Source organism: Pseudoalteromonas sp. Ps84H-4, from assembly GCF_024124645.1.
In the GTDB taxonomy this organism is placed as follows: Bacteria; Pseudomonadota; Gammaproteobacteria; order Enterobacterales; family Alteromonadaceae; genus Pseudoalteromonas; species Pseudoalteromonas lipolytica_C.
In genome coordinates, this window is the sequence record NZ_JAMXSK010000024.1 from 1 (window position 1) to 57,671 (window position 57,671).

Here is a 57,671-nt window from a genome sequence, read left to right on the forward strand (position 1 = left end):
TAATTATTTTTTGCTAAATCAATCGCAATAACGTTAAGATTCACCATGTATGGACTCCTTTTGTAAAAGTTTTGTCGCTTATTACGTTACCCCCCTGTGGGAGGGGAGTCCATACATCTCTGTGGTTAGAAAAAAAGGTCTTTAACTCACAAAGGCGTTACGCTTTAGAGAAAGTAAAAATAACCTTGTGGTTTCCTCATTCTTTCCTCATTCACTTCTCATTGTGCAAAAACAATATTTGAACCACAGAGTACACCGAGGCGCTGCGCTACACAGAGAAACCAATATTTAAAAAAGTTTGGTCTCTCCTTCTCTATCTCTGTGCTCTCTGTGACCTCTGTGGTTAGAAAAAAAGGTCTTTAACTCACAAAGGCGTTACGCTTTAGAGAAAGTAAAAATAATCTTTTGGTTTACCTCATTCTCATCTCATTCACTTCTCTTTGTGCAAAGAGTACAAAAAACATATTGAACCACAGAGTACACTGAGGCGCTTCGCGCTACATAGAGAAAACAAATAATCACAAAGAGATTATGAGACGCTGCGCTTTAGAGGAACACAAATTAAGTAAATTATTGGTTTACCTCATTCTTTTCTCATTCACTTCTCATTGTGCAAATTGTACAAAAAAATCTCACGCGCGAAATAAATTTAACGCCTACAGTATCGTATTCGACTTTAAAAGAGTTTGCTCATCCAACTTAAAACTTAATTCCTACAGCTTATGAATAATCCAACAATGCATGTAGGATTTTGCTCGTTGCCGTTATAGTCAATAACCTCTATGCTGAACATATGCTTCAAAAATAAGGATATTATTATGCAAATAAAACACCACGGAGCAGTTAACGGTGTTACAGGGTCTTGCCACCAGCTTGTTATAAACGACAACAACTCAATACTCATCGATTGCGGGCTGTTTCAGGGCGAAGACAGCCACGAAGATCTCAATATCGACTTTGACATATCAACCGTGAAAGCGCTTATTGTTACCCACTGCCATATTGATCACGTAGGCCGCATACCCTACCTTTTTGTAGCAGGGTTTAAAGGACCAATATACACATCCAAAGCAACCGCAAAACTACTACCACTCGTTATTGAAGACGCCTTAAAACTGGGTGTAACGCGTGATGAAGCCATAATAAACACCTGTATAAGAAGACTAAAACAGCAAATAGTGAGTCTAGATTTTAATAAATGGTACCCCATACCTGTAGGAGTGGGCTTTAGCCCCGAAAAAGCAGCCTTGAGCTCCCAAAGCCAAGAAACTTTATTTAAAATCCGCCTACAACGCGCAGGCCATATTCTTGGCTCTGCCTATGTAGAAATTGAACTTGGCAAAAAGCCAAATAATCACAGAGTGGTATTTTCGGGAGATTTAGGAGCCCCATATACGCCGTTATTGCCCTCACCTAAACCGCCATACCGTGCCGATACCTTAGTAATAGAATCTACCTATGGTGATAAAAACCATGATGGCCGAAAAACGCGTGTAAAAGGTTTAAAAAATATTATAGAACGAGCCGTTACGGATAACGGTGTGGTACTTATTCCAGCGTTTAGTATTGGCCGAACGCAAGAGCTACTTTATGAGCTAGAACAAATAATTCACTCAGCTCGTAAAAATTCAATGTGGCATAAACTACAAGTAATTGTAGACTCGCCCATGGCCGCCAACTTTACTGCAGAGTACCAACATTTTAAAACCCTGTGGGATAACGAAGCAAAGAAGCGAGTTAACCAAGGGCGTCACCCGTTAGATTTTGACCAACTGCATACAATTGATACACACCAAGAGCACAAGGCATTAATTAACTTTTTAAGCTCAAAGCAACAGCCCGCAATTATTATAGCTGCCAGCGGTATGTGCACAGGGGGGCGAATTATTAATTACCTTGAGCAGTTTTTACCTGACAAAACAACCGATATTATTTTTGTTGGCTACCAGGGCAAAGGCACGCTAGGCAGAGATATTCAAACCTACGGCCCAAAAGGCGGTTATGTATATATTAATAATCAAAAGGTTTATATAAACGCGGCAGTTCATACCATCAGTGGCTACAGCGCCCACGCAGATCAAAAGGGACTAATTAGGTTTGTAACAGGTATGAAAAAGAAACCGAAGTTAATCAAAATTGTACACGGCGATGACGAAGCCAAAGCAACCTTGGCTAAAAAATACCAAGCCCTACTGGGCGATAAAACTAAGGTTGAAATAGCTTCTGACTAGTAGCTATGACAGCCATTAAAGAAAATTTTATTCACAAAGAGGATAAGAGACGCTGCACTTTAGAGAAGAACATTTAGGTTTGTTATTGGCTACCTCTTTGTCTTCTCATTCACTTCTCTTTGTGCAAAAAAAATCCTAAGTAATATTCACATAGAGGTTAAGAGACGCTTCGCTTTAGAGAAACCAACTTAAAAGACATATTGCTTTTCTAGTTCTCTCTTCATTCTTTTCTCTTTGCGTAAATGTTCTTTATTAACCTGGCTGAATTCAGCAGCTGACCAACAAACAACGCAATTCAGCATCAAACTGACAGCTGAAAGCTGAAAGCTGACGGCTCATGACTCTCTTTTCTATGTGCGGAAAAGTTCTTATTCCAAAGGAGTTACTAAACAAAAACGCCTACACAATGTGTAGGCGTTTGAATATTTCAGAAACGCAAAAACTAATTAAACCGCTTTTAGGTGACTCACTCTAGGCGCAACGATATCGTTTAAAAACTCAGAAAACTCATCACCTAATTTTTCGTCACGGATACCATACTCAATGATCGCTTTTAAATAACCTAGCTTGTCGCCACAGTCGTGAGCGCGGCCGCTCATGTGGAACGCCTCAACAACCTCAGTTTTCATAAGCTCGTCAATCGCATCTGTTAACTGAATTTCGCCACCCGCACCAGCTGGAGTTTTAGCTAGTAATGGCCAAATAGCTTTTGATAACACATAACGGCCAACAACCGCTAAGTTAGATGGTGCTTCTTCAGCTTTTGGTTTTTCAACCATCGTTTTAATTGGTGCGCTTTCGCCGGCTTTAATTTTAACGCCACCGATATCAGCAATACCGTATTTATGAACACTTTCTTGCGGTACCGGTTCAAGCATGATCTGGCTTGCTTTAACATCGTTAAAACGCTCGATCATAGCGGCAATGTTTTCGGTTTTTTGGTCTGCGGTGTAACCATCTAAAATAACATCTGGCAGAACCACTACAAAGTTGTCATCGCCTACAATTGGTTTTGCGCATAATACCGCATGGCCCAAGCCTTTCGCTTCACCTTGGCGAACATGCATAATGGTTACATCTGGTGGGCAAATTGAGCGTACTTCTTCAAGCAACGTGCGTTTAACACGCTTTTCAAGTGTAGCCTCAAGCTCAAAGCTGGTATCAAAGTGGTTTTCAATAGCATTTTTAGAGCTGTGCGTAACTAGCACAATTTCTTTTATACCAGCTAAAACACATTCATTAACAATATACTGAATAAGCGGTTTATCAACTAAAGGTAACATTTCCTTTGGAATTGCTTTAGTCATTGGGAGCATACGGGTACCAAGGCCCGCAACTGGAATCACTGCTTTCATAATTAGTCCCTTATTTAATAATTAAATCTACAATAACACCAAACTAACAGTACCAAAGTAGATACAAGCTGAATGATTTTTAATTTTAATATTCGTAAATACTGATGATTACAAAGAGTAAAAGAGATACGACTAACCAAAGAAAAGTTTCACAAAGAGGTAAGAGGCGCTTCGCTTAAGAGGAAACAACAAACATTATTATCACTTCCTCTTTCTCTTCTCGTTCACTTCTCTTTGTGAATAAATCTTCGCGCGAAATAAATATCACACCTATATCAAAGGCATATAATTGCACAAAGAGACCAAGAGGCGCTGCGCTGAAGAGAAAACAAAAGGCTTTATTATCACTTCCTCATTCTTTTCTCATTAACTTCTATTTGTGCAAAAAGATCTTTGGCAATAATCACAAAGAGGATAAGAGGCGCTTCGCTTTGAAGAAAACAAAAAGCATTATTATCACTTCCTCATTCTTTTCTCATTCACTTCTCTTTGTGAGAATATTTTCGCGCTAAATAAATTTCACACCTACGATATCGCCTTTTGCTTAATCACTACCAAACAAATCGCGAGTATAAACCTTGTCAGCTACATCTTGCAGCTCTTCGGCCATGCGGTTCGATACAATTACATCAGAGATACGTTTAAGCTCATCAAGGTTTTTAATTACACGCGAATTAAAAAATGCTTCGCCCTCAAAGGTTGGCTCGTAAACGACTACCTCAATCCCCTTAGCTTTAATGCGTTTCATAATGCCTTGAATGGCAGATGCTCTAAAGTTATCAGAGCCCGACTTCATCACTAAACGGTAAATACCAACTACCTTAGGGTTTTGTTTAATAATTGAATTTGCAATAAAGTCTTTACGGGTCGTATTGGCATCTACAATCGCGCGGATCATATTGTTAGGCACATCTTGGTAGTTCGCTAATAGTTGCTTAGTATCTTTAGGCAAACAGTAACCGCCATAGCCAAACGATGGGTTGTTATAGTGCTTACCTATGCGTGGGTCTAACCCTACACCCTCAATAATTTGCTTTGCATCTAGACCATGGCTCTCTGCATAGCTGTCTAGCTCATTAAAGTAAGCTACCCGCATTGCCAAATAAGTATTCGAAAATAACTTAATCGCCTCGGCCTCTGTCGAATTTGTAAATAAAATGTCGATGTTATTTTTTACAGCGCCCTCAGCAAGTAAATTTGCAAATGTTTTTGCTCGCTCACTTTGTTCACCCACAATAATGCGTGATGGATGTAAGTTATCGTAAAGTGCTTTACCTTCGCGCAAAAACTCAGGCGAGAAAATAATATTATTAGTACCAAACTGCTCATTAACCGATTTAGTGTAACCAACAGGCACGGTTGATTTAATCACCATGGTTGCGGTTGGGTTAATTGCTAATACATCACTAATTACCGACTCAACCGAGCGAGTGTTAAAATAATTAGTGTCTGGGTCGTAATCTGTCGGAGTGGCAATTACAACAAATTCAGCATTTAAAAGGGCTGACTCTTTGTTGGTGGTAGCAGTAAAATTAAGCGGTTTATTAACTAAAAAGTCGCTTATTTCAGGGTCAACAATCGGTGATTGCTTACCTTGTAATAAACTAACTTTTTTTTCGTCTATATCTAGGGCGACTACTTCGTTATGCTGCGCAAGCAACATTGCGTTCGACAAGCCAACATAACCAGTACCCACTACTGCTATTTTCATAAGGTTATCCATTAAAGCTGATTAAAAGTAGAGCCATTCAAGCTCTCAATATGAATAGCTCATACTTTACCACTTTTATGTTTATAACCACTAATATCCTTTAAAATTATGGTTAATAATTTCAAAGGATAACAATCTGGAGTTAACCCTTTAAATTAACGACTTTACTCATTGAAAGTTCATTAATTGTGTTCTGTTCTTTACTTTGTTTAGCATTCCATACTAAATCGCAAATACCATCAGTAGGGTTAAAGCCAGTAGGCGCATCTAATAACAGCTGGCGAATTGTTTCGTGATCAAAATTATGGCAAGCAATGTCAAACGCTTCTAAAAATACGTTAATTTCGGCAAGCGGCAGCATTACTTCGTTGGCAGTCATAATACGTTCGTGGCAAGTTTCACCTACGTTATCGCCAATTATTAGCTCTTCATAAAGCTTTTCGCCCGGGCGTAAGCCTGTGCACTCTATTGCAATATCTCCATGTGGGTTGGCACTGTTTTTAACCTCAAAACCCGATAAGCGAATCATTTTTGTAGCAAGATCTTTAATCTTTACAGGTTCGCCCATGTCGAGTACAAAAACATCGCCACCTTTACCCATAGCGCCAGCTTGTATAACTAACTGAGCAGCCTCTGGAATGGTCATAAAAAAGCGCGTTATGTCTTGATGAGTTAAGGTTATTGGCCCGCCCTCTTTAATTTGCCTACGGAACAATGGCACTACAGAGCCGCTAGAGCCAAGTACATTTCCAAACCGCACCATACAAAAACGGGTATTATGTTGCTTACCTTTATTTTGCGCTAAACCTTGTAAGCATAACTCGGCCATACGCTTAGTAGCCCCCATAACGTTAGTTGGGCGTACAGCTTTATCGGTAGATATAAGTACAAAGGTTTCGACTTTAGCATTCATAGCTGCTTTAGCTGCGTAGTAGGTACCAAATACGTTATTACGTACACCCTCAACCACATTGTGCTCAACTAAAGGCACATGTTTATAGGCGGCAGCATGGTAAACGGTTTGCACTCCAAAAGTGATCATTACTGTCTCAATGCGGTTTATACGCTGCACAGAGCCCATAATTGGCACAAGCTCAATTTTAAGCTCATTCGCTTGAATATATTCGCACAACTCTTTTTCGATTGAGTATAAGCCAAACTCGTTTACCTCAAACAAAATAAGCTTTTTTGGTTGCTGCTTAATAATTTGCCTACATAACTCAGAGCCAATAGAACCACCAGCCCCTGTTACCATAACTACTTTATTTGTTATATTCGCAGCCATCAGCTCAGGTTTTGGTTCTACCGAATCGCGGCCTAATAGGTCTTCTATTTCGACTTCTCTAAATTCAGAAAGCTTAGCTTTGCCACCTACAATATCGGCCATACCTGGGATCGACAAAATCTGTATTGCCAAGGGCTCCAATAAAGCCAAAACTTCTTTACGGCGTGAGCGACTCTCGCTTGGCATAGCCAGCAATATTTTACCAATACTCCGCTTATCAATTAAAGTATGTATGTCGTTAAATGCATATACAGGCACACCCTGAATAATAGAGCCTTGCTTTGTTACATCGTCGTCTATAAATGCGCGCACATGGTACTCAGGGCCGGCCTCTAACGCCGTTGCTAATTGCCTACCTGATGACCCAGCCCCATAAATAATCACTTGCTCTTTATGTGAGGTAGACATTTTGCCGATCATGGCGCGCACTACAATACGAGAGCCACCCACTGTTAATAAACAAAGCCAAGCAAAAATAAAAGGCATAGAACGGGGCATCATCACCCCTAAAAAAAACGAGAATATAACCAGTGCTACAGTGGCAACTAAGGTGCCAATAACAATCGCCCAAAGTGCTTGAGCGTTCATATAACGCAGCACCGCGCGGTATAAACCAAGGTTAACAAAAGTAATTAATGAGGTAGGCAACAATAAGCCAAGTACAAACCAGTACTCGAGCACATATAAAGGAGCCATGCTGTCGAGCCTTACAACTAAGGCTAGCCAAAATGCTGAAAAAATAAAAAAAGAGTCAAAAACGAGTGTTATCGCGCGCTTTTTAGAACGAGGCGCGTTAAAGATAGAGTCTATTATTTTGTCCACTTGAAATCCCTTTTGTATTAAGCTTGGATTATCAGTTGTCCTAACTGAGCAAAAGCTTAATGATTGTTATACATCCCTATAATATAGCTAGTGAGAAAAAAAATCACTAAAAACTAATACATTTTCACTAATTATTGAATTTAAAAGAATTATAGGAGCTAGGAGCTAGGAGCTAGGAGCGGCCAACACCATAAATGGACTCTCGCTCTTTAACAAAACCCTTTCTTCGCTTTATTAACGAAGCAATCATAGCTGCAATTTCTTTAGCTTCGGATACTAGCTTTAATCCATGCTCTTTTTCTATAAATCCAATTTCAATGCCAATATAAAGCTGTGTAACTAACTCACCAGCAGAACCTTTAGCATAATACAAAAATTTAGATTCATCATTCACAGTTTCACGCTCTATTCCCTCGGCTATATTAGAGGGGTACAGAAACAGCTGAACGCGTTACCTGATCTTTAAAGCCATAATCCTTACAATCTTTAGTCACTTTATAGATATCACAAGCTAAACGAGAACCCCTTTTCCAAACATCCAGTTTTTCAAATTGCATAATTACCACCCTTAGTTCCCTAGACTTCTTCTAGAACCTATTCACTTCCCTAGAACCTAGTAACCTTTCACTTAACCCTATCCCCACTACCACTACCTGTAACAGTCATTAATATATACTTAAAGTAGTTACTAAGGTTAAGAGTATCTATCATCTCGCGATCTGTTTTTGCCAGTAATTCAGGGGTCGACATGTCAATCTCATTCACTTGTGCAAGGCCTGTAATACCTGGGCGTACAGAGTAAACATTTTTAGCATCGCGTGCTGCTGTTAGCTCTTGTTGGTTAAATAATCCAGGGCGAGGGCCAACCAAACTCATTTCGCCTTTCAATACATTCCACAGCTGGGGTAATTCGTCTAACTTAGTTTTACGTAAAAAGCCACCAAAAGGAGTTATAGATGCAGTACTTGCTAAGTGGCTAGCTACCGATGCAGTATCAACCTTCATAGTTCTAAACTTAACTAAAGTAAAAGGCTTTTTATTACGGCCAACACGCTGTTGAGTAAAAATAGGTGAGCCAGTATCGAACAAGCCAATAATGTATAAAACAACCAAAAATGGTAAAGCAAATAATAAACCAAATAAGGCAAATAGAAAATCGAGTAAGCGAATCATTTATAATTCCATTAAAAATTAGTATAAATTTACTTAAAACAACGACGAATACCTTCGTCTAATGTAATTGGGGGCTTCCAGTTCAATGTTTTCTTAGTGTGATCAATATCAACGGTTAGTGAACTCGAAAACCGCTCTACAGCCTCCTTTTTGCCAACCATTGTGGCTAAAAGCTTCAAAAATGATACCGGCACAGGTAATAACCAAGGTTTTTTCCCTGCAGCTAAAGTAAGCTTTTTTAAAAGGTTTGATGTAGATATATCCTCATCATCACTTACCAAAAAAGTCTGGTTTGCGGCATTAGGATGGTCAATGCAAGTTATTATAAGGTCGACTAAGTTATCAATTGAGACAAAGCTACGCCGATTATTAATTGCACCTAGCGGTAAAGGGAAATTCTTTTCTGCTAATTTTAAAAGAGTACCAAAGTTGCCAGGCGCCCCCATTCCGTATACTAAAGGAGGTCTAATTATTACAACCTCCATGCCTGTTTCTAATGCTATTTTTTTTAAGCAAATTTCTGCACTATTTTTTGATATAGCATAATACTCACAAGGGTTGGGTTTATCAGAAAACTTAAAAGGCTTGGTATTAGAAATACCGTTGACGCCTATTGTACTAATAAATATAAAACGTTTCACTCCAACGTTGGCGGCCTGCTCAGCCAACCTTAAAGTTAACTTTTCATTAACAGCTGTGTAATCAGCAAGTTCTAGCTTAGAATTTACTTTATGAGCCAAGGCTGCAGCATGTATTACAACATCATTTCCAAATAATATTTCACTGTAATCGACAGACTCTGTCATTTCTGAAGCAAAAGCATTAATATTAGCAACTACATTACTGCCATTTCTAACTAATAAAGTTAATTCGGAGGTTGTAGCTATTGTGCTAGATAGCTTTTTACCAAGAAAGCCTGTCCCTCCAGTTAAAAGTACTTTCATTTGTATTTAAACCACACTACGTTAATAAAATATCTTAAACAAAGATACATAGAGCGAAGAAACCCAAAGCCCTCTTCATTTCGATATATATTCCAGTAAAAGTGAAAAAGCTTCTTTTTATCAGAAGAAACTGATTCACTCATAACTGTGTAGTTGGCTAACCTTTCTTGAATTCCTAAAACATCTCCCCCGCTTCTCATCAGCTTAAGCCATAATGCATAATCTTCATGACCACAGTTTGGGAAATTAAAACTCTTTATTCTTGTTGATCTAACTAGTGCAGTTAAGCAGCCAATTGAATTGTTAATTAATAGAGATTTATAATTAGCTAATTTTGGTGGGGTATAGCTGGATAAGTAAACTCCACTCTCTGATACAAGGTTATAAGCTGAACAAAATATGTCAACATTGGGGTTACTTTCAACATACCTGACTTGAGTCGAAAGCTTATGACTACACCAAATATCATCAGAATCCAAAAAAGCAACAAGCTCCCCTTTTGACAGCTCTAATGCTAGATTTCTTGGTTGAGCAGGGCTCCCGCTATTCTTATCAAGTTTTCTAAAAACGATTCGGTTATCATCTAAGTACTGACTTATAACATTTTCAGTATTATCAGTAGAGCTATCATCAACAATTATTAACTCCCAATTAGAATAGTCCTGACTCAACACAGATTTAATTGATTTTTCTATTGTCTTTTCGGCATTAAAGCACGGCATTATAATTGATATCAGCATTCCGTAAACCTAGCGTAAACCTCTAACATTTTCTCGGCTTCATTTTCCCAATTATACTTTTCAAGTATAGCTTTTTTGCATTTATTCCTAATACTAGATACTAGACTCTCATCTTGTAAAGAGATGATGCTTGAAACCATTGAAGAAACATCATCATGGGGAACAAAAAACACACCATCACTGTCATCAATTAATTCTTTCCAAACAGGAAAATCTGAAGCTATTACAGGAAGCCCCATAGCCATATATTCAAAAAGTTTATTTGGCGATGATTCTAAATAATTAGGATATGGTTTTAGTATAACTAAACCACACAAAACTCCTTGAAAAAAGTCATTTATATCAGCTCGGTTGACCCAACCTACAAAATCTACATACTTCCAACCAGAATGTTGAGTAACCTCATTCTTAAGCTCATTAGGTGCAAACCTTCCGCCTAACTTTAATCTAAGTTTAAATCCTTTGTTGTTGAGCTCTTCGATTAGGCTGAGCATCTCATAAATACCACGTGCATGTGTGATGTTCCCCAAATAGGCAATATGTTTAACTTCATTATCCAATGCCCTAAAATCAACTATAGACTTTGAAGGATAATTTCTAATTATCGTAGTTTTATCATTTTTAAAGCGGCTTGAAATTTGAGGGGTCGCTGTAAAATAATGATTTATAAATAAAGATGAGCATTTTTCAATAGCCTCTACACAAAAAGAAACTGGCTTCATCAAAAATTTCGGTATCCAGTGTTTAGAAAATATTTGTCTCGGTAAGTCTTCATGAACATCATAAAATAATTTATGCCCCAGAAGTCTTAATAGGGGAGCAACTAGTAATATTTCAGGATCATGAAAGTGAATTATAGATTTTTCCTTATTTCTAAAAAAAAGGAAAACTTTCGCAGCACCTAGAACGGGTCTGAGTACTCTAGATCTAGATATAATGCCTAAATCAATTATCCCTTTGTCTAAATCAGAGCCTTTACCATCCGCAACAACAAATGAACTTGAGGGGTATTTCTCTAGAATTGTTTTAAATTCATTATGATAAACCCTAACATCTTCTCTAACATGTACGGTACTTAAGAAATAAATTTTCAATTAATCAACCTCAAAAAACAGACCCAAAATTAAAACTAAGAAAAACCCACCAGTCACCAACATGGTTAAAGGTGAAGCATTTATAAGATAAAGAGCAAACGGAACGAAAAAAGTATTAGAAACCGACTTTGACCAGTTGAAGCTTATTGCTGAGTATAAAAAAATCAAGCCCCTAACTATTAAAGAAAATATAATTACACCAATTATCCCAAAATTAGCATAACCATCTGCAAAGAAAGATGCATTCGCTCTAGTTTCTAACCTAAAATACTCTTGACCAATTAAAAATGCAGGTTCAAGGTCATAACCATAATCTATAAATGATGATAAAAAGCTGTAACCTAAGTAAGCCTTTTCATTATCAGAAAAAAACTCATAATATAGATTGGATAAGACCCCTGGCGCAATAAAAGCTCTCTCTACTGTATAGGGGTAAATTACAAAAGAAAAATAAACTTCAATAGCCATACTTATAAAAACCAAAGCAACTATACCACAAGCCATCAAAGTTTTAATCCTCAAAACAGAAACATATTGAAAAACAAAACATATAAAATACAATAAAAAAGGATAAATAACTGCTGACTTAGCGCCCGTAGATATATAAATAGAGAAATATAGTAAAAGACTTGAAATTAATAAAAATTTTCTTTTATAAAAAACACCCAAAAGAAAACCAAGTGGAGCAAAAACAAACTTAGACCATGACAATATAAGACCAAAAGTATAATCCGTTAAACCACGAGCTTTAAGTCTCAAAGCGTAAACCTCAGAAAAGCTAGGTATATCTAAAATACTACGATACTTAAAAACTATAGATATAAATAGAATCAAATTTAAACATACTAAAACTTCAGGAAGAGAAAATCGAAACTTAATAGCTTTAAAACTAACCGGTGGAACTTTCAAGTCCACTCCCAATATTAGTGCTGAAGTGAATACAAGATACACTAACTCAAATGAGTCGATCGAAATTGCTGCTACTGCCAAAGTAGGTATGTAAAGCATATAAACAAATAAAAAGTAGCTAAGCTCTTTAGGCGTCATTACAGAAGGCTTTATCATTAAAGCCAATAGCAACACACCAGCACCTACTAAGACCACTTTATACAGCACAAACTCACTATCAATTACGGAAAAATAATACCCAATTGACTCAGAATATAAATATGAGAAGATCAGCATAAAATATATAAGCAATGATGATATGCAAATCAAGACCTTATTCACTTTTTATCACCTAAAACTAAAAATTCATACAACCTTCTTTGCTGAGACGTAAAAAGCTCAGAATTATGCCAAAGTACACGAAACTGGCCTCCAACTCTTTGGCATTTCGTTTTCAGATCATCGATGAAAATACGTGCCTCGTTCTCATTTTTTATCCCCAAATAACGCTCAGCTAAAAGGCTCGCCTCCATTAAAATGAGTGGTTTAATAATAATATCAAGAGATTTACCAGTATTTGGGTGAACAGCTTGATACTCAAAACAAGTTCCTGCTTTGAAGCCAGGATACTCTGCATAACCCATAGTACTATCAGAGTAAATTCCTAAATTAGACAAAATATCAAATGTTTCAGGTGTTCTCCAACGAAGAAAGTGCATTCTTGATTCAATTACTTCACTATCTATATCGAGTTCATTTAATACTTCTTTTAGGCTGCTGAGCTCTTTTGAGAAAGCTGCTTCATCTAAATAAGTATTATAGCTAGGATGCAAACCTATTTTATGACCTTTACTATGTAACTCTTTAATCAAGCTCTTAATAGCTGGATGTTTTATTGAGTAGTCACTATCTTTATCAGATGTTTTACCACATATAAAATAAAATGTATTTACAGCACCATTTACATAGGCCAGTTGGCAAATCCAATCAAATGTATTAAATGAATCGTATTCATATAATTTACTGGAAGATAAGATTTTTGATAATATAAGCTCTTTAAGCGCATGAAACTTCTTTCTTTTGAATATATCAGCGACCAATGACTTTGAAGCTTGAAATATAGGTGCAAATGCATATCTCATTGGGCGGTCTACATCATGTGATATACATAACTCATATTCTCGATGCGGAGGATTATAATTATTTACATTATTTTTTAAGAGAAAAGACAAAAAGCAAAACCATTCATCAATAAATGGTCTATTTAAGTATTTATATTTAAATGCATGTGAACTAGCCGCAGGAAAGCGGTCATGCTGATCCCTACTATTATTATCAACTTCTTCAACTCTGCCTAAGGCCCAAAAAACTAAACCAGCAAAATCAAATGGGAAGCTCACCTCCAAACCTAAAAACTTTATATCTGATAAAGGGGTCTTTGCACTTGAGGGGACAGGTAAGTTCTGCTCCTCAAAGATTGAAACTCCAGTATGCTTTGTAACATCATAAAACAAGCAACCAAGTTCATGTCCAGATGTATAATAAGCTTTATCAATTTCAGGAAATACAAGCCGCAAATTATGACTTTTATTCTGTGCTGTAAAAGAATTATTTTCATATATAAAAGTTAAATCAATACCTAACTTGTTAGTGAAAACAGTACCCAACCACAAAGTTAGATTTGTAAAAAAATCATTTTTTTGCACTTGTCTCACCTCTATATTTCACAACTCTTGCTGGGTTGCCTACAGCAATAGCATTTGAAGGAATAGATTTAGTTACAACAGCTCCTGCACCAATAACAGCACCATCACCAACCTTTACACCTTTTAATATGATGACCCCTGCACCAATCCATACATCATTACCAATTATAATCTTTTCGCTTATGTGATTCTGAGCTGACATTGGCATTCCCATCTCAGTTCCATGATCTCGCCCCCAAATAACTGTTTTAGGACCAATCATTACGTTCTTACCAAAAGTAATTTCACCCAGAAAATGGCAATGAGCATTTGCATAAAAATTGTCGCCAAACACAATTTTTGGTTCACCAACCACTCGGCAATAAGGCTCTAATTTTGCTGAGCCTAAAAAACTACAACCTGAAAAGGTACAGTTATTGTAAATAATCACCCCTTTTTTCTTTAACCTAAACTTAGAAAAAGTTAATTTAAGGTAGTTTTTAAACGACTTAGGCATGCTTTAATCCCATATTTAATACCCACCCAAAAAGAAGCAAAAAATGGAATAAGGTCTCTTTTGTCAAAAACAGCCCACCCTAATTCGCTACCCGAAAATATATTATTTTTAAAATGTTTAAAATAACCAGGCCTAGCAATTAAGTTTGCAACTTCATGTTGCATTAATACAAAGTGTATTAATTTATCTCTTTCTTGCTCATAAAGCTTAACACTCTTGCCGGTAGCAAAATCAAACTGTGTTTTATGAAGCTTTACACCTGAAAGATTACCCACTCTATGCCACATCATAGATCGTAAATTAACTTCCATCAGTTTAAATTGACCATCTCTATAATCATATTTAAACTCAGGTTCTACTATTCCATACAAATCTAAGGCTTTAACTAGTTTGCGGCCTTGCTCAAAAATAATATCAGGCGCTTCATTTGAAGCACTACTGAAAATCCCATATTCGTCAGGGAATTGAGTTAACTTTTTGCCGACCCATTCATTATATATTTTTCCATCACTCCCTCTAAAACAAGTATAAGCATATATATTAGTATCATCTCCTGGAATAAATTCAGAAATAACAAACTCAATTTCATGATTAATATAATCAACTAAAAGCTTTTTTTTCTTTTTATAATCCATCAAATCCTTAATAAACAAGGTTCTGAATACATTTGTAGATAAGTCTTTTCGTTGACTTGGTTTTATTATCAAAGGAAAAGTTAGGTTTTCTCCCATAACAATATCTTCTACTTGTGAAGCTCTTATAGATCGTGGGAAAGGGATTAAAAACTTTTGACATACATCATATTGGTAATTTTTATCTAAACAACTAACTAGGTTTATAGGGTTGAAAGGGATAAAACAAAAACTTTCAATATCATTATAAATAGAGTTCAACAATTCAAGTTGTATATCATCTGTTGGGTATAAAACCAAATTACCATACTTGCTATTTAACTCTAGTAACTTAGATTTCAAGCTTTCAGGTGTCCTATCAATTTTATGGTACTCCGCTACCTTATTGCTATAGCGAGAGATACTACTACCGTAATCCAGAAGAACTATATTTTTGATATCTTCATCATATAATTCTCTAATTATAGAGAAACCATTTATGTAACCACCGAGCACTACTGGAATGAAGTTAATCATTTACAAGCCTTATTTGAAAAAAATAGAAAGCCAATAACTTACAACCAAAGTCACTGACATTTAATTTTTAAAATAATGTTTCCTAAAAACATAAGGGTCTACAAAAATACAACCAATTATTAATCACTTACTTTGTGTAGACTTCCACATTTTTAATGTATTCAGGCCAATTTTATTCGTCTTTATCAATGGACAGTTACCATCAATATGTTTAGGTAGCTTTACACCCGGGAAAGCATCATTAATAGTTTTAAAATGAAATGAATAAGGAGATTTAAAAAAACGTGAATACCATTTATCAAAAATCTTATCAAATAATTTGCCAAATACACTTCTTTTAGGGTTAGATTTTATTTCTCCATGTATTTCATTTGCAAAACTGAAATATAGTTTTCTGTTTAGTTTAAGTTCTACTGGAACTTTTAACCAAAACTCCATAATTCTTTTATCCCAAAGTGGTAATAACCACTTATAGCTATAGTATTCATAAACTCTTACAGAGTTACAAATATATTTAGCTTGTCTTTCACGCCAATCCCAATACTCAATTGACTCAGCTGAATCGAATTTATTTCCTTTATCTAGGAAACTTATTTGTGCTTTAATTTTAGATTTAACAATATCGCAAGAAGTAACAGGCAATAATGAACAATGCTTATTAAATAAAAAACTTGTTACATCTATTTTTTCATAGGTAGAAGGTATGTGGCTGCCAGCAACAAAATCACCTGAATGGCCGGGAATAAATACCGCATCACTTTCTATCAAATTTAGATCTTTAAGTTTTTTTACAGCTAACAAATCTTGAGTATGACCAGCAGATGAGTCTTGCACACTGAATTGAAAGTAATCTTCGACATTATTTTGATAAAACTGAAATAATTCATTTGATGTATACTCAAGGAAGTGCCAGTCATATCCATAAAATTTTGCTACGTTTTTTGATATTTTTACTTCCCAGTTATCTTTATCACCATAAGTAAAGCATATTAAATTCTTATATCCATACTTATGGAACATATATATTACTAACCTAGAGTCATAACCCCCACTCAATGGTAATACTACCTGTTTATTTTTAAGTCTCTCAATCAAAGATTTAAAAACAGAATCATATATTTTTTCGAGCTTTAACCGCAGCTCATGAATTTCATTAGAAAAAGCCTCCCTATAACGATACAAAAAATAATCAAACCTCTCTATTTCAAAACTTACTTTATCTATACAAACTATCTCACCTGCTTGAACTTGATTAACACCCTCAAGCATTGTTTCTTTTCCAATTACATAACCTGTAGATAAAAACTCTTCAGTAATAAGCTCATTGTAATTTTTACCATTATTTTTAAAAAAATAAGTATTATCACTTACTAATATTTTTTTTCCTAAAGAGTAAAATAATGGTATAGTCCTAAGTCGATCGACAACTAAATAAACCTTTCTTTCCGTTTCTAGTATAAAAGAGAAATGTCCATCCAAACCATCAAGCGACTTTTGCATGTCAGATATAGAGTCGACCTCACTTAACAATTTACTAACATCTTCGAATTTTAACTCTTTCTCGGAATTACAACCCCATATAACTCCTTTGAAAGAGAGTGTTTTAGAGAGTTGCCAGCAATATCCTTTGTTATTTGATAACTTAATTTCCATAAAAATACCTAATAAATAGAAGCAACGAAGAAAGCATCACAAAAGGAGTAATGGCCATGAAGTACATTTTAATAAAATTAATATGAACAAGATTTAGAGTGATACCATACCAAACTGCCCATAGTAGAGCGCTAATAAATGCAAAAAAAAGTATAGCGTATGTTGCATTATCAAAAAAATAAAAACCTATAAAAATAGCAGTCAGTCTTGATATAAAAGCTATAAAATTAAAATACATAGCTAGTTTTTGCTTCTCTAATGTCGCATATAAGTTTGTAATAGGAGATGTAATAAAGACTAAATAGAGCCAAAAACTAAAGTATTGCATATACTGACCAGCAATTATCCAACTATCCCCCAATAAAATAGCAGTTAATAAATCTCCATAAGCAAGAATAACTGAAAAAGGTACAATCGCTAAAAATATTAACTTCTTTTGCACTGCCAATGTAATCTGCGCTATTTCATTAGATGACTTAAGTTTTGATGTTTTTTGGAAGTAGACTTGCCCGAAAGCTGTACCAACAACATTTACGGGCATTATCAGTACACGTGAGGCAACGCTATAAAAACCAGCAATACCTGCAGAGAATAAAGAACTGATCATAATAACAGGGACTTGCTGAGAGCCCGTATTTGCTAAAGCAGAAAAGGTTGAAAAATATGGAAACTCTTTATACCGTATAGCCAGTTTAATCATTCTTTGTAATTCAAGCTCTTTATAAATCTTTTTTTTAATAAATGGAAAAGCAAGTCTGAGCGATATTACTACAGCACCCAGTATATAACCCGTAATTAATCCTATACCTTTAAAAGCGCTATAACCAATAGTTGCTTGTGTTCCTGCTACTCCGACTCCTTTTAAAATGTTTGCCTGTGAAACAGTTCCGTATTCAGCTTGCCTTATATTCAAATAGTTAAATGCATTGAATATACCAATGAAAATTACAACAAATGGAACTAGATATAACCACATCTCTATATCTGGTTCAGATAGGAAGATAGCAATTTCTTCGGCCAGAAAAACCATAAATAAAAAAGTAACAGTAGCCAAAGTTAAAGTTATAAAAAGACTTAAAGCCGCAATATTATATGCATCTTTTTCTGTTTCTGGGCTTAAAACTGCTAATTCATAACGACCATTTGCAATTACGCCTAAAACTGAGCACAAGGCCATAAAAATTGCTAGAACACCAAACTCCTCAGGGGTATATATCCTCGTAAGAATTGGTGTTATAGCTATTGGAATAACTTGGGCTATAGTTGTTCCGGTCATTAGAGTAAGTACGTTTCTCGTGAAGCCCGATTTAAAATTTAAAAGAGACATTATATAGAGGTTTTTATGTAGCCATGCATTGGTAAACTAAATACTGATTTAGCTAACTTTTCTGCAATCGGAAAATCCCCCACTTTATAACCTAGTTCTTTAAAAGCAGTTTGCTCATGCATACACGTACCATAGTAGATCATTGTCGGTATTCCCTGCTCTTTATAGCTTGCCATTTCAGCATCACGATTATCCGCAATCAATGTATACTGCGCCCATGAACTAACATAGCCAGCAGGTACTTGAGGCGTTTTATATTTTGATGATAATTGAGCTTCGTAATCTAGTGCTGTTTTATTTCGATTAATAAGCTCAGTGGGGAACTCTGCAAGCTTCTCCAATAAAATTGCTGCTTGAATAGTATCAAGGCGTGAGTTCATACCAATGCGCACATTATCATACTTGTCTTTACCTTTTCCATGTACACGGTATGACTTAAGTAACTCGGCATATTCATCATTATTAGTAAAAACAGCACCACCATCGCCATAACAACCCAGAGGCTTAGCAGGGAAAAAACTAGTGGTCGCTATATCGCCAAAGCTACCAGCTCGTTTGCCATCAATTTCACCACCGAACCCTTGCGCCGCATCTTCAACTAACTTCAAGTTGTACTTTTCAGCTATTTTTTGAATCTCGGGGTAGTTGGCTGGTAAACCAAATAAGTCAACGGCAATAACCGCTTTTGGAATCAACTTACCATCAGCAATAGTCGCCTGTATACGTTTCTCTAAATCGACAGGACAAATATTAAATGTTGCCTTATCTGAATCAACAAATACAGGTGTTGCCCCTTCGAACGCGATTACCTCCGCCGTAGCAAAAAAAGTGAAGGTTGGGCAAAAAACAGCATCCCCTTCTTTGATACCTAATACCATCATAGCGAGTGTTAGCGCATCAGTACCGTTTGCACAGGTAATTGCATGTTTTACGCCCACATAGCTTGCAAGCTCACTTTCAAGCTCTTGCACTTCAGGCCCCATTATATAATGGCCATGGTCTAACACTGTTTGTATACGCTTATCTATTTTAGTTTTTAAGTGCTGGTATTGCGCAGCTAAATCTATGAATTGCATTTATGAGTACTTCTAAAAATTATTGAATCGAAACAAAGCCGTTTTCTAATTTGTATTGCTCACCTGTGTGCTTACATTTCGCAATAGCATTCCCTTCAAGTGGTAAATCTAACTGCTCACCATACTTGCTTATCCAGCCTATTTGTTTAGCAGGTACACCCACCATTAACGCGTAAGGCTTTACATTTTTATTAATAACAGCGCCAGCACCAACGAGAGAGTATTCACCTATTGTCACCCCACACACTATTGTGCAATTAGCGCCGAGTGTTGCACCTTGCTTAACAAGCGTATCGCGATACTCTGTTTTACGTTCTATAAATGAGCGCGGGTTATAAACATTAGTGAACACCATGCTAGGGCCACAAAACACATCATCTTCTAAATGTACATTATCGTATACCGACACGTTATTTTGTATTTTAACGTTATTACCAATAGTGACCTTATTACCGATAAATACATTTTGCCCGAGTGAGCAGCCCTCACCAATTTCAGCACCACCGCATATATGAACAAAGTGCCAAACACGTGTGTTTTCACCAATTTTTGCGCCATCATCTACAATGGCACTATCGTGTACATGATAATTCATGGCTAAAGCACCTTTGAAAGTAAGGGATGCGCTTTGTCACTCGCAACTGCAATTGGCATTTCACGGATTTTTTCGACAGTTTCAATTGCCACACGATTCTCATCAACACCAAAGCCGTTACCTGCTAAAATATTTTGGTAACTTTGTGTATGCAGATCAGTGAAACCACCCGAAAACTCAAGCTCTTCTGTGTTACTGCCGTCATTTATGGTAATACTACGGTAAGTTAGTTTTTCACCCTTTACAGCGTTTTCAGGTAAGTTATTTGCGTCAATTGACAAAAACCATTTAACGCGCGCACGCTCGTATTCGAGGTAACCGCTAGAGGTCTTTTCATCTCTAAAATGAACTTCGTTATGCTTAAGATCGCCAAAAATAAAATGCAGCATATCGTAAAAGTGCACACCAATATTGGTCGCTACGCCACCTGACTTATGGTCAAAGCCTTTCCAAGACTTCATGTACCACTTACCACGTGATGTCATATATGTTAAATCTACATCAAACACAGTGCCTACAGGTGCAGCAGCAACTTTTTCTTTTAAGGCGATAATTGATGGGTGTAAGCGTAATTGCAAAATAGAATTCACTTTAGCACCGTATTTTTGTTCGTATTCTTTTAAAATATCCATATCTTCAGAATGAAGAACCAATGGTTTTTCACATATGACATCAATACCATTTTTTAATGCGTACTTCATATGTGGTGCGTGTAAGTAATTAGGACTACATATAGAAATGTAATCTATTTTATTTCCTTGCATTGCTTGGTCTTCAACGTACGCGGTAAAGTCTTCAAACTCAGTAAAAAACTCCGCTTCTGGAAAGTGGCTATCCATAATACCCACAGAATCGTTAATATCCATTGCAACCAATAAGTTATGTCCAGTTTCTTTAATTGCTTTTAAGTGACGTGGTGCGATATAACCTGAGGCACCAATAAGGGCAAAGTTTTTCATAATAGTTAAATCCTTTATAGTCTGATATCAGCTTCATGTGGTTTTAGAACGTGCTTAACATCATATAAAACATGATTTTCTTTACCTAATGCACGTAAGTTTGCTTCGCCCATTTCTTTTAACTCAGAGTGATCAACAGCTAATACAACACCATCATATTTGCCTTTTTCTAGCTTAGAAATTAGCTCCACACCATACTCATGCTTCACCTCAACCGGGTTTGCCCAGCCATCATATACATCTACCGACATATTAAAGTCTTGAAGCTCTCTAACAATATCAATAATTTTTGTGTTACGAACATCTGGGCAATCACCTTTAAAGGTAAAGCCTAAAATAAGAACCTTAGCTTCATCAATATGAATTTTCCTGCTGGCTAGCTTTTTAACTAATTGGGTCGCAACATACTCACCCATACCATCATTTATTCGGCGGCCAGCTAAAATAACCTCGGGGCGGTAACCTACCTCTTGTGCTTTGTAAGTAAGGTAATAAGGATCAACACTAATACAGTGCCCACCGACTAGCCCTGGCTTAAATTTCAAGAAGTTCCACTTAGTTCCTGCTGCATTTAACACTTCTTCCGTATCAATACCTAAACGGTTAAAGATTTTTGCAAACTCATTAATTATTGCAATATTCAAATCACGCTGTGTATTCTCAACTACCTTTGCAGCTTCAGCAACCTTAAGAGAGCTTGCTAAATGTGTTCCAGCTGTGATGATGGAACCATAAAGACTATTAACAAACTCGCCAATTTCCGGGGTAGACCCTGAGGTAATTTTCATTATTTTAGTCAACGTATTTACTTTATCACCTGGGTTGATACGCTCAGGTGAATAACCAGCAAAAAAATCTTCATTAAATTTCAAACCAGATACTTTTTCGATAATTGGTAAACACACTTCCTCTGTCGCGCCCGGGTAAACAGTCGATTCATAAATAACAACATCGCCTTTTTTAACAAACTCACCTAATAATTCAGAAGCTTTACGAAGTGGTGTTAAATCAGGCGCATTACTGTCATCGATAGGGGTTGGTACTGTAACAATGTATACATTACATTCGGCTAAATCACTTTTATTAGATGAATAACTAAGATTAACAACACTTGCAAGCTCATTATCGCTAACTTCAAGAGTAACATCATGTCCATTTTTTAATTGTGTAACACGCCCTTGATTTATATCGAAGCCTAATGTTGGATATCTTTTGCCAAACTCAACTGCAAGTGGTAGGCCTACATAACCTAAACCAATTATGCCAATCTTTAAATCCTTTAATGAATGTTGCATTTAAATACTCTCTTATATTTAATAAAACTAGGGCTGTGAGCTAACTACAAAACTTTTGTTAAAGTGGACGATAACTAATTTATGCTTACCGAACCAATCTATTTCTAAATCAATTACATTTATTTCAAAGCAATAAAATCTACACCAAACAAGTCACTAATTCCCAGACTTATATTCATAGTTATAATACCCATAATACCCATATGCATTGCTCGCTTTTTTTAATATGCCATTAAATACAACGCCTTTAACATCTATGCCATTCTGTTCAAAACGGTTACGGGTAAGTTCAATTTCGCGTACATGGTTTTGACCAAAACGTGTAACAAGTAGTGTACTGCCAGCGTGAGCGCTTACTATTGCAGGGTCTGTTACTGCTAAAATAGGCGGTGTATCTATAATTATTAAGTCGTAATGCTCTTTAATGGTGTCTACTAGCTTTGAAAAGCGCTCATGCATTAAAAGCTCAGATGGATTTGGCGGCACTTGGCCACGGGTAATTAAATGCAGGTTTGGTACTTTAGTTTGTTTAATTACATTTTTAAGCTCTAAACGGCCCGATAAAAAATCACTTAAGCCGTTTTCCCACTTTTCGTTAAAGGCTTTTTGTAAATAGCCCTTACGCATATCAGCATCAATTATCAGTACCTTTTTATCACTTTGCGCTAATACGGTTGCTAGGTTAACCGATATAAATGACTTACCTACACCTGGGCTTGGGCCCGATATTGCAATAACGTTGTTTTTTGCCTCCATCATCGCAAAATGTAGGCTGGTACGTAGGCTACGGAGTGCCTCAATTGCTAAGTCAGCAGGGTTTTCAACCGCCAATATAGTATTAGCCTGGGTGGCTTTTCGGTTTTTTAGCTTACCAAACGATACTAACTGATCTTGGTGATATGAATACGGTACACTTGCATAAACAGGTAGGCCCATTGCCTCAATTTCGCTAGGGTCTTCAATGCCTTTATGTAGCGCTTTTTGCACTAATACAATAGCCACCGCAAGCATGCCACCTAGCATAGTAGCTATAACCACTATTAGCGCTTTTTTAGGCTTAACCGGTTTTGATGTATTCACCTCTGCATGGTCAATAATACGTACGTTACCTACTGTACCGGCACGCACAATATCAAGCTCTTGAGTTTTAGCCAGTAGCATAGTGTAAATTTGGTTACTTACCTCAACATCGCGGGTTAAACGTAATAACTCTTGCTGGGTAGATGGTAAATTAGTTACTTCGCTTGTTAGGTCATCTTTTTGTTTTTGTACCGCTTTAATTTGCTCAAGTATGCCTTGGTAAGCAGGGTGGCCTTTTTTAAATTTACGGCTAAGCTCTAAGCGTTGTAATTCTAGCTCTTGTAATTTAGTTTCTAGCTGCACAATTTGATCAAGCACGCCTTGTGTTTCTAGGGTAATGTTTACTGATTGCTGTTTAATTTGGTAATCGTTAAAGCGCTTTTCAGCATACTCTAGCTGTTTTTTAACCTCAGGTAATTGTACTTCTAAAAACTCAAGTGACTTTTGCGCCTCTGCGCTGTTGCGCTCTACATTACGGCGCACATAAATACCTGCAACCTGCTCAAGCACTTTTTCAGCATAACTAAAATCAGTATCTTGTAAGGTTAAGTTAATAATCCCCGAGTCTTTACCCTTTTCGCTAGCACCAATCGCTGCCTGCAAATCTAATATTGTATTTAGGCGGTCTCGCTTAGTAATAATAAACTCGGTACCAGGGCGGGCATTTAAACTACGTACCGTTAGCTCAATAACACCATTAGAAAGCTCTTGCCCTACTTGCCCAGTTAATACCGTTTCGCCTTCTTCGTTTAACAATGCCAATTGGTTATTTTGTTGTGCTACAACGACAAACTCAGTACCAATATTAAAGCTAGGTACATCAAACCTAAATACATCAATGCTCTCACCGCCCCATGCATACGAGCTTGCACCAAAACTCGGCTCTGCCAGCTCACCTGGTGAGCTTGGTTTAAAGCTTCGGTATGCGCGGTTACCTATTAATGGGAATAGTTTAGGCTTAACTACCGTATCTAGGTTTAATTTGTCGACTGCTTCACCAATAACAGAGCGCGATTTTAACAGCTCTATTTCAGTTACTGCGGCCGAGGTACTTTCGAACATGCCGCTCATGTCATCGAAGCCCGGCACCGTGGCGCTATTGTCTTCTACCTGTATCATGGCAGTAGCTTGATAAACAGGCGCTGCATATAAAGCATAAATTACACCCAACACCATAAACACGCCGGTAATGGCCATAATAAAAAATTTACGGTCGAGTAAAGCACCCAGTAGCGCCATTAAATCAATTTCTTGCGACTCTTGCTGGCTAGTTTGTGTTGTTCGGTTACTATTATTTAGCGTTGAAGGCTGAGCATTCATTAATGCAGTTTCCTTATAAATACTTTTGCCAAGCGCTACAAGCGCTGTCGATTAGCTCATAAACATGGGTAAATGCTTCTAAGCTCTGACGATATGGGTCGGGGATCTCGGTGTCGTTCAGCCATTTGCCTAACAGAAACGTTTTACCTCTTGCTTGAGGGTAACGTGCGCATAAGTCAGTTAAATGACGCTGTTCCATCACTAAAATAACGCTGTTGTGCTGTACTAATGCTGAATTTATTTGTTGGCCGCGGTGCTCTGACATGTTAATACCATGCTGCTCAGCAATTTGCTGAGCAGTGGCATCGGCTGGTTTTCCTTCTAATGCGGTTAAACCAGCCGAAGTAACAGTAATCCCTTTGTTTTGTAACTTACTTTTAAGTACATACTCTGCAGTTGGGCTACGGCAAATATTGCCAGCACACACTACTAATACTGAGTCAAACATACTTATCCTTAGTTTGTATTGGCTACATCGTTAATTGAATCAACAGTAGCAATAGACGGTAACAATAAGCTTATTACGCGGTTCCAGCGTGCAAGCGGTGCAGAAGTTACATACACAATATCGTGCGGCTTTAACTCAAACTGCTCTGCTAATACGAGGGCTGCTACATTTTTAGCGTGTAATTGATATACGTCTGCAATTACGCCATCTTTGGCTAAGTCGCGCTTACGTAATACAAAAATACCATTTGCATCGGCAGTGGCTTCTCTAATACCACCGGTATCACTTAACGCTTGTGCTAGGTTTAAGCCATAGCGGTCAATATCTACGGTGCCAGCTTTGATTACATCGCCCAAAACGTACACTTGGTGTTTGTCGTTACGGCTAACATGCACAATATCGCCATGTTTTAATAAACGGTTTTGCGAAATATCACCGTGGCTATAAAAGTCATCTAGGCGGATTATTTCTGTTTTATTGCCCGACGTGTAGGTTACTTCACGCCAATCAGCACGAGCAGTAATACCACCAGCGTTGTTTAATACGTCTATAATTGTAAGTGGGATTTCTGTAATTGGGTAAACACCTGGGTTTTCTACTTCGCCCGTTACATAGGTTTTTTGGCTTCTAAAGCCTACTATTTTTATATCAACTTGCGGGTTTTCAATAACACGACTTAAGCGCTTTACAAGGTCTTCGCGCACTTCGGCAACAGTGCGTCCAGCTGCTGGAATTTGAGGGGCATATGCATAGGTTATTGTGCCATCTTCTGCTACACGAAAACCATCAAACTCGGCTGTACGTTGTACAGCTGCAGGAATAGTTAACTCAGGATGGTCCCATACACCAATGGTTAATACATCACCCACCCCTAAACGGTATTGATAATCAGAGGTGTCAATGCCTTTTCGGTTTGTTGTATTAACCTTTTTAACTTCGCGTTTTTGGATATTTATTAAAGAAGAATCAATAACTTGAATATTGACTTTTTCGAGGTCTTTTTCTAAATTTTCTACTTGAGCGCCTGAATCAATACCTTCGTAATGACTACCCGGTATGATTGTACACGCACTTACAGAGAGGAGAGATAAAGTTGCTACAAGGAGTTTAAATTTGAACGCCATTCTTCTTCCTAAAAGATTATTATATAAGTTTACACTTACTTATTTTAAAGCTGATCAATTAAAGCATGACGGCTTGTTATACGCAAGTTAACAAGGCCTTGAATCAAGGCTAAACACATCTATTTATATACAAAAGCATGACAGTACTATTCACTTGAAAAATGCAGCTAAGGCAGCTTTTTAAGCACTTTAGTAGTAAAGCTTTTACAATTTCTATGGAGTTCTTTTAAGAAGTAATTAAAGTCGAAGACATAACTGACTTGATTATTCGTAATTTAGCAACTTTGCATTACTATCCATTTACATTGGAACATCCTTAAGTAGGGCGCATTATACAGGCAAGTCTGCATATTTCAAGCTTGGGGTTGTTTCTAAAAGCGGTTTAAATAAAAGAGTACTAGAAAATGCTTGTAAGCATAAATAGTTATGCTCACAAGCAAGCCTTGTCTTACATTGGAAATAGCTAAGCTCTTAACCTATTGTAGGCAGGTGTAGGTTATTTAATTAGTAAATAGCCCTTCAATAATTCGCTCGCATGCTTTTCCATCGCCATAAGGGTTATGTGCAAAGCTCATTTCTTTATATGTTTCTTTATTTTCAATCAGCTCACTCACCGCGTTTATAATTTTATCGGTGTCTGTGCCTACTAACTTAACGGTACCTGCAGCTACTGCTTCTGGGCGTTCTGTGGTATCACGCATTACTAACACAGGCTTACCTAAACTTGGCGCTTCTTCTTGTACGCCACCTGAGTCTGTTAAAATTAAATACGCTTGATTCATTAAAAATACAAAAGGTAAGTAGTCTTGCGGATCTATAAGCTTTACATTGCTTTTATCTGCCAGCAAGCGTTTAACCGGTTCTTGTACATTCGGGTTTAAGTGCACAGGATATACAAAGTTATAGTCAGGGTATTTTGAGGCCAACGACGAAATTGATTGGCAAATTCGCTCAAACCCACCACCAAAGCTTTCGCGACGATGACCTGTGATGAGTACATAAGGTTTATCTAAAATTTCAGCGAACTTGTCGGTTAGCTGCTGCTGTACATCGTCTTTTGGCAATACGTTATTTTTAACTTGCAGTAATGCATCTATTACCGTGTTACCCGTTACAAAAATAGCGTTTTTTGATACGTGTTCACGTAATAAGTTATCTGCAGACGCTTGCGTAGGGGCAAAATGTTTTGCTGTTAATACGCCCGTTAATGTGCGGTTTGCTTCTTCTGGCCATGGGCTATACAAATTACCTGTACGTAAACCTGCTTCTACGTGCCCTACTTTAATTTGCTTGTAAAAAGCGGCCATTGATGCTGCAAATGTAGTGGTTGTATCACCATGAACAAGCACCCAATCTGGTTTAAACTCATCAAGCACATCACGTAAACCGAGTAAAATTTTACTGGTGATGTCGTATAGGTCTTGGCCTGCTTTCATTATGTTTAAATCATAATCAGGCGTAATTTGAAAAAGGTCCAATACTTGGTCAAGCATTTCTCGGTGTTGCGCTGTTACACACACTTTTGCTTCAATTCTTGCATCATTTTCAAGCGCAAGAACTAGCGGCGCCATTTTAATTGCTTCGGGGCGGGTACCAAATACTGTTAATACTTTCATTGTTTTCCTTAAGATCGATTCAAAAGTTGCGATCGGTTTAAGAGACTAAATTATTACTGCTTGCCTTTTGTTTGTGCTTGAACGTGTCATCTAACTTTTTACTGCAAAAACTCCAGCATTCTACTATGGAATAATGTTAATATAAAACGATCTGTTTATGGTTCTGTGTTTTGATATTTACAGTTGATACAGATACCATAAGCGTAGAAAAATAATTGATTAATATGGGCATGCAGTATAGTGGAAGAGAAAAATGTAATAGTATCAATATACCTTCCCACTAAGAACCGTTTGCCATTATTAAAGCGAGCAGTTGAATCTGTTTTAAATCAAACCTTTACTAACTTTGAGCTAATAATAGTTAATGATGGTTCTACTGACAGTGCGCAAACAAAAAGCTGGTTAGACGAATTAAGTAGCATTGAACCTCGTGTGCGAGTAATTCATCAACAAACAAGCATTGGGGCGTGTGCAGCCAGAAATAAAGCGATTAATATAGCTGAAGGTAAATACATTACAGGCCTTGATGACGACGATGAGTTTTTACCTCACCGGTTAGAGTCGCTTGTTAGTAACTATGATCCAAACTACGCCTTTTTATCCCATGGCGTGTTATGGTTTTATGGCAAAAAAGGTAAAGTGATTGATGCTGGCGGAGGTGAAATCTCGCTCGCTAAAATCTTGAGTTATAACTATGCAACAAACCAAGTTTTTACTGAAACTTACAAACTTAAATTGATAAAAGGTTTTGATACTTCTTTCAAAGCTTGCCAGGATTACGACACATGGACGCGACTAATAAAGCAATTTGGCCCTGCAAAAATGTTAAAAGGTTATTCTTACATACAGCATCAAGGCCACGAAGAAACCCGTATCACAACTGTTAAAAATAAAGTGACTGGTTACAACCAGTATATTAAAAAGCATCATCAAGACATGTCACGCTGTAACAAAGAAAACCTCTCTTTTTTGATTTTGGTAGCACAAAAGAAACGCTACCCTTTAAGTTTATTTGTTAAACAGCTTTTTTGTGGCCTTCAGGTAAAGAAAATGCGTTATTTTTTATCCAGCAATTTACCTATTCTTGCTCATTTTCGTAACAGGCTTTTAAAATGAGAAACCCTTTAATATATATCGTCGGTACGCATTCAACAGAAACAAAAGGCGGTATAAGTACAGTTTTAAAAGCTTTTGAAGAAGCTTTTTTAAAGTTAGGGCAACCTTTCGAACGGATCAATACTCACAACGATAGTAAAGGCACCATACTTTATTTTGTTAATGCTTGGTTTAAGCTTATTTTTAGTTCACTAAAAAATATTAAGCGCCGCCGGATTTATTGGCTTCATTGTGGCCCATGGTTTTCAATGACTCGTAAGTTTATTGTAGCACTTACTGTAAAAGCACTTGGCGGCGAAGTGATTATTCACTTTCACTCACCTACTCTATACCAATATACTAACAGCAAGTTTGGTATGTGGGCGCTTAAGGTTTTTCTTTTACCTGCCAATAAAGTAGTAGTTGTTACTCCTTGGTGGAAAACTCTATTAGAAGAAAAAGGGCTTGTAAAAGACACTCTTGTTGTTGCTAACCCTTTAGCTTATAAGCTTTTTGAACATGCACACGAACCGGCTCCTCAAAAGCGATTTGATAAAAACAATGTAACTCTTGTATCAATGGCTCGTTTCATAGAAGGGAAAGGGCTTGATTTAGTTATTAAAACACTGCCAGATTTACCTAATGTAAAACTAAAGGTGATTGGCGATGGACCACTTAAGAACCAACTTGTTTCTCTGTCTGAAAACTTAGGGGTTGCTGACCGTGTTGAGTTTTTAGGTTGGCTGGCTGACTCAAATAAAACTAAGGCTTTACAGAGCGCTGATATTTTTTGTTTGCCTTCTATCTACGATTCTTTTGGTGTTGTATTTATTGAAGCGATGAGTTTGGGCTTACCTATTGTTGCTTTTAATAACGGTCCTGTTGCCGATATTGTTAAACCCCATGTTGGAATCACTATCGATACTCACAACAAAGAACATTTGTGCTCGGCGATTCAAACTATGGCAAACAATATTGAGCAATTTGATTCTGCCGGTAAAAAAGAGGTCATAGAAAACTATGATCCTACAAGACTAACCAAAGTCATCATTGACTACATTCTGAAGTAGCTACTTTTTATAAATAATAGAAATACTGGCAGGCCTTTATTATAATCGCCCCAATTAAATTACAACGGTGACTTTTTTGGAAAAAAAACCTGTAACGCTCATCATTTATGGAAGTGGTGGTCACAAAGAACAAATGAAAAGGCTTTTGGCCTTAATGAAAACGCATGCTGAATTCGATTTTGTATCAATATCTGATACAAAAGATAATTTTAATTCTCTAAAACACTTTGAGTGTAATGAGCCTAGAGATAAATTTAGCAAGTGGAAAGCCCCATTTCAGTTGCTAAAGAATGCTTTTACAACATCAAAGCAATGCATACAAATCACTCGTAATTACAAGGTAACTGGGCTTGTTTCTACAGGGCCAGGAATGGTTATTTTGCCCGCTTTAATATTTAAGCTATTAGGTAAAAAAGTCATCTTTTTAGAATCGTGGTCGCGCTTCTATAGCCGTTCTTTAACTGGAAAAGTGATGTATCGCATTGCCGATACTTTCTTTGTACAAAACGAAGACTTACTCGCGCTTTACCCTAACGCAATCTATTCAGGCCGTTTATGAAAATATTTGCAACCGTCGGTAGTACCCGCTACGACTCGCTATTTTTTGAAATAGAAAAAGCGTTGACTGATGAAGATGATGCTATTTTTCAAATTGCTGATGGCGAATATAAAAACCCATCAGTGACAACGATCGAGTTTGTCAGTGATATTCATAAATATTATGAACAAGCTGACTTAGTAATTACTCATGCTGGTGCAGGAAGCGTTTATAACTTACTGGAAATGGGTAAAAAAATAATTGTAGTTCAAAACACCGAACGCCTTGATCCTCATCAGCAAGATTTAGTGCGCTTTGTTGACACTAACGGCTATGGCCTTGGCTGTTATAACCCTTGTGAAGTGATAGATAAAATTAAACAAGCTAAAACTTTTACACCTACTCCATATAAAAAATGCGAGTTTACAAAAGCAAAGCAAATTTGTGAAAGCTTAAAGTTACTTTAAGCTTTCACAAACGATTAAAACCTATGCCATTATGCTGCATTTACAGCCATTTCCTTTAGAGTGCGCTTTTCTACAACAGTCCAATACCAATTATTAAAAGCTGACTGAACAATTATTTGAATAATTATTGGTAATATGAAGTGCTGATACCCTAGTTCAAACAGTGCAATGGTTGCTAATAAAGTGATACACCCCGAAAGCACGATAGCTTTTGAGAATGGCACATGGTTATTAGCCGCAATAAAGTTCATTGAAATCTGTCTATTAACATCTAATAAGATCATTAAACTAAAAAATAGTAATGATGGTAGCTCTGGTAAACTTGTTTCTGAACCAATCAACTTTAGTAAAAGTGGTCCAATAATACTAATGCCTATACACCCCAACACAACCATTAACATTGATACTAGCCTAACACGACCCTGTAAGCGTTTAACTGTTTGATAGCTCTTCTCTTGCATAGCACGGTTTAAAGAAGGCGTAACAACGGTCATATACAATAAACTTACGGCACTTAATATGGTGAATAGGTTTAATGCCAATGAATATGTTGCCGAGTCTGATGCACTGAAATAGTAAGCAATAATTAATATTGATATTTTAGTAAGCATAAAGTTACCTAACGATACTATGCCTATACGGCTAGCATTAGGTAAAGTTTTAAACAGTGTTGGTTTTACTTTATCAAAGTTAACTGATTGGTACCCTTGCAGCATCTTATATTTATTGATTTCATACTTAGAAGCTACAAAGTAAACAAATGCGGATACAACCCTTGCTACTGAAATTGCTATTAAGGTGTAACCATTTAAGATCATCGAAATGGCCACAATAAAAAATGCAATATTATTGTAGCTTGTTACTTTATAAATGCTGGCAACGTTGTTAGTTCCAAAAAAAAGTGCATTGTACAAAAGGCAAAATATATTAATAACAACCGCAGCACTATAAAGTAACCACTCATATTGAATATTTAAACCTGAGTTAGATGCCACGGTTTCTAGATAGAAGAAATACGCAATCGCTAATATGAGTGTGGTTAATACAGCAATAATTAAAAAGATGAACTTTGCGCTGTCAATAACCGTAGAGAAAAGAGCATAGTTGATATTTGACTTGTCAAACTCACCGCTAACGCCTTGCTTTTCTAGTGTTTGCGCACCACATAGCACATAGTTCATTTGGCGTGAAAAGGTACTACTTAAGCCAAAGTCAAAAACAACAATTAGCCCATAGAAGGCAACAAAAATCATCCAAAGAGAAAACTCTGCTTCAGTAAAATTTGCTAAAGCAAATGGCATAATAATTAAGCTACTCGCTAGGCTAGAAAAGCGAGAGAAGTACCCCCAAAACAGTGCCATTAACTGCCCTTCATTAATTTATCTTTCACGTACATAACGCTTCCGACAGGCGCACCTATAAACCAATTCAACAAGAAAAACTTGGGTATCTTACAGTATTCAACTAACGCTTTTACTACCCCGTCGCGGTGGCATAAATAACGCATATAATTACCGTAAAACTTTAGCTTATTCTTGCCCGATGGCAGCTTTATTAAGTTGATATTTTCGAGGATTAGCTTAAACCGTAAACACATGCCTTTAGGATTTCTCATCGCTAGCTTATCATAGCTATTGGTTAAGCCATCTGCTTGATACTCAATAATTTTAAAAGCTGAATTTGTGCAATAATACTTTTTATCTGCATCAAACGCTGTTGTTATTACAGCTTCGGGCATAAATTTTTCGTCACTGTATACAGGGAAAGCTTTGCCCTTCAATAAAGATGTTCTGATGAAATCACAACGATCCCCTTTCATATTATATTTATATGCATTCTCTAAGATCGTCGATTCCATAGGGTCTTTAGGAAACTCTTGCGCGCTAGGCTTTTGCGTAGCTAAATCAATACACAAACCTACAATCCCAGCAAACTTCTCTTGTTTACCGATCTGTTTCCATATTTTATTAGCTTCTTTAAGCGCGTTTGGAGCCAACAAGTCATCAGAGTCAAGAATTAATGTAAGTTCACCTTTGGCCTCTTTAAAGAACACATTCATACATGAATGCTTCCCCTGGTTTTCTTTTCTGATATATCGATAATCTAAAAGCCCCTCAGACTCAACTTCTTTTATGAAGCTTTGAATATCATCAATACTGCCGTCATCGACAATGAGCCATTCAAACGAAATTCCCTCTGAACAGCTCGATTTTAGGCTCTCATATAACCTTGGTAATAGATGGGCTCTGTTGTATACAGGTGTACAAATTGAAAAATCTAAAGACATGGTATTAATCTAGCTTAGCGCTAAGCTCTTGTTCTGAGGTTTTGCGAATATCGATCGCAACCATTGACTGATGAGCACTCCATGCAATTTTTTCAAATAGTTCTCTATTTTCTATAAGTTCATTAACTAGAGAACAATATTCATCCATATCATATGGTTTGGCTAGTAAGCCCGTTTTATTGTGCTCTATAAACTCAGGGATAGCACAAGTAGAAAAAGATACTGTAGGTAATCCTGAAGACATAGCTTCACACATAGATACCCCTTGGGCATCCATTCTAGTAACACCTAAATATATACCAGCCTGTTGATGCACAGATGGAATTTCTACAGGTTGTAAAAAACGAGAGTTTAATGTAAGTCTGTCTGATAAATTTTGCTCTGAAATTACTGACTTAATTTTATCCTCATCTGGGCCTTTGCCGTAAAGTGCGGTTTGAATATTTCCAGGCATACGACGTGCTGTTTCTAACACTAAATCAACTGCATATTTTCCTCGGTAATTTAGAGGTCTAATACTAAGTAGCTTTTCTCTATCAGCCCAACGCTCAGTAAATTTGAAGTTTTCAGTATCAATACCATTTGCTATAACCAATGACTTTTGGCGTAAGTCTACTCCGGTATTATTTATTGCTTCTTGTAGCATCCAATCTGAAGGCGTTATAAATTTTGCTGGTATATCTGACTCAACAAATTCTGCTAAGGTTTTTTGCATCTTTTTGATCAAATAACAATCACGATATAGCCAGCGAGCTATACTCTTAGGAGCTAACCAAGATATATCATCACGTCTATCATTCCAGATTGTTTGTACTTCAACACCATGTATGAAGAACAAAGTAGGTAGCTTATGATCAAGCACGTATCGATAAAGCACACTTGCATCAATTGCCTTTGAAAAGCGATGCAATAATAAGTGAATCATGACGCGATCAACGTTCGCAAGATATTTTATTAACTTGTTTACAGGGCCAAGAATTACATTTACACCATCTATTGTGTATTTTTCTTCTTTTTCACTTGGCACAAGCGCTGTTACGGTGTGTCCTTGAGCAATATATTGTTTTGAGCGAGTATGTACAAACATATGGCTGTAAGGGCTATCTGTTGATGGATAACGCCCAGTCAGAACAACTAGATTCATCTTTTAATCCTAAACTTATTTATATCTAATTGAAGTAACGTTACCTACTTCAAAAATAATCATATCCATCACTGTTACTTTAATGGTTGTGATAGCAAAAATGAATTATAACACCTTAAGAAAATAAAATTAGAAACTTGGTTTCATAACTTTTGCTTTTCAGTGTTATTAATAGAGCCAAGCATGACTCCCATTAAAATTCCTACCGTTCCAGAGCCCCAAATATGCCCACTTAGCTGCGAAAGAATTAACAAAATGAAGCTTGCTAAAAAAACAAAGGGAGCGAAATAATTAGTCCTGGATAATGTCTGTTGATGAGCCTTGTAAAAAGTATAAACATAAAAGCTTAATACAAATAAGAAGCTAAATATGCCAAAGAAAATAAATACATCTACCCCATCAACCTCAGTCGTAGCTGAACCATCGACTCGTTTCAATGAAATAGCCTCACCTTGACCAAATAGCTGCTCAAAGAGGTTGCTATTTTGTTGAACTATTTCAAAATTTTGTGCAACCATAACTTCACGACCAGACAGTAACATTCCAAGCAAGCCACCCTTGTTATAAAGCCAAATAAAGCGGTCATATAGTCCTAAAGTTTGCAGAAGATCAATGATCATAATTACAATTGCTATTATTAATATTATGATCGGTGCAAAAATTTTTAACTTTAATAGGGTTAAGCGATAAAGCCTCTCTCGCTCATTAACAATTGGCACTAGAAATACAATAATTATTGCTGCAAGAATTGTGGTTTTGGTAGATACAGTAACACCACAAAAGATTGTAAAAAATGATAGCAATACATACCAAAAGATACCTCGCTCATTCCAGAATCTATGAAGCATATAGGTATAAGCTACAAGAAAGGCCCCACCTAGCTCATTACCCGCCATTATCACCCCTGTTGTACCTGCGGTAGTCCCATTACCAAAATCGTAAGTGCTTTTACCAAAACCAAGCACCCCAAGCATGAAGTTCATGCTTAGGATGAAAAAACAGCAAGTTAAAATTTTATGAGTACTTTCAATAGCAAACTTGGGCTGCTTCTTGTACCACTCTCGGTATAAGAAGAAAATGCAGATTGGCATTAGAATTTTTATCGCAGTGGAGAAATCAGCTATAAAAAAATCTGCACGTGCATGGTCCAGAAACTGAAAGAATGGACCGACAAACATGATAAGAATAAATAATAGCAATAAATTGAATAGGTTAATATTACTTCGGGCAATTAAAGCTAATATCAAAATTAGCAGAGGCATTTTATAAATTAATGATGCTTTAATATCTACACCAAGATAAATGATTGAAAAACCAGAAAGCATATCAGCTAAAATATAAAAAGACATCATCATAACTGCCAGTTCTGACAAAAAGTTATGATAGCTTCCGAGTGTTATATCCTTCATTTTCTAACCGTTTAGCTGTTGCTGACGCTTTTTCGAAAATCCCATAATAAGTGACACAACACAGGCAAAAAAACCACTAAAAATAAAGCCTATAATGCATAATAATGCGCGACTCGGTGCAGATTTCTCTTCTGGTACAATAACCTCTGCGACAGTCTCAAACATAGATTCGTCTGTTGCTTGAGCTAATAAGTTAGATTTCGTTTGTTCAGCAATCAAAGTAAAAAAGACCTCTTTGATTTCTGCCACTTGAGTTTTATCGGCCTTACTCGTTAGTAAATCAATATGGCGCTTAGTTTCATCTAGCTTTTTTTGCTTCCAAAACTCGTTCATATCTTTAACTAAAAGCTCTAACCATTCAGCAGCAAGTTTAGGAGAATAATAAACTAAAGAGATTTTCACTAATCCCTTTTTTGACTCATATTCTACATTGATGCTTTTTTTAAGATATTCGTATGCTTCCCATGAGGTAGGAATTACGTTTTTTCCCGGAGGTGCTTCTCTAACCCACTTTTTTTGTTGTGGGTCATAGAGCTCATGATTATAAACAAGCTTGTTTGACTGTTCATCCCACTTAGTCACTGCTAACAAAGGCACAACTAAGTCATGCTTTTCAATGAAAGACTGCAAAAAGTAACGCGAGGATAATAGCTCTATCGCAACATCTGTTTTACTTTCGCCACTGCCGCCAAGGTTAACACCTGCTAAGCTTGCTAAACCACCAAATTGACCAGCTAACTTTGCTAAACCACCCGCACCGCCATCAGATTTAGGCATGTAAATTCCTCTGGCAGTATATACATTAGGTTTATTAATTGCGTAAAAGACAGTGGCTACTGAACATAACAAAGTAAACAAAACGATAAAGATTTTGTAGTTCCACAAGATCTCAAAAAGGTGAGAAAGCTTAATTTCATCGTTTTGATTCGTTTCGTGTTTTACTGAGCTCAAAATTTACTTCCATTTAGTTCAAAAGGTTATTAATGAAGTGAAGTGCCACTTTATTTACTATTTATTTTTTTTATAAATTTTCTAACGTGAACACTGATGCGCCATATTCTTAACATACAAAAATAATATGCCAGCGTTAAGGCTATGAATAAATAAAACATTATATAATCAGGCACTTGGTATATATGTGCAATAATACCAACCGCAGCTAACAAAGCAGAAGCTGTACATATCACAAACAGCGCTTGTCGACTCGAAAAACCCAACCTTAGCAATATATGATGAAGGTGCTCACGATCAGGTTGAAATGGAGACTGTCCTTTTCTAACTCGTCTTGCAATAGTAGATACCGCATCGATAATTGGCACAGCAGCAAGCCACAATGCTGTTACAGCACTAAAAGCTGAATTTTGTTCTGGCTGAGAACCTTCCAATAAAAGCCAAATAACAGTAAAACCTATAACGGTACTACCTGCATCACCCATAAAAACTTTAAATCGTTGCCCTAGAGGGAAGCCTAGATTCATTAAAATATAAGGAATTGTTGTAACGACAATCACTGTGCTAAAAACAGCCAGAGACTTTTGATTATTCAAATAAAATAGGATTGCCAAAGATGTGAAAGTAACGGTTGCCAACGCCCCCAAAAGCCCGTCAATGCCATCTACCATATTAAAAGCATTTATTGCTCCTACAACCGCAACAACTGTAAAAAGATAACAGAAGTAAGAAAACTCTAAATCAAATGGACCTATTAACTGTCCTGCATTATTCAACGTTAGCTCACCAACAAACATCATTAAACATGAAATGACTACTTGAATTACAAGTCGAACTCGAAAGCTAATATCGAATAAATCATCAAGAACACCAACAATTAACAGTGTTCCGGCACAGAATAGGTATAAAGCTGATGAAGAGATTGTTTCAGAAAAAACAATTAAGTAACTGAATACAACAATGAAAATAGCAAGTCCACCAACTAATGGAACCGCACCAGTATGATGTTTTCTTTCATTAGGCTGGTCAACTAAGTTTATGTAGATTGCAAACTTTCTAAAAACGAAAAGGCTCATGAATGAACACAAAAATAGTCCTAAGATATCAAGTATCACAAAAATTAGCCTTATTAAACATAAATAAACTTAATACGCCCAACGACGATCCAAAACGTGTTGATTATACGCGGTTTGCACAAAAAGAAAAATTAAAAAAGAATAAAAAGCATATCTTCAAAAAAAATAACATACTGATATATATAGAAAAATCAAATATTGAACATAAAAATTACATTTACCACCAAATTCCTTACATTTGATTACAATAACAATTGATTTACAAACAGCTATTGTAACAAATTAAAACGGAGAGTATTAATGCTCAACATTCAACGATTTGCCTATCTACTCATTGTTGCTAAACATTTTCTTTAAATAAAATGAGCCAAAACACAACCTAACCTGCCGCTACAGTTAGTATAATAGCACTTATTTTAAAACATGTAGCGGCACTGTAATATTGTAACAATTGGGAATAACAAATTTGTGCATTATGCACTTAGTTAAAGTTACTTTTTATTAGAAGTTGAATAATTTTGGAAGCCTGGAACAAAGTGAATTAGTAAACGATATAACAAGGCAAGCTTGGGCATCATAAAACTGGGAGTATTAAGACTATATCCATTTTCAAATTTCTTTGTTTTATAGTTCAAGTCAACTTCTTTCCATATCTTTTTTATATTTTTAAAAGAAACCGCATCATGATAGTTCTGTGCTGCAAAAATAGATTGAAGTGAAGGATGCATAAAAACTGGTATTACTTCTTTAAAACAACCATTTATACTTAATGCACCTCTTGATATATACCTGCGTCCCCTAGCGAAAAATGCCTCATACAAAATTACTTTGTTATAATCTGAAAGATTAAGATCTTGTGTTTCGCTACAAAAACTTTCATATAAGGCTGTAAACTCTTCTTTGTTCAAGTTAGAGTAACGTCTTTTAAGCAATTGCTTCGCATTGAATGGCAAAATTTTATATAACGAAGGAAAAAAGCGGTACAGCTCTCCTAAAACTCCGGGGAAATAAAGATAAGTCCCTCGTTGAAATACATCCCCTAGATAGCCATCAAAGAAGAAATCAGATTCTTTGGTTAGTTTGAATGCTGTATGATATGCATTTATAAATTGTGCGTCATTATACTGCTCCGGTGACTCCACTAAATCTGAAAAAACCTGAGCCTCTGTTTCAGATGCTGGGTTCAGATCAAATTCAAATTCATGAAAGTTATCAAAATCACCTTTAAACTGCCTTGCAATTGGTCTATCCGCACTACTCTCGGGACCATAACAGTATCCACGTTTCATTTTACTTTGACTAAGAATTAACCGTGAGTCAAAACCACCTGATAAAGCCAAACATCTACTTTCTTCTGGTATTTTATCAATTAAACTTCTTGTCATGCCTGGTATGCATTCAAGGCTACTTTGAGTTGTTCTAATTATTTCTGATATTTTTTTTTGTTTAACAATCTCACCACTACTTAATGCAACGATAGCTCCAAGAGGTAAGCAGGTTACTTTTTGATATTTAGTGCAAGACCCAAACAAATGCCCTCTTTTACTTAAAAAGGACTCATGTAAAGTTGATACTTTTAACTGAGCACTATCTTCAATTGCTTTTGTTGTTGGAGCGATAATAATTTCGCTTTCATTTATATGTAAGTAGTGAAAATTTAAGCCAAAATTGTCTTGAAAGAAGTAGCTTTCGTCACTTGAATAGAAAACACCTGAATACACACCAAATTCAATATTATCTAGAGCTTGAAAACCAACTTTTTCAAGATCATTTGAAAGAGCTTCTATGTTATTTAGTTTTCCATCATATATAAACCAACCTACCATATTTAAGTTGTTAGCTGATAACTCAAAGTCTTGCTTATATACGGCAATACATTGGTCACTTATTTGTTTTGAAGATAGTGACTCTTGGAATACTTGTGGAATATTTGGAGGGCAAGTATTTATATAAAACCCTTTCATTTATTAATCCTAAAAATTTAAGTAAGGAACAAAGCTACACAAACAGGTAAAAAGAATGCATAGCATCTAATTTAACAGTAAATGCTCAAGATTGACTAATTTCCATATGACAACTTAACTAGCTCTTGAAGTAGTAAGTAAGCAATTACTTTAAAATATCAAATACTTGCAACCACATTTTTTCACTTTTTTGCTTATATGAAATAATGTACTTTTCTAGGCCACTTTTTTTCTGTTCTAATTGCTTTAAAGTTATGTTAAGTAAAGTACTTAGCTGCTCATTTGTAATGCCTGAGGCTATTAGCATATCCGAAACTTCATACTCATTAAAAAGCTCTTGATATTTATGACTCCAACCGGTTGCAATACATGGAACTCCTTGCGATAAAGAGCTTACACAGCCATGAAACCTTGAGGAAATTACTAACTTCCCATTTGATATTAAATATTTTACTCCTTTTGCATCTTTAGGCTCAATCACTTCGCATGGCTTAGCAATTAATTGATTAATTTCATCGCACAGGATGGCATCTTCAAAACCACTATGATTGACGATTATAACTTTTTCGTTAGCTTCTTGAGCTTTATTAACTAAAAATGCCAGCGTCTCTACGTAATGCTCACGCCACCAGTCATCTTTATTTTTATTACTCTGCATTTTCGAGTTTGGAATGATAATTATATGATCTTTATATTTTGTATATTCGCTCAGCTCAGTTGGAATAAGTAAATTTGTAAAGTCAGGTGCTTGAGCTATGTGGCTAGACTCGCTAACAAGGTCCATTACATGCTTATAAGAAGGCTCCTCTCTAGCAAATACCAAGCTGGCATTTTTGAAAGCTTTTTTTGCGCTAAGCCTATTGCTCTTTCGTGTAAAGGGCCCTAATGATTGCGGCATGAATATGTAATGTTTACGCTTTTTTTTAAATCTCGACACTTCATTTGCGACTTGCTTAATAATTACATCAGACCATTGGTCACCATAACTAAATCCTGATGCATCTAATACAACATCAACATCCGCTTCTGTCACAATACCAAAACGGTTTTTAAAATAATTAAGAATAAAACGAGGAAAAAAATAAAAAACACCATTTAGATCAATGATATTTTTTCTTAAGTTAATCTTTTGATAAGCGCCAACTCTAGCTCGATTTTTATAAGGCGAATTTTTATTATGTGCTAGGCAAATATCAGCACTAGGCAATTCTTTTGCAAGCTGAGAAATAATTGAGGCAAGCATTAATTCTGCCCCTTTATTGACAAATTGAACACCTTTAATCTCTATCAACACTATTGGTTTCCAGCCATATAAAAGAAAAGTCAGTTAGCATATACATCAATGAATATGCATTCAAGCGTTCTGTGCAATTTCTATATTTTACGATAAGATACGCGTTTAACTTAACGATGAAAGCGTGTGATGAGTTCAAACGTTAAAAATTCGCTATTTTTGATCTTAGAAAAGGTAGTTTTACTAGGACTCAGCTTTTTTAATAGTGTACTGCTAGCCCGTATAGCAGGACCTACTTTTTTTGGCGACTTTTCGTATATTATTTCATTTGCAGGTCTTTTTAGCCCTCTTTGTATTATGGGTTTAAATAATGTTGTTACTAAGTATGTGGTGAAGCACCCCAAAAATAGTCATTACTACATAAAATCAGCATTGCGTATACGCTTACTCGGCGCTTGCTTTTCTGTTTTAGTGACTACTCTCATTTGCCTGCACTTTTTAGATATCGCTAATGAGCAATCAAAGCTCATTATCCTTCTTGTTGCTATGCAAGGTTTTACTTTTTTATACGTACTAGAATTTTTTTATATTGCAAAAAAACAAGTTACTACACTTGTCCGAGTCCGCTTAATCATAATTACTTTCATCAATGTCGCGAAACTTGTCGCTATACTTAACTCTGCCAGCCTGCAAGGCTTAGTTCTTCTTCAAGGTTTAGAAAGTGTTTTTATTGGCTGTTGCTATTACTTTATTTATATTTCTCAAGGGCACCACAAAGAAATAAAACGAAAAGCAAGGTTAAGTTCTCACCTCGCTCTATACAAAAAAGGTCAATGGCTTCTATTTTCTGGAATTGCTGCTGCACTTTATTTAAAAGTCGATCAAATAATGCTCGCGCAGTTGGTTAACACAGAAGCTGTCGCTTATTATGCTGCGGCCGCTAAACTATCGGAGTTTTGGTATGTTTTCCCTGTATTAATTGCAAACGTATATACAGCTCAGTTAAGTCACACGAGATTTAAGGCTTACCATGCCTACGAAGTCACTCTACAACAATTGATTGTTGTACTTACATTAATAGCACTAACACTGAGCATTTTTCTTTGGTTCTTTTCCAAACAATTGATAACACTAATTTATGGCGAATCATATCGTGCTAGTGCAGCTATTCTGAGTATCCATATATTTGCTAGCGTCTTTATTTTTCAGAGGGCTGTTCTTTCCAAATGGCTCATTATAGAAAAACTTTATAAATATAGTTTGGTGTCAAATGTTGCTGGCGCTGTAATTAATGTGTTACTCAATTTGGTTTTAATTCCAAAATACCATGGAATAGGTGCTGCTTGGGCAACACTTATCTCTTATATGGTAGCAAGCTATGGCTTTTTGTTTATAAATAACAAAACCCGCAGTTATGCCAAAATACTTCACCAATCGATGCTAAATTCACCCTTTATCTTAATAAAGTTAGCCCAAAATTTAAAAGTACATTATGAAAAGCACTATAAAAAAACTAATTAACCAATTTGGTTATGACCTTACTTTGAGACGCATTGCAAAAAGTTCCGATACTCAGTCAAAGTCAATTTGCTTTATACATATTCCTAAGTCAGGTGGTATATCGATTGATTTAGCCCTTCGAGAACAGTTTGCTGTAGCTGGCCAACCAAGATTTAGCCGCGAGGGTGCTATTGCGATGAGCCTAGCAGGCATGAACCGTGAAATTAACGATCTAGATAGTATTAGTGAATTTAGCGACCACCATGCGAAGCAATTATCTGGTTTACTTGCTTACCACCTAGCGCAGAACTGGCAATACATAAGTGGGCATGTAACCACCAACAAACAATTGTTGGATCAGTTTGCAAAACAATATCATTTTCTTACCGTGTTACGTGAACCTGTAAGCCGTTTTAAATCTAACTATGTTTATAATAAATTGACTAACTCTTTACCTATCATGTCGCCTAACAACCTTTCTACTGATAACCTTACTCAAGAAGTAGATGCTATATTATCTCACCGACGCGGGTGGCAAATGGCTAATGTAACGAGCATGTGTGTAACAGGCCGATTTGCTGCAGATGAAGCAGATGCGAAAGCTATTCAAGCTGAATTTATTGCAAACCTGGCAAGCTATAATTTGGTCGGTTTTCTTGATGAGCTAGATAAATTTAGCCAAGGAGTTAAATCGCTTACAGGTAAAGCAATACATATTGGTAACCACAACACCACTGAAAGTCATTTAGAAAGCAATAAACAAATAGTAAAAAGCACTCTTCAAAATTATTTAAATGAGCCACATATTGAACAAAGAATTAAACATCTATGTCGCTTTGAAACAGAGAATTACTTACGAGCAAAAGAGATCTACAGTTAGGTTAGGTATAAAATTAAGGTAGACGCTTAGCTTTATCACGTCTACCTATAAAAAGATTCACTTTATAAGCTGAATGATTTAACTAAATTGGTGTACTCTTCTTTAATTTCATCCGCCACTCTTTCATTTCCACTCACTGAAATAATAACAACCTGATTGTTATTTTTATCTAACACCGCTAAGTTATGGATAATTTGTTTATTCTTATTTATAGCTCCAGTGAAGCTATATTCCATATTTTCAAGGTCACCTTCGTAGACAGCATCATCCTGACCCACACGAGTAAATTGTAAGTCTTTAAAGCCTGAGTTAATTAAGCCTTGTAAGGCATTTTTCACAAAGCCTTGCCATTCTTCTTTTGAACCTGTGTACTTTTGACCTACGAGTTGCTGACAAGTTACATTACTTGCAATGTTCGCAGCTTTGATTTGTTTTATAGAAATAAACTGTTTTAAATTTAAATCAACGCCATTACCGATGTTTAAGGTTTGCTGTTTTTCTTTTGGCTCTGATGAAAACTTAATATCGAAATCACAAGCTTCACTTCCTTGCTGTGCCTGAAGTAATGGTGTTGATGCTTGTAAAATGCTTGAATTGATCCCTGCAAAGAATAAGCTTGATGCTAAAAATACTGTTTTAAATTTCATGCTTTACCTTTAATTAAATTACTTAAGACAACAACTTTTTCTGAACTGTAATAACAGTTGAAAGCTATTTTAGATACCTTCGCCTGGCGCTGCAATGCTCAATTTACTTCTATGATAATTTAAGCACTTTATGTTGACATAAATTTAGTACTTTTGTTCCCTGTATTCTTGTAAATACTTTTCAGGCCTATAAAAGTTAGTAGCAATAAGTTTTTAAGCATAAAAAAGCCCGGCTTAAGCCAGGCTTTTACAAAGTAGTTTACTAACTAATATTAGTTACCACGTTGTTGTGAAGTAGAAACTTCTGTACGACCTTTGTCGTTTTGGCTAACTGCGTAAGCGTTTACGTCGCCTTTATCAGCGTCGATGTTGAAAGTAACGCTTAGTTTAGTAGTAGCACCTTTAAGACCGAATAGAGTATCCATTGCTGGCTCAGAGATCTTAGTTACAGTGTTAGCAGCTAGTTTAGCACCAAGGTTCATTGGGCCGTACTCTTTACCGTTGTTATCGATAGCAGTAACGATAACATCTACTTCTTTATCCGTTTCGTTAGCGAAGTGGATGAAAGTATCAGTGTTAGGAGCATTTACTGGAACGTAAGGAACGTTGATGATAGTTGCGTCAACAGCCCACTCACCAGCAGCTACTTTAGAGTATAAAGAGTAACCGTCAGTACCAACTGTTGCGTTAGAAGCGCTAGTTACTGTAACAGAAGCTTCAACGTCACCAGTTACTGGGATTTGAACAGTGCTTGTAGAACCGTTTGTGAAATCAACAGTGTTAACGTAAGTTGCTTTAACTGGAGTTGCTGGAGTAGTCATTACATATGAATCTAAAACAGCGATAGGTGTAGTGCCACCAGTAGCAGTAGGTAGAGATAGAGTACCTGCTGTACCAGCTGTGTTACCTGCTGCAGCAGTAGAAGCAGCACCTAAAGTAGTACCAGAAACAGTCGTAGTTACACCTTTGAAGTTACCAGCGAAGTTAATTTTCGCGTTAACGTTTTGAAGAGCTAGACCTAGAGACTCATCATTTGTGAAAGTGTACTTAAGAGCATCAGTTTTAACTGCAGAACCGTTTGTACCTACGAAGCTCGTTAGGTCGTCACGCATGATTAGGCCGTCAAGTTGAGTATCAACTTTGAAACCAAACTGAGTTACTTCAGAAGCAATCACACCAGTACCAGTTTCGATAACTGATTTGTCAGCTTTGTTAGAAACGTAGCTAAGAGTAGAAGCACCTTTAACTAGAACTTTAGCAACACCGTTAGTACCACCGTAGTTGTGGTTACCTAAAACAACGCGGAACGCTGAGTTAGCTGTAAGTGGGTTACCAAGGTTTACTTTGAAAGAGATTGAATCTGTTTCGCCTTTAGTTGCGTCGCCATTTGTAACTTTAACGTCGTCAAATGTGAAGCTACCAGTACCGTAGTCAAAACCTACATCGCCAGCATAAGCTGTACCTGATGCAACACCTTGAGTTACAGCGCCACCAGTGATAACACCAGCTGTGCTTGAAAGATCAACGTTTGAATCGAAGTTTAAAGTGATTACTGACGAAGACGGGTGGTCTTTATCAACAACGATGTCGAAAGTTAGAGTATCAGCAGTTGCTGCTACTTTTAATGCAACACCTTCTGCAGATAATTTTTTAGCGTCACTTGAGATAGTTGCCGCTTGTGCACCCATTGCACCTACTACAGCAGTAGCTAAAAGCGCTTTTTTGAATAGTTTCATTATTTCCATTCTCCTAGTTTCATGAAACTGATGTATTGTTAATGAAGGCAATACACCAAGATTTTTTATTGTTCTGGCTGGAGTTTTGCCAGATCAAGCTAAATTTAAGGGTTAACAATAAACTTGTCAAGTAATTAACCTTACATGCACACTTTATGAACAAGTAAAGTATTTTCACACATTTTAGTACAATATAGAAACTAAAATAGGCATTTATTATTAGCCAACCCTCTTAATTTAATTTGTTCGTTTGCATGCTGATGACTCAGTTTTTAAGCTTCTGAGTATCGTAACATGCAATACCAACATTTTTATGACAAAAGTTACTTAAGAAGTTTTAAGTAAACCCGTTAAAGCACGTACAGTTATAGTTTTATTACCGCTTTTTTGAATACGTAAGTTAACTTTCACTGAACATAGCTAAATTATCGTTTAACTGGTCATTTTTCAAGTAATTATTTGTTAAAAAAAACATTAAAACTTAAGATTTTCTAGACCTTTAATAAAGCTTTCTTTAACACGCTGCCAGTCTTCGGTGTTTTGTACTATTTTTGGCGTAACTAAAATCACTAATTCTGTTTTATCAGCTGAGCTACTATCCGTTCTAAATAGGTGCCCTAACACTGGAATAGTACCAAAAAATGGCACAGATGAAGCCCCGTTAGATTTAGTTTCACTGATCAAACCACCTAACATCACTGTCTGCCCATTACCGGCTACTACTTCCGTTTTTAATGTACGCTCAAAAAATGCTGGGGTGCTGCTTGAGCCATCTGTATCAGAAATATTTGAAATACTCTGATCAATAGTCATTATAACAGTACCTTGGGCATTAATAGTCGGCGTTACTGTTAAATTAACACCTGTTTGGCGATACTCAATTGTAGTTGTTTGTCTTCCAGTTCCATCCAGTGGATCATCAGTGGTACTGCCAATGGTAGGTATATCGTCACCTACATTGATATTGGCTGAAACGCCATCACGCACCAATAATGTAGGGCGAGACAATACATTTACTAATCCATCTGTTTGAGACAAGTTAATACTTATATTACCCGGAAGCCCAACTACTGAGTAGCTAAACCCGCCTTTTCCTTCAGTATTGAAACTAATATTTTCATTACGTCCTGTAGATGGTCCATTTTGAATTGCATACTGAACCCCTTTAGAGAAGCTACCCGTTAATTTAACTTCAGCAATAACGACTTCCATCATGACCTGTTTAGGCATGATATCAAGCTGTCTAATAATAGGTTGCAGCTCTTGATAATATTGACCTGTAGAGTAAAAAATAAGTGCATTTGCTCTTTCATCAACCACTAGGCGCATGTTGTCGCCTTCAACTGTCTGTACTTCATTACCACTTTGTGATTGAGAATCGGTATTGCGCGTACTCGCTGAAGAAGTTCGTTCATTTGTAGTTTGTTTTGAACGATTACTTCCACCAGAAAGGCTACCACCAACAAGAGGAGCTAAACTTGCCCCTAAATCAGAGGCGCGCGCATATTTAGGATGATAGATGTAAAAGCTTTGTTCAGCACCAGCAGCAGGTTTATCAAGCTCTTTGCGCCAAAACGCTACGCGGTCAATAATTTCATCACTGCTAGCAAAAACCACCACTTTACCCAAGTGCTCTAAAGGAACAAACTTCACACTCGCTGCATATGGGCCACCATCAGCAACTGTAATTCCTTCTTCTTTGAGTATTTCGGTAACTTTTTTGATGAAAGTTTCCGAGCTCAAATAATCAAATCCAATAAGAGCTGTTGCTTTATTATAAATTGCAGGGCTATCTAACAGAGATACTAACGAAAGCGCTCTGAGTACTTGTTCTCTTTTGCCTTCAATCGTTAATAATGCTTGCGACGCATCATAGGTATTATTGGTATCGACAAGTTGGCTCATAATATTACGCAGACCAGGTTGCATACCATACTGAATTGGTACAAGCTGAACTATTTGACCTGATACATTTGGTACCGCTTCTTCATTACGACCAAACCCAAATGCCTTATCTGTTCTAGTATTTGCGTTATTAGTATGTAGATAAAAAATCCCGTCATTTTTAACAATACTGACATTGTTCTGTGACAAAATTTGCTGAACTAGTAAAAATAATTTTTTAGCGCTTAACTGTTCTTTTAAATCTAAAGTTACAGGCGTAGTGTTGCTTTTTACACTCGCTTCTAAAATATAGGATGTATCAAGCAATTCTCCGAATACATAATGAATAAAGTCATTAAGTGGCAATGCATTCACAGACACTTGAAACTGAGGGTTTTGAGAAAAAGACTTTGATAAATCGATTTCTAATGTTGTTGCCTGTCTTGAATCTGATAGTCGATTCAATCGCTCAGTTTTACCGTTTACCTGCTCTGCTTGCTCTAATTCAACAGCCTCTTCACGTTGTTCACCCTGCGGTAAATCAAGGTAAGATTCTGAAACAGTTACTTTTTCTGTTTCAACACTTGAATTTGGATCTACAAGCGATGCACAGCTTGTCGCCCCTAACACCAAGCAGGTTGAAAGGGTTAAATTGTAAAGTTTATTAGCCATTGTCACTACGTTCAAAAAGTTTAAATTTAATTGTGTCGCTACCTTTTTTGATGATTATCGCTGATGCGGTAACTTCCTCTAAGAAAATACCTTTAGTAAGCTCATCTCCAACTTGTAATTTAACCAAGTTATTTTCAGTATTTTTCAATAACACAAAAGGTTTCATTTTTTGCTTAAATATACCCAGTAGTTGGTACTTCTGCCCTTCTATTTCTAAAACAGGAAATGCTGTTTTTTTCTCCTGTGGTGCACTTACCTTTTCTTCTACTTTAGGTTTTTCAATTTCTTTTTTTAACCACTGTTTTTCTACTTCTAATTCAGGTTGTTTATTACGTAAATTAATTTTACCAACTTCTTTTAGTTCATTACCTTTCCCAGAAGCCACATCCTCAGGCATATCTAATGAATTTAAAAGAACAACAACTGTTAAAGCAGATAAAAACGCTATGAGCCACTTCATAATGCAACCTCATTTGCGTTTTGCCACATTATCAAAGTAAGAGCGACAACCATATAATTTTGTTTATCACCTGATACTTCTTTACCTGCATAGGAATAATCAGCAATTTTAACCATTGGCTCTAAACTTTCTAATTGTCTAGATACATTCAATACGCATTCAGGATTACCTCTAAACCTGGCTTCTAATGTCCAGCGTACTAATTGTTGTTCAATATTACTTTTACCCGCCCAACCTATTCGCTCAACATTGCAATTATTGGTTTGCAACAGTTTTTCTATTTTTCCTTGAGCTGTTAATTTGAACTCGGACTCTGTACTTGCAGTAAATAGATACGGCTGTAACTTCAACTTATTAATAGATAATAAACCACTTTGTTTTTCTATTTGCTTTTTATTAGCTATTAAATTTTCAACCTTAACTACTTTGGATTCATCCAAATAAACTTTTTGCTGCAACGTTTCAATATTTTTCCACATAGGATCCAATACAAAATTTGCAACAATCAAAGCCGACAAGACAAAAAGATAATTTTTATATTTTAAAAGGTTACTTTTCATTTTCACCCACTACCTTTAGCTCCATGATAAAGTAATCCCTCTTGCCTGATTTCCTGACGGGACCACTAAATTGGGCACTTTCAACCATTGGCAACTCACTTATGACCGCAAGAATACTTGAAGCTGAATCTGCAAAACCCCTGAGTGTAACATTCGATTTAGAACCAGAAAACTCCTGTATGTCCATTCCTTCTGAAATCGCTTTATATGCAATATCCCAATGGCTATGAACATTAGGGTAGAGTTCAAACTCTTGTAATACCTGTTCAACATATAGTTTATCTAGATCAATTTTTTGCTTTTGCTCCAGAAGCTCAGAGACCCCGCCTTGATAGCTTAATAGTGTTGTTTCTAGAGAGTTAGCTTTATACATATAAAAGGCATTTACTCCTGCAATGAATATCCCTGCAGAAATTAACGGCCCATAATAAAGACTATGTAAGAGCTTGTAATCTACGCTCGATTTAAAATCAAAAGCAGCTGTTTTATAAAGGCTTAAGAAAGGTGTATTCAAAATAGCTTCATTTAACAAAGATGCATAATCGTCCTGTGTAAGCGATACCTTAGCTACATCACTATGTACGCCAATACTTAAGCAGAACGATTCTAATGATGATACTAAACCTTGTTTGTATGCACTTTTCGTTTTACCTTCCACTTTACTATAAAATAGATTACCGGCAGGTGTCTGTGCTTCGATAACAACCTTTCGATCTTTATAGTAGTGATTAATTAATTCAGTCTCGGGGATGAGTATATGCTTAGAAAACTCATCGGTAAGCTTTTCTGAAAAAGTAATCGTCTTTACATCGTAGCCCTCTTGCTGTTCATTTTTAGAAAAGCTTTCAATTATAAGGCTATTCGAAGTCTCTTTTTGAAGCTTTAAAATGTCTTTCAACTCTTTTAAGCTTACTGAAGGGTAAGTCTGCCATTTTTCGTTATAATTACGGCGAGAGACTATGATTACTTTTTTACTTTTGTCAGTTACCTTGAATTCACTTGCTGCCAGTAAAAATAAATTTTCGTGGTAGTAAGCAATGCTATTGAGCAACCATTTTTTATTTTTAACGTTTTGAAGTAACTCACTCAACTTCATTTTGATTCCAGATAACATTAGTAATAACAATAGGGCGAGTTAAAGAACGCGTTCTTATTTTCGCCGTAAAGCTTTTTGACACTCGTTGATTAGATTTTTTTGCTGTTAGAGTAACTTTTACACTATCGCCAGGGAGAAAGTTAATAAACTCGTCAGGCTCAATGCCTGATTCCCTGTAAAAGGTATTACCATTTAATCCTGCATTATCGCGCAGTCCAACTAAATTAGCTACCGTTGTATCATTTTTAATAAATGCCTGCAAAATTGGCTCCGGAGCGTTTGCCGGGTTAAAGCCTGTGATATGTTCAACGGTAAAATACTCACTCCATTGCTGAGGGGTTAATATATCGCTATTTCTAATGTGACTAACTTCAGCCAATGATTGCAAGTAACCATTCCTAGGACCTGGCATATCTTGCGATTCATAATATGCCCTTTCAGCCCCATTCAATCTTTTAAGGTCATTTTCATCTTTCCAATCAGCTAGCGAATCAATAAATATATCACTCTCAGATGGCGAAACATTTAACTTCATCAGAACATCTTTAAGTAGCTGTAAATCTGCAACATTCAAGCTAATTAAGCCGTTTAAGTCTTGAAGTTGGACTGAAACCCCCTCCACTTCAAAAGGTTTATTATAAAAATTCCAGTTTTTGGCGATGTCAGATTCATTTGTTACGTTTTGAATCCGAAACTGACTTAATAGCGCATTAATAACTCGAGCCTCGGTATTTTCAATTTTTATACGCAAAGACAACGCTTCCTTAATTTCGAACGTTGTGGCGACCTGGTCTCTCGAGGATTTTATTATATATAACCCAAGGGTACTTAGGACAAGAGTAATTATCAGTACCTGCACCAGAGCAATACCTCTTTGGAACTGCATTATATTTCTAACCTTAAGTAATCGATCAGAACAGAGAAAGCTTCTTCTGGTAGAGCTACAGGAAAATGACTTCGCTCTCCCTCATGCCCTTCTATTTCGAGTGTTAAGCTAATTGGTAATATACGAATATCTTCCATAACATGTTTGGCATAAAGCTGTGGCTTAGTTTGACTATTTACATTATCTTCTTTGTAGTTTCTAGAAACCTCATCTAAGCCAGACCACCCATAATAAACAAAAGAGATTCTTTTTAAGTTCTCAAGCAACGTAACTTGATGTTCCCACTCAATAACATCAGATTGTTTCAACAGTAAGTTATTTCTCATTGAAGCCTCATTATATACGAGTGAATAAACTCCATCATTTTGTAGTATCTTAAATTCTACGACAGAAGCTTCATGGTTAAATAAAGGTGAAGTGCTTATAAATATGACTCTTTCTTTGTCACCTGAAAAATATTGTGCAGGCTCGTTTTTATCCGATTCAACAACGTATGTGCTTGCTGATTCAAAGACTCGAGTAATTGCATCGAATGCAAGTGCTTGTTGGCTTTGCTGCCAAAAGTAGTTGGTTCTTGTCTGCCATTTTTGAGTGTACAAACCATAGCCAAAATATCCTGCATATAACACTAGCATCAATACACTTGTAGCTAACAAAAGCTCGATTAATGTAAAGCCAGTTTGTTTACTTTGTATTCTCACCATGTTGCAACCTTAAAAGAGAACTCTCTTTCTCGGCCTGCACTTTTAGCAAGTATATCTACATTGTAAATTGAGAAACGGTTTCGCTCTGAAAAATCAGATAACTCATCTGTCGGCGGGCTATTAAAAGTTTCTCGATTTGCTTGCCAAGAGTAATAAATACCAAATAACTCCAATTCACCATCTGCTTCTGGTATGTCGCGATTTTTTACTTTACTTCGCAGATCGAATTTTATAGCAGTGATAGCTGAAGGGGTGATTTGGAAGTACTTGGCATTTTTAACTGCAATATCAGTTGATAATGTAGCACTTTTAAAAATTTCACTCGCTAAAGCTAATGCTGTAAACAAAATAATCGCCGCGATTAATACTTCAAGCAGCGTAAACCCTTTATTTTTATTCATAAGGCTTGAACATTGTATTTATTGGAAATTCACGACTAGTTTCATTCCACTTTACAGTGAAGGAGTTCGGCATAATGGCTGATTTTGTGTTTATGGTATAACTTGACTTTTCAAACTCAAGTTCTTCAAATTCAAGATTCGTGACTTGATCGGCAATACTGATTTTGAACATGCTGCCATCAAGATCAACCTTTATAGGATAGCCGCCATAATATGCCTTATAACTCAGCATTTTGAAGTAATTTTGGGTTTTTTCAAGCTCAACTAAACGAGTCTGTTGAGCAACATTCTTAACAATAACACCGCCCGTCAACCCCATTAAAACAGCCATTATTGCCATAACGACCATTAGCTCAATGAGTGAGAATCCTTTGATTTTAAAAGGGGACATCATTAATTGATACCATACTCATCAACATAGTGATTACGATACCACCAACAAAACCACCCATAAAAATAAGCATTATAGGTTCTAGCATAGTGGTCAGCTTTTTAATAATTCCTTCCAATTCAGATTTACTACGCTGAGCAACTTCTGAAAAAACTCTTGGTAAACGCCCTGTTTCTTCGCCAACTTTGATTATCGATAGAAAAAAGTCTGGAAATATGCGTGTTTTTTCTAACACATGACTCAACTGTTTACCGGTTTTTAGCTGCTTAAGTGCTAGTTTGGCATCTCGTTTTAATTCTGGATGTTTTAAAGTGTTGGCTGTCAACTCCAGTGTTGTATCTAGCTGTAAACCAGCTTCTAACATCATTGCCATTGATTGGGAAAAACGGATACGCTCAGCCGTTAAAATTACACTTCCGATACCTGGTAAATGCGATACTTTGACATAAAACCAGTTTTTCACTTCAGGTTGCTTTAAGCCATATGTCAAACCTGTAATTGCCGCAACAATCCCACTGATAATAATCACTTGATAATCCACAAAAAAATTACTGACATTAATAATCATTTGTGTGTACCAGGGAGCTTGGCTAAGGTCAGTAAAAATACCTGACATTTTGGGGACAATGAATGTAAGCACAAAATAAACCGCCATGATACAAACAAAGAATATAACGCTAGGATAAGTTAATGCGGTGCTTATTTGAGAACGCAAATCTTTTTGAAACTTTAAGTCGTTTGATAAGCGCTGTAAAACTTCTGGTAGATTTCCTGACGTTTCACCTATTTTAAGTAGGCTAATATACAAAGGACCAAACAGCTGCTCATGCTGTGAGAACGCTTCGCTTAACGAAGCACCTTTTTTTAAAGATGCAGAAATTTGGCTTAACAAACGTGTCAACGCAGGATGACCATTTGCTTTTTTAATAATATCAATTCCGCGATCTACGCGAATTCCACTTTCTAAAAGTAGAGCTAGCTCACTCGTAAAAAACTCGAGTTGATCAAGGGTTACTTTTTGCGAGAACAGACTGCTAATACTTTTTGTATTATCAATGGGCTTAATCGATAATGCATTGAGCCCTTCTGTTAAGAGCTTTTTTTGTGCATCTGCTTGGTTAGTTGCACTAACAACACCTTGATGACGCGTGCCTTGATTATCAATCGCTTTATATTCAAACTCCATTAGCCAGCTACTCGTAGAACTTCATCAATGGTGGTTACGCCAGTAATTACTTTATACAAACCATCTTGCATTAAATTACGTCGCTTTAGCTGTGCATTATGGGCTTGCGCACGAGATATAAATTGATCGTTTTTAGGTAATTGCTTAATTTCATCATCACAACGAAGATATTCATTTATAGCGATTCGGCCTTTGAACCCAGTATGATTGCAATGCTCACAGCCTACAGCCTGTTTAATATTTAATTCACTAATTGCTGCGTTTTTAGCTACCTGCTCTAATGGATACTGAGAAAGCAATTCGCTAGTATCTTCTAAGGGCTCAGCACAGTGTTGGCATAAACGTCTAGCCAAACGTTGCGCGACAACAGAAACTAAAGCCGCATTTAGTAAAAATTCTTCAACACCCAAGTCAAGTAAACGCGTATAAGCACTTGCGGCATCATTTGTATGCACAGTACTGAATACTAAATGCCCAGTTAATGCCGACTGCAAAGCGATACGTGCTGTTTCTGCATCACGTATCTCACCCACCATGATAATATCTGGATCTTGTCGTACTATAGAGCGCAAACCTGCGGCAAAGTTAAAACCGATATCGTTATTAACTTGTACTTGGTTAACCCCCTCTAACTGATATTCAACTGGGTCTTCTAATGTAATGATTTTTACGTCTGGACGATTAAGCTCATTCAAGAATGTATAAAGTGTTGTTGTTTTACCTGAGCCTGTAGGCCCAGTTAACAAGATTACACCTGTTGTTTTACGTAAGTCTTGCTGAATTAGACTTTGTGTATCATTGGAAAGCCCAAGAACAGACATATCATAACGAATCGAGTCTTTAAGCAGGAAACGCAAAACAATACTTTCACCATCGTTCAATGGCAAAGCAGAAACACGAATATCAAGCTCTTGATTGGCTATGCGTAGTTCTATTTTTCCATCCTGAGGTCGGCGCTTTTCAGCAATGTCCATTCCAGAAAGTATTTTAAGTCGAGTTGTGATAGGAAGCTGCATTTTTGGAGCTAACTTATCAACCTCATGTAAGACCCCATCAATTCGATATCTAACGCGAAAGCGCCCTTGATGCGGCTCAAGATGCATATCAGAAGCACCTCTAGCTAATGCTTTAGTTATCAGTGAGTTTAAAAGGTTAACCGTAGGAGCTTCTGAAGCTAACTCTCTTAATCTTGCCTCCTCGTCACCTGTTAACTCATCTTCTTCAACACTATTCTCTGATGAACTTTGAATTTCATAAAAGAAAGTTTGAAGCTGAGCTTCTGTTGCAACCAAAATAATAACATCAACATTCTGTTGCTGTATAAATTGTGCAAGTGACAAAGATAATGGATCTTTACATGCAATAGTCCATACCTCATTGGCCTCGAGTAAAACACAATCAAGCTCTTTTAACGCTCGAAGTATTTCGACATTGATGTCTTCAGGTAGTTGCCAATTTGGATAATCTTCAGCATTAAAAAGAGGGTAGCCTAATAACTTGCTGTAAAGTGGTGCTAAGTCCTCTTCTGTCAAGCAGCCCATATTAACTAAAATTTGTTCTAGCCTGCCATCATAGCGACTTTGATATGACTTAGCTTTATCTATGTCAGCCGCAGATATTTTAAATTGTTCAGCAAGTAATTGGCTTAGCTCCATCATTTATGAACTACATCCTCGTTTTCACCTTCACCACCAGGTTGGCCGTCAAGTCCATAACTCATAATGCTGTAAGGAGAGCCATTTTCACCAGGCACCTTATAGATGTACTCTTTACCCCATGGGTCTAGAGGAATGTCTTTTGGCAAATATGGTCCATCCCAATTTGCTGAGTCACTTTTTCGTAATGCTTGAAGAGATGGAGGTACAGTCCCCATGTCTAGACGGTATGTATCAATTGCTGTTTCAAACATTTGCATTTGAGCAATCGCGGTTTTAACTTTAGATGAACTTACCTTTGAAAATAATTTAGGAGCGACTAGTGAACCTAACAGCCCAAGTATGATAAGAACTATCATTAGTTCCATTAAACTGAAACCTTTATTTTTTTTCATGAGAACTCCTTAAATTTAACTTTTTCGAGTATATCAAGCGGGAAAAAAGCTGTCGATATAACGAATTAATATGTCTTAAACATGTTTTAGAATGTCTTTAGCTTGTTTTTTATCAGAATAAGGTATCATTCCTGAATTGGATGGGTAACCTACAGCAATGAACATAACAACACGCTTATATTGTGGTAAGTTGAGTAAACTAGCGACAGCCTTATCTTGATTAATTAATTCAGGCCAGTTAATAGGACAACTGCTTAACCCTAAAGTTTCAAGTGCTAACATAAACTGCATTGATGCAAGCGAACTGTCGATATATATTACATGACGGTCGCGTGAAAGTGGGTAATAAGATAAATCACCCACAACCGCAATTAAATGTGGAATGTTGTCTGCAAATCCAGCTGTTCCTCCTGGGAGATTAGCTAGCTTTTTAAGTAATGGCTGACTCGAAATAGAATAAAATTGAAAAGGCTGCCTATTACATGCGCTTGGAGCTTGTAAAGCAGCATCGATCGCTTTCTTTATTTTTTCTATTTCTACGCTTTTTGATTGAAACCAGCGTACCGACGTACGAAACTTTGTTAAGGCTAAGAAATCCTCATACTCTACTTTGTGAGGAGCTTTTTGATGGTAAGAGTATGGTTTTTTCGAGGTTGAACACAAAGTTGATAGCTGGTTAAAAGCTAAAAAGCTTTCATTAATAACAGGGTTATTTTTATCTACTACAGAAAAGTACTCCGTTATTACATCTGACGCCCACTGCAGTTCTGATTGGTCTACCTCAGAGTTACTTAGCGCAACACGATAAGCAGCAATGGTTTCACTTATATAATCAAGTGCATAAATACTTCTCCTAGGTTGCATAATTAAGCCTTTCTCTAAGCGATGTATATTTCTACGCAATAATGCACTTGATTTCCCATGCATGCCTTGCTGTCTTTTATACGCTAAACGGGCTTTCAGTATGGCTTGATGCTCATAGAAAAAATCTCGTGAGAAGAAAGTGAAATACAGTCCAGATAGAATTGCAGATTTGCTACACAAAGGTAAAAGAGCAGCTTGAAGTTGCTCTATTACCTTTTTTAATAATTTGATTACCGTTGTTTTCATCAAATTCTAACTAATTACAGTGAGCTTATTGCTGCAACAGCTACACCCATTTGATACATAATTTGTGTTGCCGAACTCCAAAGGGTCAAATTATCAATGTAATCCGTATCGAGTGGAACAACAATTGTGTCGCCTGGTGACAGCTGGAAGTCATTGTTAACTGCAAACCAAGAGCCTGCATCAGGAA

General features: G+C 36.5%; 51 protein-coding genes and 1 pseudogene (1 of these 52 running past the window's edge). 7 read left to right on the forward strand and 45 right to left on the reverse strand.

From position 1 onward, the window contains the following. Positions 1-818: 818 nt before the first annotated feature. The gene (locus NH454_RS18115) at positions 819-2,231 is read left to right on the forward strand and encodes an MBL fold metallo-hydrolase (RefSeq protein WP_253039858.1); all 1,413 of its coding nucleotides are present in this window, start codon (positions 819-821) and stop codon (positions 2,229-2,231) included. Between the two features lie 446 nt (positions 2,232-2,677). Here the strand turns inward: NH454_RS18115 and galU are convergent, their stop codons facing one another. The 22 genes and pseudogenes from galU to wecB form a co-directional block, all read right to left on the reverse strand. Further along, positions 2,678-3,586, reverse strand: a complete 909-nt coding sequence (gene galU / locus NH454_RS18120; RefSeq protein WP_253039860.1) for a UTP--glucose-1-phosphate uridylyltransferase GalU — start codon at positions 3,584-3,586, stop codon at positions 2,678-2,680. Between the two features lie 544 nt (positions 3,587-4,130). Beyond that, positions 4,131-5,297, reverse strand: coding sequence for a nucleotide sugar dehydrogenase (locus tag NH454_RS18125; protein ID WP_253039862.1), 1,167 nt, complete (start codon positions 5,295-5,297; stop codon positions 4,131-4,133). Positions 5,298-5,439: 142 nt separating this feature from the next. Further along, positions 5,440-7,404, reverse strand: a complete 1,965-nt coding sequence (locus NH454_RS18130; RefSeq protein ID WP_253039864.1) for a nucleoside-diphosphate sugar epimerase/dehydratase — start codon at positions 7,402-7,404, stop codon at positions 5,440-5,442. Between the two features lie 172 nt (positions 7,405-7,576). After that, positions 7,577-7,961, reverse strand: a pseudogene (locus tag NH454_RS18135) (four helix bundle protein). Positions 7,962-8,028: 67 nt separating this feature from the next. Further along, positions 8,029-8,577: a sugar transferase gene (locus tag NH454_RS18140; RefSeq protein ID WP_253039866.1), complete on the reverse strand. Its 549-nt coding sequence runs from the start codon at positions 8,575-8,577 to the stop codon at positions 8,029-8,031. Positions 8,578-8,606: 29 nt separating this feature from the next. Continuing rightward, complete coding sequence (locus NH454_RS18145; protein WP_253039868.1) at positions 8,607-9,521, reverse strand: NAD-dependent epimerase/dehydratase family protein; 915 nt, start codon at positions 9,519-9,521, stop codon at positions 8,607-8,609. Then, positions 9,518-10,261, reverse strand: a complete 744-nt coding sequence (locus tag NH454_RS18150; protein WP_253039870.1) for a glycosyltransferase family 2 protein — start codon at positions 10,259-10,261, stop codon at positions 9,518-9,520. Before NH454_RS18150 ends, NH454_RS18145 begins: the two co-directional genes overlap by 4 nt. Next, positions 10,255-11,355 carry a glycosyltransferase gene (locus NH454_RS18155; RefSeq protein WP_253039872.1) on the reverse strand — a complete coding sequence of 367 codons (1,101 nt, stop codon included), beginning with the start codon at positions 11,353-11,355 and terminating at the stop codon, positions 10,255-10,257. The genes NH454_RS18150 and NH454_RS18155 overlap by 7 nt, the downstream gene beginning before the upstream one ends. Next, entirely contained in the window at positions 11,356-12,585 is a 1,230-nt protein-coding gene (locus tag NH454_RS18160) for an O-antigen polymerase (RefSeq protein WP_253039874.1), read from the reverse strand. Then, positions 12,582-13,949 carry a polysaccharide deacetylase family protein gene (locus NH454_RS18165; protein WP_253039875.1) on the reverse strand — a complete coding sequence of 456 codons (1,368 nt, stop codon included), beginning with the start codon at positions 13,947-13,949 and terminating at the stop codon, positions 12,582-12,584. The genes NH454_RS18160 and NH454_RS18165 overlap by 4 nt, the downstream gene beginning before the upstream one ends. Then, on the reverse strand, positions 13,936-14,445 hold the full coding sequence (locus NH454_RS18170) for a DapH/DapD/GlmU-related protein (RefSeq protein ID WP_253039876.1): 510 nt from the start codon (positions 14,443-14,445) through the stop codon (positions 13,936-13,938). The genes NH454_RS18165 and NH454_RS18170 overlap by 14 nt, the downstream gene beginning before the upstream one ends. Next, entirely contained in the window at positions 14,412-15,593 is a 1,182-nt protein-coding gene (locus NH454_RS18175; RefSeq protein WP_253039877.1) for a hypothetical protein, read from the reverse strand. The genes NH454_RS18170 and NH454_RS18175 overlap by 34 nt, the downstream gene beginning before the upstream one ends. Before the next feature lie 123 nt (positions 15,594-15,716). Then, positions 15,717-17,246, reverse strand: coding sequence for an asparagine synthetase B family protein (locus NH454_RS18180; protein WP_253039878.1), 1,530 nt, complete (start codon positions 17,244-17,246; stop codon positions 15,717-15,719). After that, on the reverse strand, positions 17,236-18,573 hold the full coding sequence (locus NH454_RS18185; protein WP_290442638.1) for an oligosaccharide flippase family protein: 1,338 nt from the start codon (positions 18,571-18,573) through the stop codon (positions 17,236-17,238). Before NH454_RS18185 ends, NH454_RS18180 begins: the two co-directional genes overlap by 11 nt. Continuing rightward, complete coding sequence (locus NH454_RS18190) at positions 18,573-19,649, reverse strand: DegT/DnrJ/EryC1/StrS family aminotransferase (RefSeq protein WP_253039880.1); 1,077 nt, start codon at positions 19,647-19,649, stop codon at positions 18,573-18,575. Before NH454_RS18190 ends, NH454_RS18185 begins: the two co-directional genes overlap by 1 nt. Positions 19,650-19,668: 19 nt before the next feature. Next, positions 19,669-20,244 carry an acyltransferase gene (locus NH454_RS18195; RefSeq protein ID WP_253039881.1) on the reverse strand — a complete coding sequence of 192 codons (576 nt, stop codon included), beginning with the start codon at positions 20,242-20,244 and terminating at the stop codon, positions 19,669-19,671. Between the two features lie 2 nt (positions 20,245-20,246). Then, positions 20,247-21,203 (reverse strand): Gfo/Idh/MocA family oxidoreductase, encoded by a 957-nt coding sequence (locus tag NH454_RS18200; RefSeq protein ID WP_253039882.1) that lies wholly within the window; start codon positions 21,201-21,203, stop codon positions 20,247-20,249. Between the two features lie 14 nt (positions 21,204-21,217). Then, entirely contained in the window at positions 21,218-22,498 is a 1,281-nt protein-coding gene (locus NH454_RS18205; protein WP_253039884.1) for a nucleotide sugar dehydrogenase, read from the reverse strand. A 156-nt stretch (positions 22,499-22,654) separates the two neighbouring features. Continuing rightward, complete coding sequence (locus tag NH454_RS18210) at positions 22,655-24,898, reverse strand: polysaccharide biosynthesis tyrosine autokinase (RefSeq protein ID WP_253039886.1); 2,244 nt, start codon at positions 24,896-24,898, stop codon at positions 22,655-22,657. A 13-nt stretch (positions 24,899-24,911) separates the two neighbouring features. Beyond that, positions 24,912-25,346, reverse strand: coding sequence for a low molecular weight protein-tyrosine-phosphatase (locus NH454_RS18215; protein WP_253039888.1), 435 nt, complete (start codon positions 25,344-25,346; stop codon positions 24,912-24,914). Between the two features lie 8 nt (positions 25,347-25,354). After that, positions 25,355-26,470, reverse strand: a complete 1,116-nt coding sequence (locus NH454_RS18220) for a polysaccharide export protein (RefSeq protein ID WP_253039890.1) — start codon at positions 26,468-26,470, stop codon at positions 25,355-25,357. Between the two features lie 500 nt (positions 26,471-26,970). Next, a complete protein-coding gene (wecB, locus tag NH454_RS18225) occupies positions 26,971-28,086 on the reverse strand; it encodes a UDP-N-acetylglucosamine 2-epimerase (non-hydrolyzing) (RefSeq protein WP_253039892.1) in 1,116 nt (371 codons plus the stop codon). A 240-nt stretch (positions 28,087-28,326) separates the two neighbouring features. Here wecB and NH454_RS18230 point away from each other — a divergent pair, with 240 nt between their 5' ends. The 4 genes from NH454_RS18230 to pssE all read left to right on the forward strand — a co-directional run bounded on the left by NH454_RS18230 (position 28,327) and on the right by pssE (position 31,256). Further along, the gene (locus tag NH454_RS18230) at positions 28,327-29,202 is read left to right on the forward strand and encodes a glycosyltransferase (RefSeq protein WP_276605827.1); all 876 of its coding nucleotides are present in this window, start codon (positions 28,327-28,329) and stop codon (positions 29,200-29,202) included. Continuing rightward, positions 29,199-30,251, forward strand: coding sequence for a glycosyltransferase family 4 protein (locus tag NH454_RS18235; protein WP_135923359.1), 1,053 nt, complete (start codon positions 29,199-29,201; stop codon positions 30,249-30,251). Before NH454_RS18230 ends, NH454_RS18235 begins: the two co-directional genes overlap by 4 nt. Positions 30,252-30,327: 76 nt before the next feature. After that, positions 30,328-30,810: a PssD/Cps14F family polysaccharide biosynthesis glycosyltransferase gene (gene pssD, locus NH454_RS18240; protein WP_205994291.1), complete on the forward strand. Its 483-nt coding sequence runs from the start codon at positions 30,328-30,330 to the stop codon at positions 30,808-30,810. After that, positions 30,807-31,256, forward strand: a complete 450-nt coding sequence (gene pssE, locus NH454_RS18245; RefSeq protein WP_135923358.1) for a PssE/Cps14G family polysaccharide biosynthesis glycosyltransferase — start codon at positions 30,807-30,809, stop codon at positions 31,254-31,256. Before pssD ends, pssE begins: the two co-directional genes overlap by 4 nt. A gap of 29 nt (positions 31,257-31,285) precedes the next feature. On the opposite strand, the gene wzx is transcribed toward pssE, so the two are convergent. The 8 genes from wzx to NH454_RS18285 form a co-directional block, all read right to left on the reverse strand. Continuing rightward, on the reverse strand, positions 31,286-32,617 hold the full coding sequence (gene wzx / locus NH454_RS18250) for an O-unit flippase-like protein (protein WP_253039894.1): 1,332 nt from the start codon (positions 32,615-32,617) through the stop codon (positions 31,286-31,288). Further along, positions 32,617-33,543 (reverse strand): glycosyltransferase family 2 protein, encoded by a 927-nt coding sequence (locus NH454_RS18255; protein WP_253039896.1) that lies wholly within the window; start codon positions 33,541-33,543, stop codon positions 32,617-32,619. Before NH454_RS18255 ends, wzx begins: the two co-directional genes overlap by 1 nt. Positions 33,544-33,547: 4 nt before the next feature. Next, positions 33,548-34,687: a glycosyltransferase family 4 protein gene (locus NH454_RS18260; RefSeq protein ID WP_235383145.1), complete on the reverse strand. Its 1,140-nt coding sequence runs from the start codon at positions 34,685-34,687 to the stop codon at positions 33,548-33,550. 143 nt (positions 34,688-34,830) lie between these two features. Then, positions 34,831-36,096, reverse strand: coding sequence for an O-antigen ligase family protein (locus NH454_RS18265; RefSeq protein ID WP_138558741.1), 1,266 nt, complete (start codon positions 36,094-36,096; stop codon positions 34,831-34,833). Between the two features lie 3 nt (positions 36,097-36,099). Next, the gene (locus NH454_RS18270) at positions 36,100-37,047 is read right to left on the reverse strand and encodes a Wzz/FepE/Etk N-terminal domain-containing protein (protein ID WP_268842617.1); all 948 of its coding nucleotides are present in this window, start codon (positions 37,045-37,047) and stop codon (positions 36,100-36,102) included. A gap of 50 nt (positions 37,048-37,097) precedes the next feature. Then, positions 37,098-38,162 carry a UDP-N-acetylglucosamine--undecaprenyl-phosphate N-acetylglucosaminephosphotransferase gene (gene wecA / locus NH454_RS18275; protein ID WP_253039898.1) on the reverse strand — a complete coding sequence of 355 codons (1,065 nt, stop codon included), beginning with the start codon at positions 38,160-38,162 and terminating at the stop codon, positions 37,098-37,100. Between the two features lie 452 nt (positions 38,163-38,614). Next, complete coding sequence (locus tag NH454_RS18280; RefSeq protein ID WP_253039900.1) at positions 38,615-40,087, reverse strand: hypothetical protein; 1,473 nt, start codon at positions 40,085-40,087, stop codon at positions 38,615-38,617. 145 nt (positions 40,088-40,232) lie between these two features. Beyond that, positions 40,233-41,381, reverse strand: coding sequence for a polysaccharide pyruvyl transferase family protein (locus NH454_RS18285; protein WP_138558745.1), 1,149 nt, complete (start codon positions 41,379-41,381; stop codon positions 40,233-40,235). A gap of 129 nt (positions 41,382-41,510) precedes the next feature. Between NH454_RS18285 and NH454_RS18290 the strand changes: the two genes are divergently transcribed. Further along, positions 41,511-42,842, forward strand: coding sequence for a flippase (locus NH454_RS18290; RefSeq protein ID WP_253039902.1), 1,332 nt, complete (start codon positions 41,511-41,513; stop codon positions 42,840-42,842). Further along, on the forward strand, positions 42,814-43,701 hold the full coding sequence (locus NH454_RS18295) for a sulfotransferase family 2 domain-containing protein (protein WP_138558747.1): 888 nt from the start codon (positions 42,814-42,816) through the stop codon (positions 43,699-43,701). The genes NH454_RS18290 and NH454_RS18295 overlap by 29 nt, the downstream gene beginning before the upstream one ends. Before the next feature lie 62 nt (positions 43,702-43,763). Here NH454_RS18295 and NH454_RS18300 read toward each other — a convergent pair whose 3' ends face one another. The 15 genes from NH454_RS18300 to NH454_RS18370 form a co-directional block, all read right to left on the reverse strand. Continuing rightward, on the reverse strand, positions 43,764-44,348 hold the full coding sequence (locus NH454_RS18300; RefSeq protein WP_138558748.1) for a hypothetical protein: 585 nt from the start codon (positions 44,346-44,348) through the stop codon (positions 43,764-43,766). A 272-nt stretch (positions 44,349-44,620) separates the two neighbouring features. Next, complete coding sequence (locus NH454_RS18305) at positions 44,621-46,084, reverse strand: hypothetical protein (protein ID WP_135923347.1); 1,464 nt, start codon at positions 46,082-46,084, stop codon at positions 44,621-44,623. A gap of 474 nt (positions 46,085-46,558) precedes the next feature. Further along, entirely contained in the window at positions 46,559-48,640 is a 2,082-nt protein-coding gene (locus NH454_RS18310; protein WP_138558749.1) for a secretin N-terminal domain-containing protein, read from the reverse strand. Continuing rightward, complete coding sequence (locus NH454_RS18315; RefSeq protein WP_138558750.1) at positions 48,633-49,100, reverse strand: hypothetical protein; 468 nt, start codon at positions 49,098-49,100, stop codon at positions 48,633-48,635. The genes NH454_RS18310 and NH454_RS18315 overlap by 8 nt, the downstream gene beginning before the upstream one ends. Next, a complete protein-coding gene (locus tag NH454_RS18320) occupies positions 49,097-49,660 on the reverse strand; it encodes a hypothetical protein (protein WP_135923344.1) in 564 nt (187 codons plus the stop codon). The genes NH454_RS18315 and NH454_RS18320 overlap by 4 nt, the downstream gene beginning before the upstream one ends. Continuing rightward, positions 49,650-50,774 (reverse strand): hypothetical protein, encoded by a 1,125-nt coding sequence (locus NH454_RS18325; RefSeq protein WP_253039904.1) that lies wholly within the window; start codon positions 50,772-50,774, stop codon positions 49,650-49,652. The genes NH454_RS18320 and NH454_RS18325 overlap by 11 nt, the downstream gene beginning before the upstream one ends. Further along, entirely contained in the window at positions 50,743-51,642 is a 900-nt protein-coding gene (locus NH454_RS18330; RefSeq protein ID WP_253039906.1) for a type II secretion system protein GspK, read from the reverse strand. Before NH454_RS18330 ends, NH454_RS18325 begins: the two co-directional genes overlap by 32 nt. After that, entirely contained in the window at positions 51,642-52,346 is a 705-nt protein-coding gene (locus NH454_RS18335; protein WP_135923341.1) for a prepilin-type N-terminal cleavage/methylation domain-containing protein, read from the reverse strand. The genes NH454_RS18330 and NH454_RS18335 overlap by 1 nt, the downstream gene beginning before the upstream one ends. After that, positions 52,340-52,747 carry a prepilin-type N-terminal cleavage/methylation domain-containing protein gene (locus NH454_RS18340; protein ID WP_135923340.1) on the reverse strand — a complete coding sequence of 136 codons (408 nt, stop codon included), beginning with the start codon at positions 52,745-52,747 and terminating at the stop codon, positions 52,340-52,342. Before NH454_RS18340 ends, NH454_RS18335 begins: the two co-directional genes overlap by 7 nt. Next, positions 52,740-53,141 (reverse strand): type II secretion system protein, encoded by a 402-nt coding sequence (locus tag NH454_RS18345; protein ID WP_135923339.1) that lies wholly within the window; start codon positions 53,139-53,141, stop codon positions 52,740-52,742. The genes NH454_RS18340 and NH454_RS18345 overlap by 8 nt, the downstream gene beginning before the upstream one ends. After that, positions 53,125-54,324 (reverse strand): type II secretion system F family protein, encoded by a 1,200-nt coding sequence (locus tag NH454_RS18350; RefSeq protein ID WP_135923338.1) that lies wholly within the window; start codon positions 54,322-54,324, stop codon positions 53,125-53,127. Before NH454_RS18350 ends, NH454_RS18345 begins: the two co-directional genes overlap by 17 nt. Then, positions 54,324-55,979 carry a GspE/PulE family protein gene (locus tag NH454_RS18355; protein WP_138558753.1) on the reverse strand — a complete coding sequence of 552 codons (1,656 nt, stop codon included), beginning with the start codon at positions 55,977-55,979 and terminating at the stop codon, positions 54,324-54,326. The genes NH454_RS18350 and NH454_RS18355 overlap by 1 nt, the downstream gene beginning before the upstream one ends. Then, positions 55,979-56,374, reverse strand: a complete 396-nt coding sequence (gene gspG, locus NH454_RS18360; protein WP_135923337.1) for a type II secretion system major pseudopilin GspG — start codon at positions 56,372-56,374, stop codon at positions 55,979-55,981. Before gspG ends, NH454_RS18355 begins: the two co-directional genes overlap by 1 nt. Before the next feature lie 75 nt (positions 56,375-56,449). Next, positions 56,450-57,484 carry a nitroreductase family protein gene (locus NH454_RS18365; RefSeq protein ID WP_253039908.1) on the reverse strand — a complete coding sequence of 345 codons (1,035 nt, stop codon included), beginning with the start codon at positions 57,482-57,484 and terminating at the stop codon, positions 56,450-56,452. Between the two features lie 14 nt (positions 57,485-57,498). Then, positions 57,499-57,671, reverse strand: partial view of an SLBB domain-containing protein gene (locus tag NH454_RS18370; protein WP_253039910.1) — the 3' portion only. It continues 2,509 nt past the right edge of the window; only the last 173 of its 2,682 coding nucleotides appear in the window; its start codon lies off the right edge, out of view — the gene reads right to left on this strand; its stop codon occupies positions 57,499-57,501.

Excerpts from the sequence above, each read along its gene's own strand:
- NH454_RS18115 (WP_253039858.1), top strand. The coding sequence starts at position 819 with ATGCAAATAAAACACCACGGAGCAGTTAACGGTGTTACAGGGTCTTGC.
- galU (WP_253039860.1), bottom strand. The coding sequence starts at position 3,586 with ATGAAAGCAGTGATTCCAGTTGCGGGCCTTGGTACCCGTATGCTCCCA.
- NH454_RS18125 (WP_253039862.1), bottom strand. The coding sequence starts at position 5,297 with ATGAAAATAGCAGTAGTGGGTACTGGTTATGTTGGCTTGTCGAACGCA.
- NH454_RS18140 (WP_253039866.1), bottom strand. The coding sequence starts at position 8,577 with ATGATTCGCTTACTCGATTTTCTATTTGCCTTATTTGGTTTATTATTT.
- NH454_RS18145 (WP_253039868.1), bottom strand. The coding sequence starts at position 9,521 with ATGAAAGTACTTTTAACTGGAGGGACAGGCTTTCTTGGTAAAAAGCTA.
- NH454_RS18150 (WP_253039870.1), bottom strand. The coding sequence starts at position 10,261 with ATGCTGATATCAATTATAATGCCGTGCTTTAATGCCGAAAAGACAATA.
- NH454_RS18170 (WP_253039876.1), bottom strand. The coding sequence starts at position 14,445 with ATGCCTAAGTCGTTTAAAAACTACCTTAAATTAACTTTTTCTAAGTTT.
- NH454_RS18175 (WP_253039877.1), bottom strand. The coding sequence starts at position 15,593 with ATGATTAACTTCATTCCAGTAGTGCTCGGTGGTTACATAAATGGTTTC.
- NH454_RS18180 (WP_253039878.1), bottom strand. The coding sequence starts at position 17,246 with ATGGAAATTAAGTTATCAAATAACAAAGGATATTGCTGGCAACTCTCT.
- NH454_RS18185 (WP_290442638.1), bottom strand. The coding sequence starts at position 18,573 with ATGTCTCTTTTAAATTTTAAATCGGGCTTCACGAGAAACGTACTTACT.
- NH454_RS18190 (WP_253039880.1), bottom strand. The coding sequence starts at position 19,649 with ATGCAATTCATAGATTTAGCTGCGCAATACCAGCACTTAAAAACTAAA.
- NH454_RS18195 (WP_253039881.1), bottom strand. The coding sequence starts at position 20,244 with ATGAATTATCATGTACACGATAGTGCCATTGTAGATGATGGCGCAAAA.
- NH454_RS18200 (WP_253039882.1), bottom strand. The coding sequence starts at position 21,203 with ATGAAAAACTTTGCCCTTATTGGTGCCTCAGGTTATATCGCACCACGT.
- NH454_RS18205 (WP_253039884.1), bottom strand. The coding sequence starts at position 22,498 with ATGCAACATTCATTAAAGGATTTAAAGATTGGCATAATTGGTTTAGGT.
- NH454_RS18210 (WP_253039886.1), bottom strand. The coding sequence starts at position 24,898 with ATGAATGCTCAGCCTTCAACGCTAAATAATAGTAACCGAACAACACAA.
- NH454_RS18215 (WP_253039888.1), bottom strand. The coding sequence starts at position 25,346 with ATGTTTGACTCAGTATTAGTAGTGTGTGCTGGCAATATTTGCCGTAGC.
- NH454_RS18220 (WP_253039890.1), bottom strand. The coding sequence starts at position 26,470 with ATGGCGTTCAAATTTAAACTCCTTGTAGCAACTTTATCTCTCCTCTCT.
- wecB (WP_253039892.1), bottom strand. The coding sequence starts at position 28,086 with ATGAAAGTATTAACAGTATTTGGTACCCGCCCCGAAGCAATTAAAATG.
- NH454_RS18235 (WP_135923359.1), top strand. The coding sequence starts at position 29,199 with ATGAGAAACCCTTTAATATATATCGTCGGTACGCATTCAACAGAAACA.
- pssE (WP_135923358.1), top strand. The coding sequence starts at position 30,807 with ATGAAAATATTTGCAACCGTCGGTAGTACCCGCTACGACTCGCTATTT.
- wzx (WP_253039894.1), bottom strand. The coding sequence starts at position 32,617 with ATGGCACTGTTTTGGGGGTACTTCTCTCGCTTTTCTAGCCTAGCGAGT.
- NH454_RS18255 (WP_253039896.1), bottom strand. The coding sequence starts at position 33,543 with ATGTCTTTAGATTTTTCAATTTGTACACCTGTATACAACAGAGCCCAT.
- NH454_RS18260 (WP_235383145.1), bottom strand. The coding sequence starts at position 34,687 with ATGAATCTAGTTGTTCTGACTGGGCGTTATCCATCAACAGATAGCCCT.
- NH454_RS18265 (WP_138558741.1), bottom strand. The coding sequence starts at position 36,096 with ATGAAGGATATAACACTCGGAAGCTATCATAACTTTTTGTCAGAACTG.
- NH454_RS18280 (WP_253039900.1), bottom strand. The coding sequence starts at position 40,087 with ATGAAAGGGTTTTATATAAATACTTGCCCTCCAAATATTCCACAAGTA.
- NH454_RS18290 (WP_253039902.1), top strand. The coding sequence starts at position 41,511 with ATGAGTTCAAACGTTAAAAATTCGCTATTTTTGATCTTAGAAAAGGTA.
- NH454_RS18295 (WP_138558747.1), top strand. The coding sequence starts at position 42,814 with ATGAAAAGCACTATAAAAAAACTAATTAACCAATTTGGTTATGACCTT.
- NH454_RS18300 (WP_138558748.1), bottom strand. The coding sequence starts at position 44,348 with ATGAAATTTAAAACAGTATTTTTAGCATCAAGCTTATTCTTTGCAGGG.
- NH454_RS18305 (WP_135923347.1), bottom strand. The coding sequence starts at position 46,084 with ATGAAACTATTCAAAAAAGCGCTTTTAGCTACTGCTGTAGTAGGTGCA.
- NH454_RS18310 (WP_138558749.1), bottom strand. The coding sequence starts at position 48,640 with ATGGCTAATAAACTTTACAATTTAACCCTTTCAACCTGCTTGGTGTTA.
- NH454_RS18315 (WP_138558750.1), bottom strand. The coding sequence starts at position 49,100 with ATGAAGTGGCTCATAGCGTTTTTATCTGCTTTAACAGTTGTTGTTCTT.
- NH454_RS18320 (WP_135923344.1), bottom strand. The coding sequence starts at position 49,660 with ATGAAAAGTAACCTTTTAAAATATAAAAATTATCTTTTTGTCTTGTCG.
- NH454_RS18325 (WP_253039904.1), bottom strand. The coding sequence starts at position 50,774 with ATGTTATCTGGAATCAAAATGAAGTTGAGTGAGTTACTTCAAAACGTT.
- NH454_RS18330 (WP_253039906.1), bottom strand. The coding sequence starts at position 51,642 with ATGCAGTTCCAAAGAGGTATTGCTCTGGTGCAGGTACTGATAATTACT.
- NH454_RS18335 (WP_135923341.1), bottom strand. The coding sequence starts at position 52,346 with ATGGTGAGAATACAAAGTAAACAAACTGGCTTTACATTAATCGAGCTT.
- NH454_RS18340 (WP_135923340.1), bottom strand. The coding sequence starts at position 52,747 with ATGAATAAAAATAAAGGGTTTACGCTGCTTGAAGTATTAATCGCGGCG.
- NH454_RS18345 (WP_135923339.1), bottom strand. The coding sequence starts at position 53,141 with ATGATGTCCCCTTTTAAAATCAAAGGATTCTCACTCATTGAGCTAATG.
- NH454_RS18350 (WP_135923338.1), bottom strand. The coding sequence starts at position 54,324 with ATGGAGTTTGAATATAAAGCGATTGATAATCAAGGCACGCGTCATCAA.
- NH454_RS18355 (WP_138558753.1), bottom strand. The coding sequence starts at position 55,979 with ATGGAGCTAAGCCAATTACTTGCTGAACAATTTAAAATATCTGCGGCT.
- gspG (WP_135923337.1), bottom strand. The coding sequence starts at position 56,374 with ATGAAAAAAAATAAAGGTTTCAGTTTAATGGAACTAATGATAGTTCTT.
- NH454_RS18365 (WP_253039908.1), bottom strand. The coding sequence starts at position 57,484 with ATGAAAACAACGGTAATCAAATTATTAAAAAAGGTAATAGAGCAACTT.